Annotated in this window: 55 protein-coding genes, 1 other RNA gene and 1 riboswitch (2 of these 57 running past the window's edge); of the genes, 19 read left to right on the top strand and 37 right to left on the bottom strand. The window is 61.6% G+C overall.

Translation table 11 applies throughout. The annotated features are described in order from the left end of the window. A protein-coding gene (locus BLQ09_RS08200) for an OprD family porin (protein ID WP_027604755.1) crosses the window boundary here: on the top strand, window positions 1-14 show its 3' portion. 1,315 nt of this gene lie to the left of the window's left edge; the window shows 14 of its 1,329 coding nt (coding positions 1,316-1,329); the start codon falls outside the window, past its left edge; it ends in the stop codon at window positions 12-14. 86 nt (window positions 15-100) lie between these two features. Further along, window positions 101-1,594: a sensor domain-containing diguanylate cyclase gene (locus BLQ09_RS08195; RefSeq protein WP_027604756.1), complete on the top strand. Its 1,494-nt coding sequence runs from the start codon at window positions 101-103 to the stop codon at window positions 1,592-1,594. Window positions 1,595-1,700: 106 nt separating this feature from the next. Here BLQ09_RS08195 and lpxC read toward each other — a convergent pair whose 3' ends face one another. The 18 genes from lpxC to rsmI all read right to left on the bottom strand — a co-directional run bounded on the left by lpxC (window position 1,701) and on the right by rsmI (window position 21,200). Further along, entirely contained in the window at window positions 1,701-2,612 is a 912-nt protein-coding gene (lpxC, locus tag BLQ09_RS08190) for a UDP-3-O-acyl-N-acetylglucosamine deacetylase (protein WP_003171886.1), read from the bottom strand. A 112-nt stretch (window positions 2,613-2,724) separates the two neighbouring features. Then, window positions 2,725-3,930, bottom strand: a complete 1,206-nt coding sequence (gene ftsZ, locus BLQ09_RS08185) for a cell division protein FtsZ (RefSeq protein WP_017526184.1) — start codon at window positions 3,928-3,930, stop codon at window positions 2,725-2,727. Window positions 3,931-4,004: 74 nt separating this feature from the next. Continuing rightward, window positions 4,005-5,267, bottom strand: coding sequence for a cell division protein FtsA (gene ftsA, locus BLQ09_RS08180; RefSeq protein WP_027604757.1), 1,263 nt, complete (start codon window positions 5,265-5,267; stop codon window positions 4,005-4,007). Window positions 5,268-5,282: 15 nt separating this feature from the next. Beyond that, a complete protein-coding gene (locus tag BLQ09_RS08175) occupies window positions 5,283-6,152 on the bottom strand; it encodes a cell division protein FtsQ/DivIB (protein WP_027604758.1) in 870 nt (289 codons plus the stop codon). Window positions 6,153-6,156: 4 nt separating this feature from the next. Beyond that, entirely contained in the window at window positions 6,157-7,113 is a 957-nt protein-coding gene (locus BLQ09_RS08170) for a D-alanine--D-alanine ligase (protein WP_027604759.1), read from the bottom strand. After that, a complete protein-coding gene (murC, locus tag BLQ09_RS08165) occupies window positions 7,110-8,558 on the bottom strand; it encodes a UDP-N-acetylmuramate--L-alanine ligase (protein ID WP_027604760.1) in 1,449 nt (482 codons plus the stop codon). Before murC ends, BLQ09_RS08170 begins: the two co-directional genes overlap by 4 nt. Beyond that, complete coding sequence (gene murG / locus BLQ09_RS08160) at window positions 8,551-9,621, bottom strand: undecaprenyldiphospho-muramoylpentapeptide beta-N-acetylglucosaminyltransferase (protein WP_027604761.1); 1,071 nt, start codon at window positions 9,619-9,621, stop codon at window positions 8,551-8,553. The genes murC and murG overlap by 8 nt, the downstream gene beginning before the upstream one ends. After that, a complete protein-coding gene (gene ftsW / locus BLQ09_RS08155) occupies window positions 9,611-10,834 on the bottom strand; it encodes a putative lipid II flippase FtsW (protein ID WP_027604762.1) in 1,224 nt (407 codons plus the stop codon). Before ftsW ends, murG begins: the two co-directional genes overlap by 11 nt. After that, window positions 10,831-12,177, bottom strand: a complete 1,347-nt coding sequence (gene murD / locus BLQ09_RS08150) for a UDP-N-acetylmuramoyl-L-alanine--D-glutamate ligase (protein ID WP_027604763.1) — start codon at window positions 12,175-12,177, stop codon at window positions 10,831-10,833. The genes ftsW and murD overlap by 4 nt, the downstream gene beginning before the upstream one ends. Window positions 12,178-12,183: 6 nt before the next feature. Then, on the bottom strand, window positions 12,184-13,266 hold the full coding sequence (gene mraY / locus BLQ09_RS08145; RefSeq protein WP_003171875.1) for a phospho-N-acetylmuramoyl-pentapeptide-transferase: 1,083 nt from the start codon (window positions 13,264-13,266) through the stop codon (window positions 12,184-12,186). Next, complete coding sequence (gene murF, locus BLQ09_RS08140; protein ID WP_027604764.1) at window positions 13,266-14,636, bottom strand: UDP-N-acetylmuramoyl-tripeptide--D-alanyl-D-alanine ligase; 1,371 nt, start codon at window positions 14,634-14,636, stop codon at window positions 13,266-13,268. The genes mraY and murF overlap by 1 nt, the downstream gene beginning before the upstream one ends. Then, window positions 14,629-16,092, bottom strand: a complete 1,464-nt coding sequence (locus BLQ09_RS08135) for a UDP-N-acetylmuramoyl-L-alanyl-D-glutamate--2,6-diaminopimelate ligase (protein ID WP_092356168.1) — start codon at window positions 16,090-16,092, stop codon at window positions 14,629-14,631. Before BLQ09_RS08135 ends, murF begins: the two co-directional genes overlap by 8 nt. Next, window positions 16,092-17,834: a peptidoglycan D,D-transpeptidase FtsI family protein gene (locus tag BLQ09_RS08130; protein ID WP_162844256.1), complete on the bottom strand. Its 1,743-nt coding sequence runs from the start codon at window positions 17,832-17,834 to the stop codon at window positions 16,092-16,094. The genes BLQ09_RS08135 and BLQ09_RS08130 overlap by 1 nt, the downstream gene beginning before the upstream one ends. After that, window positions 17,834-18,127: a cell division protein FtsL gene (ftsL, locus tag BLQ09_RS08125; RefSeq protein ID WP_003216203.1), complete on the bottom strand. Its 294-nt coding sequence runs from the start codon at window positions 18,125-18,127 to the stop codon at window positions 17,834-17,836. Before ftsL ends, BLQ09_RS08130 begins: the two co-directional genes overlap by 1 nt. Next, window positions 18,124-19,071: a 16S rRNA (cytosine(1402)-N(4))-methyltransferase RsmH gene (rsmH, locus tag BLQ09_RS08120; protein ID WP_010213048.1), complete on the bottom strand. Its 948-nt coding sequence runs from the start codon at window positions 19,069-19,071 to the stop codon at window positions 18,124-18,126. Before rsmH ends, ftsL begins: the two co-directional genes overlap by 4 nt. Next, window positions 19,068-19,523 (bottom strand): division/cell wall cluster transcriptional repressor MraZ, encoded by a 456-nt coding sequence (mraZ, locus tag BLQ09_RS08115; protein ID WP_003171868.1) that lies wholly within the window; start codon window positions 19,521-19,523, stop codon window positions 19,068-19,070. The genes rsmH and mraZ overlap by 4 nt, the downstream gene beginning before the upstream one ends. Before the next feature lie 354 nt (window positions 19,524-19,877). Beyond that, window positions 19,878-20,231, bottom strand: an RNA gene (gene rnpB / locus BLQ09_RS08110) — RNase P RNA component class A. A 96-nt stretch (window positions 20,232-20,327) separates the two neighbouring features. Beyond that, complete coding sequence (gene rsmI / locus BLQ09_RS08105) at window positions 20,328-21,200, bottom strand: 16S rRNA (cytidine(1402)-2'-O)-methyltransferase (RefSeq protein ID WP_027604767.1); 873 nt, start codon at window positions 21,198-21,200, stop codon at window positions 20,328-20,330. 209 nt (window positions 21,201-21,409) lie between these two features. Between rsmI and BLQ09_RS08100 the strand changes: the two genes are divergently transcribed. The 4 genes from BLQ09_RS08100 to BLQ09_RS08085 all read left to right on the top strand — a co-directional run bounded on the left by BLQ09_RS08100 (window position 21,410) and on the right by BLQ09_RS08085 (window position 24,856). Then, window positions 21,410-23,221 carry a penicillin-binding protein activator gene (locus BLQ09_RS08100; RefSeq protein ID WP_027604768.1) on the top strand — a complete coding sequence of 604 codons (1,812 nt, stop codon included), beginning with the start codon at window positions 21,410-21,412 and terminating at the stop codon, window positions 23,219-23,221. Continuing rightward, a complete protein-coding gene (locus BLQ09_RS08095) occupies window positions 23,221-23,592 on the top strand; it encodes a YraN family protein (RefSeq protein WP_027604769.1) in 372 nt (123 codons plus the stop codon). The genes BLQ09_RS08100 and BLQ09_RS08095 overlap by 1 nt, the downstream gene beginning before the upstream one ends. Before the next feature lie 92 nt (window positions 23,593-23,684). After that, complete coding sequence (locus BLQ09_RS08090) at window positions 23,685-24,278, top strand: phosphoheptose isomerase (protein ID WP_007904374.1); 594 nt, start codon at window positions 23,685-23,687, stop codon at window positions 24,276-24,278. Then, the gene (locus tag BLQ09_RS08085) at window positions 24,275-24,856 is read left to right on the top strand and encodes a BON domain-containing protein (RefSeq protein ID WP_027604770.1); all 582 of its coding nucleotides are present in this window, start codon (window positions 24,275-24,277) and stop codon (window positions 24,854-24,856) included. The genes BLQ09_RS08090 and BLQ09_RS08085 overlap by 4 nt, the downstream gene beginning before the upstream one ends. 65 nt (window positions 24,857-24,921) lie before the next feature. On the opposite strand, the gene BLQ09_RS08080 is transcribed toward BLQ09_RS08085, so the two are convergent. Then, window positions 24,922-25,695, bottom strand: a complete 774-nt coding sequence (locus BLQ09_RS08080; RefSeq protein ID WP_027604771.1) for a YiaD family glycine zipper/OmpA-like lipoprotein — start codon at window positions 25,693-25,695, stop codon at window positions 24,922-24,924. Window positions 25,696-25,909: 214 nt separating this feature from the next. After that, window positions 25,910-26,554, bottom strand: coding sequence for an MBL fold metallo-hydrolase (locus BLQ09_RS08075; RefSeq protein WP_092356165.1), 645 nt, complete (start codon window positions 26,552-26,554; stop codon window positions 25,910-25,912). A gap of 144 nt (window positions 26,555-26,698) precedes the next feature. Here BLQ09_RS08075 and BLQ09_RS08070 point away from each other — a divergent pair, with 144 nt between their 5' ends. From BLQ09_RS08070 to BLQ09_RS08055, 4 genes are read left to right on the top strand one after another with little or no spacing between them, the layout of a single operon-like run. After that, entirely contained in the window at window positions 26,699-27,289 is a 591-nt protein-coding gene (locus tag BLQ09_RS08070) for a paraquat-inducible protein A (RefSeq protein ID WP_092356162.1), read from the top strand. After that, entirely contained in the window at window positions 27,286-27,930 is a 645-nt protein-coding gene (locus BLQ09_RS08065; RefSeq protein WP_092356159.1) for a paraquat-inducible protein A, read from the top strand. Before BLQ09_RS08070 ends, BLQ09_RS08065 begins: the two co-directional genes overlap by 4 nt. Beyond that, on the top strand, window positions 27,911-29,566 hold the full coding sequence (locus BLQ09_RS08060; RefSeq protein WP_092356156.1) for a PqiB family protein: 1,656 nt from the start codon (window positions 27,911-27,913) through the stop codon (window positions 29,564-29,566). The genes BLQ09_RS08065 and BLQ09_RS08060 overlap by 20 nt, the downstream gene beginning before the upstream one ends. 17 nt (window positions 29,567-29,583) lie before the next feature. After that, window positions 29,584-30,144 carry a PqiC family protein gene (locus tag BLQ09_RS08055; RefSeq protein ID WP_092356153.1) on the top strand — a complete coding sequence of 187 codons (561 nt, stop codon included), beginning with the start codon at window positions 29,584-29,586 and terminating at the stop codon, window positions 30,142-30,144. A 12-nt stretch (window positions 30,145-30,156) separates the two neighbouring features. Here BLQ09_RS08055 and BLQ09_RS08050 read toward each other — a convergent pair whose 3' ends face one another. The 5 genes from BLQ09_RS08050 to BLQ09_RS08030 form a co-directional block, all read right to left on the bottom strand. Continuing rightward, on the bottom strand, window positions 30,157-32,886 hold the full coding sequence (locus tag BLQ09_RS08050; RefSeq protein WP_092356151.1) for a winged helix-turn-helix domain-containing protein: 2,730 nt from the start codon (window positions 32,884-32,886) through the stop codon (window positions 30,157-30,159). Between the two features lie 240 nt (window positions 32,887-33,126). Beyond that, window positions 33,127-34,491, bottom strand: a complete 1,365-nt coding sequence (locus tag BLQ09_RS08045; protein ID WP_027604778.1) for a DUF1329 domain-containing protein — start codon at window positions 34,489-34,491, stop codon at window positions 33,127-33,129. A gap of 29 nt (window positions 34,492-34,520) precedes the next feature. Then, window positions 34,521-36,380 carry a DUF1302 domain-containing protein gene (locus BLQ09_RS08040; RefSeq protein ID WP_092356148.1) on the bottom strand — a complete coding sequence of 620 codons (1,860 nt, stop codon included), beginning with the start codon at window positions 36,378-36,380 and terminating at the stop codon, window positions 34,521-34,523. 330 nt (window positions 36,381-36,710) lie between these two features. After that, window positions 36,711-38,393, bottom strand: coding sequence for a fatty acid--CoA ligase (locus BLQ09_RS08035; protein ID WP_092356145.1), 1,683 nt, complete (start codon window positions 38,391-38,393; stop codon window positions 36,711-36,713). Window positions 38,394-38,658: 265 nt separating this feature from the next. Beyond that, window positions 38,659-39,291 (bottom strand): LysE family translocator, encoded by a 633-nt coding sequence (locus tag BLQ09_RS08030; RefSeq protein WP_027604781.1) that lies wholly within the window; start codon window positions 39,289-39,291, stop codon window positions 38,659-38,661. Between the two features lie 84 nt (window positions 39,292-39,375). Between BLQ09_RS08030 and BLQ09_RS08025 the strand changes: the two genes are divergently transcribed. From BLQ09_RS08025 to BLQ09_RS08015, 3 genes are all read left to right on the top strand, one after another. Next, window positions 39,376-40,341 (top strand): 2-hydroxyacid dehydrogenase, encoded by a 966-nt coding sequence (locus tag BLQ09_RS08025; protein ID WP_027604782.1) that lies wholly within the window; start codon window positions 39,376-39,378, stop codon window positions 40,339-40,341. A 30-nt stretch (window positions 40,342-40,371) separates the two neighbouring features. Next, the gene (locus BLQ09_RS08020) at window positions 40,372-41,370 is read left to right on the top strand and encodes a class I SAM-dependent methyltransferase (RefSeq protein WP_092356142.1); all 999 of its coding nucleotides are present in this window, start codon (window positions 40,372-40,374) and stop codon (window positions 41,368-41,370) included. A gap of 51 nt (window positions 41,371-41,421) precedes the next feature. After that, window positions 41,422-41,541: riboswitch (yybP-ykoY riboswitch) on the top strand. 90 nt (window positions 41,542-41,631) lie between these two features. Continuing rightward, window positions 41,632-42,216, top strand: a complete 585-nt coding sequence (locus BLQ09_RS08015; protein ID WP_005784895.1) for a TMEM165/GDT1 family protein — start codon at window positions 41,632-41,634, stop codon at window positions 42,214-42,216. An 81-nt stretch (window positions 42,217-42,297) separates the two neighbouring features. Here the strand turns inward: BLQ09_RS08015 and BLQ09_RS08010 are convergent, their stop codons facing one another. The 4 genes from BLQ09_RS08010 to BLQ09_RS07995 all read right to left on the bottom strand — a co-directional run bounded on the left by BLQ09_RS08010 (window position 42,298) and on the right by BLQ09_RS07995 (window position 44,379). Continuing rightward, the gene (locus BLQ09_RS08010) at window positions 42,298-43,116 is read right to left on the bottom strand and encodes a M48 family metallopeptidase (protein ID WP_027604784.1); all 819 of its coding nucleotides are present in this window, start codon (window positions 43,114-43,116) and stop codon (window positions 42,298-42,300) included. A 151-nt stretch (window positions 43,117-43,267) separates the two neighbouring features. After that, on the bottom strand, window positions 43,268-43,888 hold the full coding sequence (locus BLQ09_RS08005) for an SOS response-associated peptidase (protein ID WP_027604785.1): 621 nt from the start codon (window positions 43,886-43,888) through the stop codon (window positions 43,268-43,270). Window positions 43,889-43,924: 36 nt separating this feature from the next. Beyond that, window positions 43,925-44,185, bottom strand: coding sequence for a putative signal transducing protein (locus BLQ09_RS08000; protein ID WP_027604786.1), 261 nt, complete (start codon window positions 44,183-44,185; stop codon window positions 43,925-43,927). A gap of 11 nt (window positions 44,186-44,196) precedes the next feature. Further along, window positions 44,197-44,379, bottom strand: a complete 183-nt coding sequence (locus BLQ09_RS07995; RefSeq protein ID WP_027604787.1) for a CPXCG motif-containing cysteine-rich protein — start codon at window positions 44,377-44,379, stop codon at window positions 44,197-44,199. A 133-nt stretch (window positions 44,380-44,512) separates the two neighbouring features. Here BLQ09_RS07995 and BLQ09_RS07990 point away from each other — a divergent pair, with 133 nt between their 5' ends. Beyond that, entirely contained in the window at window positions 44,513-45,676 is a 1,164-nt protein-coding gene (locus BLQ09_RS07990; protein WP_027604788.1) for a 1-acyl-sn-glycerol-3-phosphate acyltransferase, read from the top strand. A 63-nt stretch (window positions 45,677-45,739) separates the two neighbouring features. Here the strand turns inward: BLQ09_RS07990 and BLQ09_RS07985 are convergent, their stop codons facing one another. Next, on the bottom strand, window positions 45,740-45,997 hold the full coding sequence (locus tag BLQ09_RS07985; RefSeq protein WP_027604789.1) for a hypothetical protein: 258 nt from the start codon (window positions 45,995-45,997) through the stop codon (window positions 45,740-45,742). A gap of 183 nt (window positions 45,998-46,180) precedes the next feature. Here BLQ09_RS07985 and BLQ09_RS07980 point away from each other — a divergent pair, with 183 nt between their 5' ends. Then, window positions 46,181-46,390, top strand: a complete 210-nt coding sequence (locus BLQ09_RS07980; protein WP_027604790.1) for a hypothetical protein — start codon at window positions 46,181-46,183, stop codon at window positions 46,388-46,390. A gap of 57 nt (window positions 46,391-46,447) precedes the next feature. Here the strand turns inward: BLQ09_RS07980 and BLQ09_RS07975 are convergent, their stop codons facing one another. Next, on the bottom strand, window positions 46,448-47,035 hold the full coding sequence (locus tag BLQ09_RS07975) for a YajG family lipoprotein (RefSeq protein WP_027604791.1): 588 nt from the start codon (window positions 47,033-47,035) through the stop codon (window positions 46,448-46,450). 194 nt (window positions 47,036-47,229) lie between these two features. Between BLQ09_RS07975 and BLQ09_RS07970 the strand changes: the two genes are divergently transcribed. Both BLQ09_RS07970 and mqo read left to right on the top strand, forming a co-directional pair. Further along, window positions 47,230-47,463, top strand: a complete 234-nt coding sequence (locus tag BLQ09_RS07970; RefSeq protein WP_027604792.1) for a hypothetical protein — start codon at window positions 47,230-47,232, stop codon at window positions 47,461-47,463. Window positions 47,464-48,191: 728 nt separating this feature from the next. Continuing rightward, window positions 48,192-49,700, top strand: coding sequence for a malate dehydrogenase (quinone) (mqo, locus tag BLQ09_RS07965; RefSeq protein ID WP_027604793.1), 1,509 nt, complete (start codon window positions 48,192-48,194; stop codon window positions 49,698-49,700). A 70-nt stretch (window positions 49,701-49,770) separates the two neighbouring features. Here the strand turns inward: mqo and BLQ09_RS07960 are convergent, their stop codons facing one another. The 4 genes from BLQ09_RS07960 to BLQ09_RS07945 form a co-directional block, all read right to left on the bottom strand. Beyond that, window positions 49,771-50,058 (bottom strand): PA4642 family protein, encoded by a 288-nt coding sequence (locus BLQ09_RS07960; protein WP_027604794.1) that lies wholly within the window; start codon window positions 50,056-50,058, stop codon window positions 49,771-49,773. Window positions 50,059-50,187: 129 nt separating this feature from the next. Continuing rightward, window positions 50,188-50,673 carry a hypothetical protein gene (locus tag BLQ09_RS07955; protein WP_027604795.1) on the bottom strand — a complete coding sequence of 162 codons (486 nt, stop codon included), beginning with the start codon at window positions 50,671-50,673 and terminating at the stop codon, window positions 50,188-50,190. 35 nt (window positions 50,674-50,708) lie between these two features. Continuing rightward, window positions 50,709-51,176 (bottom strand): WbuC family cupin fold metalloprotein, encoded by a 468-nt coding sequence (locus BLQ09_RS07950; RefSeq protein ID WP_065938539.1) that lies wholly within the window; start codon window positions 51,174-51,176, stop codon window positions 50,709-50,711. 3 nt (window positions 51,177-51,179) lie between these two features. Next, window positions 51,180-51,737 carry a hypoxanthine-guanine phosphoribosyltransferase gene (locus BLQ09_RS07945; protein WP_027604797.1) on the bottom strand — a complete coding sequence of 186 codons (558 nt, stop codon included), beginning with the start codon at window positions 51,735-51,737 and terminating at the stop codon, window positions 51,180-51,182. Window positions 51,738-51,900: 163 nt separating this feature from the next. Between BLQ09_RS07945 and upp the strand changes: the two genes are divergently transcribed. After that, window positions 51,901-52,539 (top strand): uracil phosphoribosyltransferase, encoded by a 639-nt coding sequence (upp, locus tag BLQ09_RS07940; protein ID WP_027604798.1) that lies wholly within the window; start codon window positions 51,901-51,903, stop codon window positions 52,537-52,539. A gap of 2 nt (window positions 52,540-52,541) precedes the next feature. After that, the gene (locus BLQ09_RS07935; protein WP_092356139.1) at window positions 52,542-53,816 is read left to right on the top strand and encodes a uracil-xanthine permease family protein; all 1,275 of its coding nucleotides are present in this window, start codon (window positions 52,542-52,544) and stop codon (window positions 53,814-53,816) included. Window positions 53,817-53,946: 130 nt separating this feature from the next. Here BLQ09_RS07935 and hisC read toward each other — a convergent pair whose 3' ends face one another. Further along, window positions 53,947-54,999 carry a histidinol-phosphate transaminase gene (gene hisC, locus BLQ09_RS07930; protein ID WP_092356136.1) on the bottom strand — a complete coding sequence of 351 codons (1,053 nt, stop codon included), beginning with the start codon at window positions 54,997-54,999 and terminating at the stop codon, window positions 53,947-53,949. A gap of 3 nt (window positions 55,000-55,002) precedes the next feature. Next, on the bottom strand, window positions 55,003-55,428 hold the 3' end of the coding sequence (gene hisD / locus BLQ09_RS07925) for a histidinol dehydrogenase (RefSeq protein ID WP_092356133.1). Its footprint extends 894 nt past the window's final position; 426 of the gene's 1,320 nt are visible here — the last part of the coding sequence; the start codon falls outside the window, past its right edge; the stop codon is at window positions 55,003-55,005.

Here is a 55,428-nt window from a genome sequence, read left to right as displayed (position 1 = left end):
TCAACGTGTTCTAACGCGCAGATCTTTCTTTTTAACCGAGTATTTAATTTTCATCGGGTAGAACTAAACTGCCAGCATCCACATCGCTGAAGTCTGCCCGATGAGTCAACGCCGTGTCCGTACCCTGGCCGCACGCCCAGAACTGTTAATGGTTCTGGGCAGCGGTATCACTGTTGTCTTGATCGTGGTCATCGTCGCCGCGTTGCTGATCCGCGAACACGCCAGCACCCTGCAGGCCGCTACGCGCTCAACCACCAATATCGCCCAGTTGATCAACGCCGACGTGCTACGGAACGTCGAGCTCTACGACCTGGCACTCAAAGGGTTGATTGCCGCCAAACAACGCGAAGACCTGTCCCAGGTTACGGCGAATATCCAGCACCTGGTGCAGTTTGACTTGTCCACTGCCGCACCTTTCAAGGGTGAAGTGTTGTTGTTGGACGCCGACGGCGCGGTGATCGCGGACTCTTCCACCCTGCAGCCCACCCCGCGCAACTTTGCCAGCCGCGATTACTTCCAGGTGCATGCCAAAGACGCCCAGGCCGGTTTGTTCATCAGCCGACCGTTCAAGATCCACTGCGATTGCGACCAGGTCTGGCGCATGGCGTTCAGTCGGCGCGTATCAGGCCCCAATGGTGAATTTGCCGGCGTTGCCGTCGCAACCATGCGCCTGGCGTACTTCGATCAGCTTTTCAGTACGCTCACCATCGGCAACGGCAGCAGCGTCAACCTGCTGAGCAACCGAGGCATTTTGCTCGCCCAGCAACCGCTGCTGGAGCGCGACATGATCGACAAGGACCTGAGCGAACGTCCCAACTTCAAGCGCATGCTGCGCGAAGGCAGTGGCAGCTTCCAGGCCATCTCTGCCATCAGCGGCAAGGAGCGCCTGTACACCTTCACCAATGTCGGAGACCTGCCGCTGATTGTGGTGGTGGCCCTGTCCAGTGAAGATGTATTCGCCCCCTGGAAGCGCGCCGCACTGCTGACCAGTGGCGCCACGGGCATCCTGTGTATCGGCTTGTTATGGCTGACCTGGATGCTGCGCCGGGAACTGCGCCGCCGTTATCGCGCAGAGCGCGTCCTGTCAGAACTGGCAGCCACCGACGCCCTGACCGGCCTGGCCAACCGCCGCATCCTCGACGAACGCCTGCGCCTTGAATGGGACCGGGCGCAACGTTCGCTCGAACCACTGACTGTGCTGATGATCGACGTGGACCACTTCAAGGCCTTCAACGACCGCCACGGCCATCATGGTGGCGATGCAGCACTGCGCACGGTGGCCCAGGTTATCAGCGCCAATATCCGCCGCCCTGCCGACCTCGCAGCGCGTTACGGCGGCGAGGAGTTCGCGGTGGTGCTACCCAATACGGACGCCAAGGGCGCGTGGGTCATCGCCGAGCATATCCGCAGCAGCATCGAACATTTGCCGCGGGTGGCGGGGGATGAGCAGCCGATCACGGCGAGCATCGGCATGAGCACCCGGGACAAGCGCAGCCGGATGTCCCTGGAGGGCTTGCTGCTCAGTGCGGACCGGGCGTTGTATGAGGCCAAGCACACGGGGCGCAATCGGATTGTGGATGCCAGTGAGGGGTGATGATCGCCACCACGCTGCGCATGGGAACGAGGGAGGCGCGTCACAGGCACATAAAAAAAGGCCACCCGAAGGCAGCCTTTAAAAACTAAAGAAAGAGAGTTGTTACTTACACCGCCGCAACGGGACGCATGTAAGAGATCGGTGCGGTGCTGGCATCTTCGAAGGTCACGACTTCCCAAGCGTCTGTCTGCTCAATCAACTTGCGCAGCAGCTGGTTGTTAAGGGCGTGGCCCGACTTGAAGCCTTTGAACTCGCCTATCAGGCTATTGCCCAGCAGGTAGAGGTCACCGATTGCATCGAGGATCTTGTGCTTCACGAATTCGTCTTCATAGCGAAGGCCGTCTTCGTTCAGTACACCATCCGCGTCGACCACAATGGCGTTTTCAACGCTGCCGCCGAGTGCGAGGTTGTGCTTGCGCAGGTACTCGATGTCACTCATGAAACCAAAGGTACGGGCGCGGCTGACTTCTTTTACGAACGAAGTGCTGGAAAAATCCACGCTTGCACTCTGGGTGCGGTCACGGAATACCGGGTGATCGAAATCGATCTCAAAGCTCACTTTAAAGCCTTCGAACGGGACGAAGGTGGCGCGCTTGTCGCCGTCTTCTACTGTCACTTCCCGCAGAATGCGTATGAACTTCTTGGCTGCGTCCTGTTCTTCCAGGCCGGCAGATTGAATCAAGAATACGAAGGGTCCAGCGCTGCCATCCATGATCGGGACTTCGGACGCGGAGAGCTCGACGTAGGCGTTATCGATGCCCAAACCGGCCATGGCCGAGAGCAAGTGCTCCACCGTGTCCACTTTGACGTCACCGTTGACCAACGTGGTCGACATCGTGGTTTCGCCAACATTTTCCGCGCGAGCAGGAATCTGCACCACAGGGTCCAGGTCGGCACGCACAAACACGATGCCGGTGTCGACAGGTGCAGGCTTGAGGGTCAGGTATACCTTCTCCCCGGAGTGCAGACCTACACCTGTGGCACGAATAATATTCTTCAGGGTGCGTTGTTTAATCATGGCTTGGACCGCTTCAGCGCAAATTGCGAACTGGTATCAACAAAGGCTGGCGATAATAGCAGACCAGACCTTTGCTGAACACCAATCACCTTCATAGCCCTGATACATTCCATTAATCGGCCTGACGACGCAGGAATGCCGGGATGTCCAGGTAGTCCAGATCATCTTGCGGATTCGGGCTACGGGACGCCGCAGCACCGGCCTGAGCCTGGTTGCGCATCACGGTCGGACGATCCAGGTCACGGTAGTTCACCGACGGCAGTTCCTGGCGCGAAGGCGCTGGAGCGGCAGCCGCTTGGCTCGCGTGGCTGGCCTGGCTGTTATGCAGGGTGTTGTCGATGACCTTCACAGGCTTCTCGATTTTCGCGCCCAGGCCGGTGGCAACCACGGTCACGTGCAGCTCGTCGCGCATGTCCGGATCGATAACGGTACCGACCTTGACCATGGCGTGCTCGGAAGCGAAGGCTTCGATGATGCTACCCACATCGGAGTACTCACCCAGGGACAGGTCAGGACCGGCGGTGATATTCACCAGGATGCCGCGTGCGCCTTGCAGGTTCACGTCTTCCAGCAACGGGTTGCGGATGGCCGCTTCGGTGGCTTCGCGTGCACGGTTCGGACCGCTGGCGCAGCCAGTGCCCATCATCGCCATGCCCATTTCGCTCATGACAGTACGGACGTCGGCAAAGTCGACGTTGATCATGCCCGGGCGCTTGATGATGTCGGAGATACCGCGAACGGCACCGGCCAGTACATCGTCAGCCTTGGCGAATGCGGACAGCAGGCTCGCGTCCTTGCCCAGGATGGTCAGCAGCTTCTCGTTGGGAATGGTGATCAACGAGTCGACGCTTTCAGACAGCAGACGGATACCTTCGTCGGCGATCTGCATGCGCTTGCGGCCTTCGAATGGGAACGGACGGGTCACGACCGCGACCGTCAGAATCCCCATTTCCTTGGCCACTTCGGCAATGATCGGCGCTGCACCGGTACCGGTACCGCCGCCCATGCCCGTGGTGATGAACACCATGTTGGTGCCCTGCAGCACTTCGGCAATACGCTCGCGGTCTTCCAGGGCGGCTTGACGGCCGACTTCCGGATTGGCGCCGGCGCCGAGGCCCTTGGTCACGGCTGTGCCCAATTGCAGGATGGTCCGCGCGCCGATGCTTTTCAGCGCCTGGGCGTCAGTGTTGGCGCAGATGAATTCAACGCCTTCAATGTTGCTCTTGACCATATGGTTGACAGCGTTGCCGCCGCCACCGCCGACACCGATCACTTTGATGACCGGGCTGGCGGGGATGTTGTCTACGAGTTCGAACATGTTCCCTCTCCTTTCGTTTTCTCTAGTTTTTTCGCCTACTGCTTGTTTCGGTGCTGCGGTGTTGCGGTAAATCTTTAGAAATTGCCCTTGACCCACGCCTGCAGCCGCTCGAACAACGGCGCCTTGGCCTCGTCGTCGCTGCGGTAGCTGTCACGGTTGCTCGGGCCCGACAGGGAAATGCCGTCGGTCTGCTTTTGCAGCCCGTACAACAGCAAGCCCACACCGGTGGAATAAATCGGGTTGCGCACCACGTCGCCCAGGCCTTTGACGCCATGGGGAACACCCAGGCGGACCGGCATGTGGAAGATTTCCTCGGCCAGTTCGACCGCGCCTTCCATCTTCGAGGTGCCACCGGTCAGCACGATGCCGGCCGGGATCAAATCTTCGTAGCCGCTGCGGCGCAGTTCAGCCTGGATCAGGGTGAACAGCTCGTCGTAGCGCGGCTCGACCACTTCGGCCAGGGCCTGGCGCGACAACTCACGCGGTGGACGGTCGCCCACGCTTGGCACCTTGATGGTTTCACCGGCACCGGCCAGCTTGGCCAGGGCGCAGGCGTAGCGGATCTTGATTTCTTCGGCGTACTGGGTCGGTGTACGCAGCGCCATGGCGATGTCGTTGGTCACCTGGTCGCCGGCAATCGGGATCACGGCGGTGTGACGGATCGCACCCTCGGTGAAGATCGCGATGTCGGTGGTGCCGCCGCCGATGTCTACCAGGCATACGCCAAGCTCTTTTTCGTCGTCGGTCAGTACCGAATACGCGGAGGCAAGCTGCTCGAGAATGATGTCGTCGATTTCCAGGCCGCAGCGGCGCACGCATTTTTCAATGTTCTGCGCGGCGTTGACGGCACAGGTCACCACGTGGACCTTGGCTTCCAGACGTACGCCCGACATGCCCAGGGGCTCGCGGACGCCTTCCTGGTTATCGATCACGTAGTCCTGCGGCAGGGTGTGCAGCACGCGCTGGTCAGCCGGGATCGCCACGGCCTGGGCGGCGTCGAGGACGCGCTCAAGGTCGGCGGCGCTGACTTCACGGTCGCGAATCGCCACGATGCCGTGGGAGTTCAGGCTGCGGATATGGTTGCCCGCCACGCCGACGAACGCCGAGTGAATCCGGCAACCGGCCATCAGCTGCGCTTCTTCGATGGCGCGCTGGATCGATTGCACGGTGGACTCGATGTTGACCACCACGCCCTTCTTCAGGCCACGGGACGGATGCGTGCCAATACCGACGATTTCGATCGTGCCGTCTTCCCCGACCTCGCCCACCAGCGCCACCACCTTGGAGGTGCCGATATCGAGACCGACGATCATTTTGCCGCTTTGCACGTTTGCCATGGGTCCTGCCTCTTCTTAATTCTTCGCGACAGCGGGTTGCGCTGCCGTGGGCGCAGCCGGTTCACGCCAGCCGACGGCAAGGCCGTTGGCGTAACGCAGGTCGACGCTCGCAATGTTCGTAATCTGTTCTTTCAAGGTCTTGTCATAGATGGCGATGAAACGGCGCATCTTTTCCACCAGGCGGTCGCGTCCCAGCAACAACTGGATGCCCGGGCCGGAACTGCCTGCCCCGGTCGTCAAAAACCAGCTGCCCCGTTCACGCAGTTCCAGGCGTGCAATGGAGAAGCCCATTGGCCGCAGCATCTGGCTCAGGGCCTGGTACTGCTGCATCACTTGCTGCTGCGCCCGCTGCGGCCCGAACAGCTGCGGCAGGTGCTCGTAGTTGGCCAGCTCACGCGGAGTGAACGCCTGGCCCTGGTTGTTCAACAGCGCCTCATCGCCCCAACGGGCCACGGGCAGTTGCTCTTCCAGGCGGATCGTCACCTGGTCCGGCCAGACGCGGCGGACTTCGGCGTGGGCGATCCACGGCATCTGCTCCAGCTCCCGACGCATACCGGCCAGGTCAATGGTGAAGAAGCTCGCGGCCAGGAACGGGCCGATACGCTGCTGCACCGCTTGCTGGCTGATGTAGCTCAGGTCGCCCTGCACGCTGATCTTGGTGATCGGCCGGTCGGCGTACGGCAATAGACGCTGCGCGCCCTCGTAAGTGCCGAAGCCCAACACCACCAGCATCACCGGCCAGAACAGCGCCTTGAGGAAACCAAAGTTGGCTTTCGGCAGGCGCGCCGACATCGGCTCTTTAGCCACCATTCGACTGGCACCCCGTGGCACCGGCTTGCGGCTCGGTGCTTGTGGGGGCTGATGACGAAGCGATGCGCCTTTCATGTCCTTAGCCTCTTGGCTCGATGCTGGCGGCCAGAATCGCCAGCACCAACTGCTGGAAATCCAGGCCGGCTGCGCGAGCGGCCATCGGTACCAGGCTGTGGTCGGTCATGCCCGGTGCGGTGTTGACTTCCAGGAACCAGAAATTCCCTTGGTCATCCTGCATCACGTCTGCCCGTGCCCAACCGGCAATACCCAACGCCTCACAGGCTTTCGCCGTGAGGTCCATCAATTCCTGTTCTTTGGTTGCGTCAAGGCCGCACGGGATCCGGTACTGGGTATCGGAGGCCAGGTACTTGGCGTCGTAGTCGTAAAAGGTGTGGGGCGTGCCCAATGCGATGGGCGGCAATACCTGGCCACGCAGGGTGGCGATGGTGTACTCGGGACCCTGGATCCACTGTTCCACCAACACTTGCGAATCGTAGGTACTTGCCGCTTTCCATGCGTCGATCAATTCGGCGGCCGAGTTCACTTTAGCCATGCCGATACTGGAGCCTTCATGGGCAGGTTTGACGATCAAAGGCAGGCCCAGTTCCTTGGCTGCAGAAATACAATCGTCTTCGCTGCACAGAACACTGTGACGCGGGGTCGGAATACCCAGGCTGTGCCACACCTGCTTGGTGCGCAACTTGTCCATGGCCAGTGCCGAAGCGAGGATGCCGCTGCCGGTGTAAGGGATACCGGCACACTCCAACAGGCCCTGCATGCTGCCGTCTTCACCGCCACGGCCGTGCAGGATGATGAAGGCACGGTCGATCTTCTCGGCCTGCAGGCGGGCGAGGAAGTCATCGCCCACGTCGATCCCGAACGCATTCACGCCGGCACTTTGCAGCGCATCGAGCACGGCGTTGCCGGACTTGAGCGACACTTCGCGCTCGGCGCTCTTGCCGCCGAACAGCACGGCCACGCGGCCGAAGTCGGCTGGCGCGATTGTCGAAAACAGGGAGCCGTAGTCAGCAGTCATTTCGACGCCCCCTTCTTGGCGGCCGCAAACAGCGGGCTCGCCAGCAACTTAGGCGCAAGGCCACCGATATCACCGGCACCCTGGCACAGCAGGATGTCGCCGGCGCGCAGCAGCGGCTTGACGATCGGCGCCAGGTCCACACCGCGCTCGATGTAGATCGGGTCCAACTGGCCGCGCTGGCGGATGCTGTTGCACAGCTTGCGGCTGTCGGCGCCGGGGATCGGTTCTTCACCGGCCGGGTAGACTTCCATCAGCAGCAGCACGTTGGCATCGGCCAATACATTGACGAAATCGTCGTACAAATCGCGGGTGCGGCTGTAGCGGTGCGGCTGGTAGACCATCACCAGGCGACGCTCCGGCCAGCCACCGCGCACGGCCTTGATCACCGCGGCAACTTCGGTCGGGTGGTGGCCATAGTCATCCACCAGCATCACGTCACCGCCTTCCACCGGCAGTTGGCCGTAGACCTGGAAGCGTCGGCCGACACCGGCAAAGCGCGACAGGCCCTCGACGATGGCTTCATCGCTGACGCCCTCGTCGGAGGCAATGCAGATGGTCGCCAGGGAATTCAATACGTTGTGGTTGCCCGGCATGTTCACCGACACATCCAGCGGCTCGCGGTCGGGACGCAGCACGGTGAAGTAGGTCTGCATGCCTTCCTGGCGCACATTGATCGCGCGCACGTCGGCGTCTTCGCTGAAGCCGTAGGTCACGGTCGGACGCTTGACCTGGGGCAGGATTTCACGCACCACCGGGTCGTCCAGGCAAAGCACGGCCAGACCGTAGAACGGCAGGTTGTGCAGGAACTCGACGAAGGTTTTCTTCAACTTGTTGAAGTCACCGTCGTAGGTGGCCATGTGATCTTCGTCGATGTTGGTGACCACAGCGACCAGCGGTTGCAAGTGCAGGAAACTGGCGTCGCTTTCATCGGCTTCGGCGATCAGGTAGCGGCTGGTACCGAGCTGGGCATTGGTACCGGCCGCATTCAGGCGGCCACCGATGACGAAGGTCGGGTCCAGGCCACCGGCGGCGAACACCGAGGCAATCAGGCTGGTGGTGGTGGTCTTGCCATGGGTACCGGCGACGGCGATGCCGTGGCGATAGCGCATCAGCTCGGCGAGCATCTCGGCGCGTGGCACCACGGGAATGCGGCGCTCAAGGGCAGTGGCCACTTCCGGGTTGGAGGTGTTCACGGCGCTGGACACCACCAGCACGTCAGCCTCGGCAGCGTTCTCGGCGCGGTGACCGATAAAGATCTGCGCGCCAAAGGACTTCAGGCGCTCGGTGACCGGCGACTCTTTCAAATCCGAGCCGGACACCTGGTAGCCCAGGTTCAGCAACACTTCGGCGATGCCGCACATGCCCACGCCGCCGATACCGACGAAGTGGATGCGACGGATGCGGCGCATTTCCGGTTGTGGCATGGCTTTCTGATTCTCAACCATGGGCCACCTCCAGGCAGATATCGACCACGGTGCGGGTTGCGTCAGGTTTGGCCAGGCGGCTTGCGGTGCTCGCCATGTTGTTGAGTCGTTCCGGTTGCATCAAAACCTCGGTCAGGCGTGCGGCCAAATCGGCGGCGCCAGTCGTTCTTTGCGGCAGCAGGAAGGCAGCGCCCTCCCCGGCCAAATATTCGGCGTTGCGGGTCTGGTGATCGTCGATGGCGTGGGGCAAGGGCACCAGCAAGGACGGCAGACCGGCAGCAGCCAGTTCACTGACGGTCAGCGCACCCGCGCGACAGACCACCAGGTCGGCCCAGCCATAGGCATGGGCCATGTCTTTGATAAAGGGCTGCACATTGGCCGCCACACCGGCTTCGCGATAACGCGTGGCGGTGACTTCATCGTGGTTCTTGCCGGCCTGGTGGAAGATCTCCGGGCGCAATTCCACGGGGAGTTGCGCCACGGCTTCCGGCAGCAATTTATTCAGCGGCTCGGCACCCAGGCTTCCGCCCAGGATCAGCAGGTGCGCCTTGCGCCCCGCCAGTGCTTCGCGGGCGATATCCATAAACAGCTCGGTGCGCACCGGGTTGCCGGTGGTACGGCGCTTATCCGACACACTGAAGGTGTTGGGGAACGCCTCGCACACCCGCGCAGCCAACGGCACCAGCAAACGGTTGGCGGTACCGGCCACGGCGTTCTGCTCGTGCACGATCACCGGCACGCCGGCAAGTCTGGCGGCGACGCCACCGGGGCCGGTCACATAACCACCGAAGCCGAGCACACACACCGGCTGCAATTCACGGATGACCTTGCGCGCCTGCCACACCGCCTTGAGCAACACGAACGGTGCCTTGAGCAGGGACAACGTGCCCTTGCCGCGCAGGCCCGTGACGTTGATCAGGTGCAACGGCAATCCCGCATTCGGCACCAACTCGTTTTCGATGCCGCGCGGTGTACCCAGCCAGTGCACGGTGTAGCCACGGTTCTGGAATTCCCGCGCGCACGCCAGGGCCGGGAACACATGGCCCCCGGTGCCGCCGGCCATGATCAGCACGTTAGCGCCCATGGGTCGGCTCCTCGGCGAAGTCGCTTTCGCTGAACTCCATCTCTTCACTGCCCAGGTGGGTTCGACTCTCCCACTCGATGCGCAGCAACAAGCCAAGACAGGCGCAGCAGATCACCAACGAACTGCCGCCATAGCTGAGGAACGGCAAGGTCAGGCCCTTGGTCGGCAGCAGGCCGACGTTCACCCCGATGTTGATCAGGAACTGGCCGATCCACAGGAACGACAAGCCGTAGGCCACATAGGCGGCGAAATACTGTTTGGCCTTCTCGGCCCACAGGCCGATGTACATGCCGCGGACACACACGAACACGAACAGGGCGACGGTGCACAGCGAGCCGACCACGCCGAGTTCTTCGGCGAGTACGGAGAACACGAAGTCGGTGTGCGCTTCCGGCAGGTAGAACTGCTTCTGCACGCTGTTGCCCAGGCCCACGCCCAGCCATTCGCCGCGACCGAAGGCGATCAAGGCCTGGGTCAATTGGTAGCCGGAACCGAACTGGTCGGACCAGGGGTCGGTAAAGGTGATCAGACGCGCCATCCGGTACGGTTGTGCCTGTACCAGGATGGTCACCGCCGCCACCGCCAGCACCACCATCAAGCTGAAGCGGAACAAGCCCACGCCGCCGAGGAACAGCATCGCCGCCGCCGCGCCCATCATCACCACGGTGGCGCCGAAGTCAGGCTCCATCAGCAACAGGCCGGCCATGGGCAGCAGCACGATGAATGGCTTGAAGAAGCCCATCCAGCTTTCGCGCACTTCCTTCTGGCGACGCACCAGGTAACCGGCCAGGTAGATCACCACGAACACCTTGGCGATTTCCGACGGCTGCACGTTGAACGCACCGAAGCCGATCCAGCGCATCGAGCCGTTCACCTCGCGGCCGATGCCGGGCAGGATCACCATGACCAGCAAGCCGAACGCGCCGATCAGCATCAGCCAGCCCAGGCGCTGCCAGGTGGCGATGGGGATCATCATGGTGACGATGCACGCGCCCAGGCCGATGATCAGGTACACCAGGTGACGGATCATCATGTACAGGGTGTTGCCCGATTGCACGGCGGCCACTTCGGAAGAAGCCGAGGTGATCATCACCAGGCCCAGGCCCAGCAGCGCGAGGCAACCGGCGAGCATCGGAAAATCAAGGTCGATGCCACGCCCGGTAATGATCGGCGACGGGTACGGCTTGATGATGTTTCTGAAGTCAATGCTCATGCCAAGCCCTCCACGGTGCGGGCGAACAACTGGCCGCGCTCTTCGTAGTTCTTGAACATGTCGAAACTGGCGCACGCCGGCGACAGCAGTACCGCATCGCCTGGTTGGGCCAGGGCTTGGCACTGGGCAATAGCGTCGTCCAGGGAGGTGGCACGCACCTGTGGCACGGCATCGCCAAGCGCGGCGGCGATCAAATCGGCGTCGCGGCCCATCAACACCACGGCGCGGCAATGGGCAGCCACCGGTGCCTTGAGGTCCTTGAAATCGGCACCCTTGCCGTCGCCACCGGCGATCAGCACCAGTTTGCCTTCGATATCGGCGCCCAGGCCTTCGATGGCAGCCAATGCGGCCCCCACGTTGGTGGCCTTGGAGTCGTTGTAGTAACTGACACCATCAAGGTCGCGGACCCACTGGCAGCGATGTTCAAGGCCGCCGAAGGTGCGCAGGCTCGACAGCATGGCGTCGAACGGCAAGCCCACGGCGTGCCCCAAGGCCAACGCGGCCAAGGCGTTGGATTGGTTATGGGCGCCACGGATTTTCAGCTCGCGCACCGGCATCAGGTTCTGGAATTCGAAGGCCAGGTACTTCTCGCCGTTCTCTTCACGAATGCCGAAGGCCTTGAAGTCGGGTTTGCCCAGGCCGAAGGTCCAGCACGGCATGCCCTCGCCCATCAGCGGACGGCTCAGCGCATCCTGGCGATTGACCACAAATTGCTTGGCGCCGCGGAAGATCCGGTGCTTGGCCAGGTGGTACGCCGGCAGGCCGCTGTAGCGGTCCATGTGGTCTTCGCTGACGTTCAACACGGTGGCCACTTCAGCGCCCAGGTCGTGGGTGGTTTCCAGCTGGAAGCTCGACAGTTCCATCACGTACAGCTCGACGTCGTCGCTGAGCAGGTCCAGCGCCGGCGTGCCGAGGTTGCCGCCCACGGCCACGCGCTTGCCGGCCGCCATCGCCATCTCGCCGACCAGGGTGGTCACGGTGCTTTTCGCGTTGGAACCGCTGATGGCCACGATCGGCGCCTTCGCATTGCGTGCAAACAGGTCGATGTCGCCGGACAGCTTCACGCCACGGGCCGCTGCGGCTTGCAGGGCCGGTGTCGCCAGGGCCAGGCCGGGGCTCACGTAGAGCTCATCGGCGCGGCACAGAAACTCGACATCCAGCTCGCCACAACGCACTTCCACGTGCGGGTAGTCACGGCGCAGCGTGACCAGCTCCGGTGGATTTTCCCGCGTATCGGCCACGGCAAACGACGTGCCCCGGTTCGCCAGGAAGCGAACCAGGGACATGCCGCTCTTGCCGAGGCCGACAACGATGCGGAAGTGGTCTGAAGCGATCAGGGACACTCGTTTCTACCTCAGTTTCAGGGTGGCAAGGCCGACCAGGACCAGAATCACGGTGATGATCCAGAAACGGACAATCACACGCGGCTCAGGCCAGCCCTTGAGTTCAAAGTGGTGGTGAATCGGCGCCATGCGGAACACGCGGCGCCCGGTCAACTTGAAGGACGCCACCTGGATGACCACCGACAGGGTTTCCATCACGAACACACCGCCCATGATGAACAACACGATTTCCTGGCGAACGATCACCGCGATGGTGCCCAGGGCCGCGCCCAGCGCCAGTGCGCCGACGTCGCCCATGAAGACTTGTGCGGGGTAGGTGTTGAACCACAGGAACCCCAGGCCGGCACCGATCAAGGCGCCGCAGAACACGATCAGTTCACCCGCGCCCGGTACGTAGGGGATCAGCAGGTATTCAGCGAATTTCACGTTACCCGACAGGTAGCAGAAGATACCCAGGGCGCCGCCCACCATCACCGTCGGCATGATCGCCAGGCCGTCGAGGCCGTCGGTCAGGTTCACCGCGTTGCTGGAGCCGACGATCACGAAGTAGGTCAGCACCACGAAGCCGATGCCCAACGGGATGCTGGCGTCCTTGAGCATCGGGATGATCAAGGTGGTTTCCACTGCGCTTGGCGCCGTGGTGTAGAGGAAGATCGCGGCGGCAAGGCCGAACACCGACTGCCAGAAATACTTCCAGCGGCTTGGCAGCCCCTTGGAGTTTTTCTCGATCACTTTGCGGTAGTCATCGACCCAGCCGATGGCGCCGAACAGCAGGGTCACCAGCAGCACCACCCATACGTAGCGGTTGTGCAGGTCGGCCCACAGCAAGGTGCTGATACCGATGGACGACAGGATCAGCGCACCGCCCATGGTCGGGGTGCCGGACTTGGACAGGTGCGACTGCGGGCCGTCATTACGAACCGATTGACCAATTTGCAGGTTCTGCAGGGTGCGGATCATCCACGGCCCTAAAAACAGCGACAAAGACAGCGCGGTCAGCACACCCAGGATCCCGCGCAGGGTCAGGTACTGAAAGACCGCGAAGCCTTTGTGGAACTGTTGCAGATACTCAGCCAGCAGCAGCAGCATTAATGTTTCTCCGTACTTGAGCCACACAAGGCCGCGACGACGTTTTCCATCACCGCGCTGCGCGATCCCTTGATCAAAATGGTTGTGTGTTTGTCTTGTTCTGCCACGCCCAGCGCCTGGATCAACTCGGCCTGGGTGGCGAAATGTCGCGCACCGGGGCCGAAGGCAGCCACGGCATGGGCCATGTTCAGGCCGACGGCGTAGAGGGCGTCGACTTTACCGGTGGCATAGGCCCCGACTTCACGATGACCTTGTTCAGCCCAGTCGCCCAACTCGCCGATATCGCCCAACACCAGTACCTTGCGCCCATCGAAGCCTTTGAGCAGGTCGACAGCGGCGTTGACGGACGATGGATTGGCGTTATAGGTGTCATCGATCACACGCATGCCGTTGCTCGCCAGTTGCGCAACAGTGCGGCCCTTGACCGGCTGCACCGCGCCCAGGCCCGTGGCGATACCGAACAGCGACACGCCCAAGGCGCCAGCCGCAGCCGCAGCGGCCAGGGCATTGGCGACGTTATGGTTGCCGAGCAAATTCAGTTGCACGTGCTCGCTACCTTGCGGTGTGTGCAACGTGAAGGACGGGCAGCCACGGGCATCGACGGTGATGTCGGAGGCATGGAAATCAGCCGCGGCGTTAAGCACGGCAAACGTCAGGACCTTGCGACCGGCGGCGCGTACACGCCAGGTCTCGAAGGCCTTGTCGTCCAGGTTCAAGACTGCGGTGCCCGATGCAGCGAGGCCCTCGAGGATTTCCCCCTTGGCCTCGACGATTTTTTCCGGGCCACCGAACTCGCCGACGTGGGCCGTACCGGCGTTATTGATAATGGCGACGTGGGGCTTGGTCAGCGCCACGGTGTAGGCAATTTCGCCGATGCGCGAGGCACCCAGTTCGATCACCGCCGCCGTGTGTTCCGGGGCGAGTTCGAGCAGGGTCAGCGGAGCGCCGAAATCATTGTTCAGGTTGCCACGGGTGGCCAGCACGGGGCCGCGCGTACGCAGGATACCGGCGAGCAGTTCCTTGACCGTGGTCTTGCCGCTGGAGCCGGTGATGGCGGCAACGGGCTTATCGAAAGCGGCACGGTTCAGCGCCCCCAATTGGCCGAGGGCCAGGCGGGTGTCGGCGACCAGCAGTTGCGGCAAGGTGGAATCAGCCACTTCGCGCTGCACCAAGGCACCTGCGGCGCCTTTGGCGGCGACTTCGTTCAGGTAGTCGTGACCGTCGAAACGCGGGCCGGCCAGGGCGACAAACAGTTGTCCCGGCTGGATCGCACGGCTGTCGATGCTCACGCCGCTGAAGCTGCAATCGCTCGACAGTACGCGTGCCGACAGGGCCTGGGTCAGTTCGCTGAACGTCATCGCCTTAAGCATGGGCAACCTCCCAGGCGGTCAAGGCATGATCGGCCTCGACCAGATCGGAGAAGGCATGACGCTCGCCGTTGATTTCCTGGTAATCCTCGTGCCCCTTACCGGCCAGCACGACCACGTCGTCAGCACTGGCGCTGGCGATCAACCGGGCGATTGCCGCGCCGCGACCGGTGACGAAGGTGGCCTTGGATGCATCTTTGAAGCCGGTGCGAATGTCATCGAAAATCCGGCCTGGGTCTTCGCTGCGCGGGTTGTCGTCGGTGACGAGCACACCATCGGCCAGGCGTTCGACGATCTCGGCCATCAACGGCCGCTTGCCGCGATCACGATCACCGCCACAGCCGAACAGGCAGAGCAACTTGCCCTTGGCGTGAGGGCGCAGGGCTTCGAGGACTTTTTCCAGCGCATCCGGGGTATGGGCGTAGTCAACCACCACCAGCGGCTGCGTACCGCCACCCAGGCGTTGCATGCGACCGGCCGGGCCTTCCAGCTTCGGCAGCACCTTGAGAATCTCGTCCAGTGCGTAATCCAGGCCGAGCAGCGCGCCGATGGCGGCAAGCACATTGCTCAGGTTGAAACGCCCGAGCAGGGTGCTGCGCAAGTGGTGCTCGCCCTGAGGTGTGACCAGTGTGGCGCGCACGCCTTCGTCATTGAATTGGGCTTCGCGGCAATACAGGTACGCGCCGGCGTCTTCCAGGCTGTAGGTGATCAGGCGCGCTTCGCTGTCTTGGGCCGCCAGTTGGCGACCAAAAGCGTCGTCCAGGTTGATCACCCGGCACTTGAGGTCATTCCAGGCAAACAGCTTGGCCTTGGCGGCGGCGTACGCCTCCATGGTGCCGTGATAATCCAGGTGATCGCGGGACAGGTTGGTCATCACGGCCACATCAAAGGCCAGGGCGGTGACGCGGCCCTGGTCCAGACCGTGGGACGACACTTCCATGGCAATCGCCTTGGCACCGGCCTTTTTCAGGTCGGCCAGGGTCGCTTGCACGGCGATGGGGTTCGGCGTGGTGTGCAGGCCGCTTTGCAGCGCGCCATAAAAACCGCTACCCAGGGTGCCGACGATGCCGCAGTGCTGGCCCAGCAGGTCAAGGGCCTGGGCGACCAATTGGGTCACGCTGGTCTTGCCGTTGGTGCCCGTCACGCCCACCAGATTGAGGTGGCGGCTCGGGTCGCCGTAAAAACGCCCGGCAATATCGGACAGTTGCTTGGCCAGCCCCTTGACCGGGATCAGCGGCACGTCGGTGATCGGCAGCACCGTGGCGCCTTCGACTTCATAGGCCACGGCAGCCGCGCCGCGCTGCAGAGCGTCGGCGATGTGCGCACGGCCATCGTACTTGCCGCCCGGCACCGCCAGGAACAGGTCGCCAGCGCGCACGTTACGGCTGTCCAGGGTCAACTCGCGAATCAGCAGATCGCGGCCGGCGTGGGCAAAAATCTTGTTCAGGCTAAGAGACATCAGCCGCGCCCTCCATTGGCTTTTACTGCAGCGGCCGGTGGTCCGGCATTCGCTTGTTGGGTCGGCGGCAGGTTATCCGGGGTGATGTTCATCAGGCGCAGGGTGCCGGACATCACTTTGCTGAACACCGGCGCCGATACCAGGCCACCGAAGTAACCGGCTTTGCTCGGCTCATCGATCACAACGACGATGGCGTAGCGCGGATCGCTCATCGGGCCGAAGCCGGCGAACAGCGAGCGGTAGGAGTTTTCGGCGTAGCCCTTGGTGCCCACCGACGTCTTACGCGCGGTACCGGACTTGCCGGCCACGTGATACGCCGGCACCTGGGCACGAAATACGCCGCGCGGTGCTTCGATCACTTGTTGCAGCATGCCCTGCATGGTCTTGGCGACATTTTCCGGGATCACCTGGGTGGCTTTCGGCGCTTCATCGACGTGGATCAGGCTCAGCGGCACCATGCGCCCGTTATTCGCCAGCACGGAGAAGGCATGGGCCAGCTGGATGGCGGTCACCGACAGACCGTAGCCGTAGGAAAGCGTGGCGGTCTCGGCTTTTTTCCAGTCGCGGTAGTTGGGCAGGTTGCCGACGCGCTCACCCGGGAAATCCAGGCCGGTGGGTTGCCCCAGGCCGATCTTCTGCGCCAGGTGGTAGATGGTTTCACCACCGATATCGAAGGCGACCTTACTCATGCCCACGTTACTGGAGTTGATCAGGATACCTGTCAAATCCAGCACCGGACCTTCAGTACGGGACACGTCGCGAATGGTGTATTTACCCAGCTGCAACGTACCCGGATACACCTCGACCTTGTCGCTGGGTTTCCAGCGTCCGGTTTCCAGGGCGGCACTCATGGAGATGGCTTTCATGGTCGAGCCCGGCTCGAACACGTCGATCATCGCGCGGTTACGCATCATCGCCGGTTGCAGGTTGCGACGGTTGTTCGGGTTGTAGGTCGGCTGGTTGACCATGGCTAGGATCTCGCCGGTCTTCACGTCCATGATCACCAGGCTGCCGGCCTTGGCGCCGTTCTCGATGATCGCGTTACGCAGCTCACGGTTGGCCAGGTATTGCAGGCGCAGGTCAATCGACAACGCCAAGGGCTTTCCGGCCTTGGCGTTTTTGGTGACTTGGACATCCTTGATCAACCTGCCGCGCCGATCCTTGATGACCTGTCGTTTCCCCGGCACCCCAGCCAGCCATTCATCGTAGGCGAGTTCCACACCTTCACGACCATGATCGTCAATGTCGGTAAAGCCGACCATATGGGCAGTGGTTTCACCGGCCGGGTAGAAACGACGGAACTCCTCGATGCCGTAGACACCGGGGACTTTAAGGTCGAGCACCTGCTGGCCTTGTTCGGGGGTAAGGCCGCGAACGAGGTAGATAAATTCTTTATTTGCCTGGGCCTCGAGGCGCTCAGCCAAGGCTTTCGGATCCTGGCCCAGGGCGGCAGCCAACTGCGGCCACTTGTCCTTGGCAACCTGCAATTCCTTGGCGTTGGCCCACAGGGTGGTCACCGGGGTACTCACCGCCAACGGCTCGCCGTTACGGTCGGTGATCAGGCCACGGTGCGCAGGGATCTGGATATGACGCAGGCTACGGGCATCGCCCTGGCCGATCAGGAAGTCACGGTCGACCACTTGCAGGTCGATGATCCGCCAGGCAATCGCACCCACCATCAATGCCAGCAAGCCGAGCATCAGGCGAAAGCGCCATGGGTAGAGTGCGCCTTCAAGCTTCATCATGGCGCCACCATGCGCACTTCGGCCGCGCCCGGGATGTGCATTTTCAGCTGTTCGGTGGCCAGCACTTCGATACGGCTATGGGCCGTCCAGGTGCTTTGCTCGAGGATCAAACGGCCCCACTCCGCCTGCGCCTTGTCACGCACGCTCAATTCCCCATAGAGGGTGTTGAGCAGTTGGCGGTTGTAATGGGCGCTGTAGGACACCGCAATTGCGGACACCAGCACGCCGACAAACAGCAGCAACATAAAGAAGCTGCCGCCCGGGAGGGGCTTGGCGAAAAGCTTGCTCACCGCAGCTTCTCCGCGACGCGCATGACGGCGCTACGGGAACGTGGGTTGGCCTTGAGTTCGGCTTCGGAAGCGAACTGCGCTTTGCCATGGATTTTGATTTTCGGCACAAAGGCTTCGAAACGTACCGGCAGGTTGCGCGGCAGGTTGTCGGACTCGCCCTTGACCAGGCGGCGCATGAACAGCTTGACGATGCGGTCTTCCAGGGAGTGGAAACTGATCACCACCAGGCGACCGCCTACTTCCAGCGCCTCGAGGGCGGCCTCGAGGCCAGCCTCCAGGTCGCCCAATTCGTTGTTGACGTGGATACGCAGGCCCTGGAACGCGCGGGTCGCCGGGTTCTTGCCCTTTTCCCACGCGGGGTTGGCGACTTTCAGCACTTCGGCCAGGTCGGCGGTGCGCTCGAACGGCTGGATTTCGCGGCGCTCCACCACGGCACGGGCCATGCGGCCGGCGAAGCGTTCTTCACCGTATTCCTTGAACACACGGGCGATTTCTTCCACCGGCGCGGTGGCAATGAACTGCGCGGCACTGACGCCACGGGTAGGGTCCATGCGCATGTCGAGGGGGCCGTCGTTCATGAAGCTGAAGCCGCGCTCCGGGTCATCGAGCTGCGGCGAAGACACGCCCAGGTCGAGCAAAACCCCGGCTACCTTGCCCGCCATGCCACGCTCGGCGACTTCGGCACCCAGCTCGGCAAAGCTGCGCTGCACAACGACAAAGCGGCCGTCTTCGGCCGCTAGCGCTTGCCCGGTGGCAATCGCTTGGGGGTCTTTGTCGAACCCGAGGAGTTTGCCGTCGGGCCCGAGCTGGCTGAGGATCAACCGGCTATGCCCGCCCCTGCCAAAGGTACCGTCCAGATAGCAGCCATCCGCGCGTACGGCGAGAGCCTCAACGGCTTCGTCAAGCAGTACGGTGATGTGGTTAAAGCCGCTATCAATAGTCACAGGATCAAATCACGCAGTTCATCAGGCATGGCGCCCGGTTGTTGAATAGCAGCCAGGTCAGCTGCAGAAACAGCATCCCAGGCATCTTCGTCCCACAATTGGAACTTGTTCAGTTGGCCGACCAGCATTGCGCGCTTATCCAGCTTGGCGTACTCGCGCAAACGCGGGGGCACCAGGAAACGACCACTGCCATCGAGCTCGAGGTCGACGGCATTACCAATCAGCAAACGCTGCAGACGGCGGTTTTCTTCACGCAATGAAGGCAAGGCACGCAACTTGGTCTCAATCAACTCCCACTCATCGAGGGGGTAAACACATAAACAAGGGTCAACGGCATCGATTGTGATGATCAACTGTCCGGAACTTCGCGAAATCAGCTCGTCACGATACCGGCTCGGCATGGCGAGACGGCCTTTTGCATCGAGACTGATAGCGTTAGCTCCGCGAAACACAGATGCGTTTCTCCAAATTTTAGCGTTTTACGTTCAAAAAACCCACTTTGTGCCACTTTCCGCCACTTGCGCACACTATAGGAATGCGCCCACCACACCGTCAAGGCGCGGATTCAAGGAAAAGCCTTACAGATCGGAGATTTAGGAGCGTAAAAGGAGGAGAAACCAGAGTTCGGCGGTGTTTTTGGCTCGACAAGCACAGATAGCTCAAAGAGCTACAGATCAAAGTTAAAGTGATTTATTAAGAGTAAGATTTTTTTGGTATTACGAAGATGCATCTGCCAATGATTTGGCAGGGAGGGATTCTTGCGCTACTACCGGTTTTCTGCCCGAGATTCGGACAGAAGGAAAAAGGTGGAGAGTCGATCTGTAAGCCGGGTTCTGTCTTGAACAGTCATTCGTCTACGATGGCCATCACTGGACATCTTTAGCAACCTACCCGGTCCCAGCGCGGGCCACGCCTTGGGACCCTATTTGGTCTTGCTCCAAGTGGGGTTTACCTAGCCACGAACTGTTGCCAGTCGTGCGGTGCGCTCTTACCGCACCTTTTCACCCTTACCGGCACCGAAGTGCTTAGGCGGTTATTTTCTGTGGCACTTTCCGTAGGCTCACGCCTCCCAGGCATTACCTGGCACTTCGCCCTATGGAGCCCGGACTTTCCTCCCCCCCCTAATTTTCATAGAGGGCAGCGACTGTCCAATCGACTCTCCGCCGCGCAGGTTAACGGCACGACGGCTTCAGGACAAGTATTAAAAGTGCAGCATTGCCATCACGTTCGGACGGAATACCGGTTTACCCCCGGAACTATTCGGCTTTCTGTTTATCCAGCGCGACTTGATACAACACATTCTTGCGCACGCCGGTAATTTCCGCCGCCAACGCCGCAGCGCGCTTGAGCGGCATCTCCTTGAGCAGCAGGTCGAGGATACGCATGGCCTCGCTGCCGACGGCCTCTTCATTTTCCGGCGCGGTCCAGCCCGCCACCAACACCACGCACTCGCCGCGCTGCTGATTACTGTCGCCCTCGACGAACGCGCGCAGCGCTTCCAGCGGCAGGCCCTTGAGGGTTTCGAAGGTTTTGGTCAGCTCACGGGCCAGCAGGGCCAGGCGCTCGCCGCCGAACACCAGTTCCATATCCTGCAGGCATTCAAGAATACGATGAGGCGCTTCGTAGAAGATCAGCGTGCGCGGCTCTTCTTTCAATGCCTGTAGACGCGCACGACGCCCCACGGCCTTGGCCGGCAGGAAACCTTCGAAAATAAAACGGTCCGACGGCAGGCCTGCCGCCGACAATGCAGCGATCAGCGCGCACGCGCCTGGAACAGGCACTACATTGATACCTGCGGCACGCGCCTGGCGGACCAGATGGTACCCAGGGTCGGAGATCAGCGGCGTACCCGCGTCCGAGATCAGCGCCACATCGTCGCCCGCCAACAACCGCACGATAAAGCGACTGCCTTCTTCGCGCTCGTTATGCTCGTGACAAGCCGCCAATGGCGTGCTGATACCAAAATGCTGCATCAAACGCTGGGAGTGTCGAGTGTCTTCCGCCGCAATCAATTTAACCTCGCGCAACACTTTCAGCGCCCGGGCACTGATGTCGTCCAGGTTGCCAATGGGCGTCGCCACGACAAAAAGCGAGCCTGCAGTGGAATTCAAAGGACCTGGAGCAGTCAAAGCGCACACCTCGATGGTTGGCAAAAGCCATATTGTAGCGCGTAGGCGCCTTGAAAATATGCCATCACGGCCGATGGCTTTTCAGCCGTGCATGGCTGATCGCACCACTTGCACGACCTAAATCGACGGTTTCACGCCAGTAACATCGCGCCTGGGCCAGTGCTTGGGTACAATTCCACGCTAATTTGATCGGTATCAGGAACACTTACATGATCGCTTGCCTGCGGCTGCTCTCCGCCCTCTGCCTCGCTGCCTTACTGGCCGCTTGCGCCAGCTCGCCCTCGTCCAGCCTTGGCGACCTTCCACGGACCCCGGACGCCAGTATCGAGCAACTGCTCGAACAGGCCACCACCGCCAAGACGCCAGAAAAGGCCGCGTTGCTGCGCCTGAGTGCGGCAGACATGGCCTACCGCCAGAACAACCCTGGCCGCTCGTCGCAGATTCTTGCGCAAGTGTCCCTGGATGTCCTCAAGCCAGCCGCGCAAGTCTTTGCCAGCACCCTGGCTGCCGAATTGGCCATGACGCGCAACCAGCCCAAGGCCGCGTTGACCGCCTTGAACCATCCGAGCCTGCAAAGCCTGAAGGAGCTGCCGACCGAACAGCAGATCCGCACCGGCACCGTGCACGCCCGCGCTTATGAAGCCGATGGCCAGACCCTGGCCGCTGCCCGCGAGCGCGTTGCCATGGCGCCATTGCTCAGCGGCGATGCCGCCAAAAGCAATCACGAAGCCATCTGGACCTTGATTGCCGCACTGCCTGCGGAACAACTGCAAGCCAGCGGCAACCCGACCCTGGACGGCTGGATCACCCTGGCCCAAGCCGTCAAGGGCGCCGGTACGCTTGAGCAACAGCAGGCCGCTATCGACACTTGGCGCGCACAAAACCCGGGCCACCCGGCCGCCGTGCAACTGCCAACCCCGCTGACCAAGCTCAAGGAACTGGCCAGCCAGCCCTTGAACAAGATCGCCCTGCTGCTGCCCCAGGAAGGCCCGCTGGCCTCCGTCGGCAAGGCCCTGCGCGAAGGTTTCATGGCGGCGCACTACCAGGCTGAACAAGCCGGGCAGAAGCCACCGGTCATCGAGTTCTATGACAGCTCGCGCCTGGCCTCCATCGACGACTTCTATGCCAAGGCCCAGGCTGCAGGCGTGCAATTGGTAGTTGGTCCGCTGGAGAAGCCATTGGTCAAGCAGCTCAGCACGCGCCCTCAGCTACCGATCACCACGCTGGCGTTGAACTACAGCGAGACCGATCAGGGCCCGGCGCAATTGTTCCAGTTCGGCCTGGCCGCTGAAGACGAAGCCCGCGAGGTGTCGCGCCGCGCCCGTGCCGATGGCCTGCACCGCGCCGCTGCCATGGTGCCCCGTGGCGAGTGGGGCGAGCGTGTCTACAAGGCCTTCCGCCAGGATTGGGAAGCCAACGGTGGCACGGTTGTCGGTGTCGAGTATGTCGACCAGCCGGTCGCCCTCGCCCAGCAAATTGCCGACCTGTTCCAACTGCGTAAAAGCGAAGGTCGCGCCAAGAGCCTGCAAAGCACAGTGGGCACAGACGTAGCGGCACAGCCGTCACGTCGCCAGGACATCGAGTTCATCTTCCTGGCCGTTACCCCGCAACTGGCCCAGCAGATCAAGCCGACCCTGAACTTCCAGTACGCCGGTGATGTGCCGGTGTACGCCACGTCCCACGTATTCAGCGCCAGCGGTGACAAGAACCAGTACCTGGACATGACCAACGTGATGTTCTGCGAAACCCCTTGGCTGCTCAACACCACCGACCCGCTGCGTAACCAGGTTGCCGCACAATGGCCGCAAGCCAATGGCAGCCTTGGCCGCCTGTATGCGATGGGCGTCGACGCCTACCGCCTGGCCCCGCGCCTGGGCCAGTTGAAGGCACTGCCGGATACACGCATTGACGGCCTCTCGGGCAACCTGGGCATCAGCACCAACCAGCGCGTCGATCGCCAGATGCCATGGGCGAAGTTCGTCGGCGGCGAGATCCAGCGCCTGCCGGACACCCCGCGCTGATGCCGGAGCGGTCTACTGCACAAAGCGGCAAGGATGCCGAACTTCAAGCATTGAAACACTTGCAACAACAGGGTCTGCGCCTGCTGGCGCAGAACTGGTTGTGTAAACGCGGCGAGCTTGATCTGGTCATGCTTGACGGCGATACAGTAGTATTCGTCGAAGTCCGCTACAGAAAACACGCACAATGGGGTGGCGCGCTCGCCAGTATCGACGGGCGCAAGCGTCAGAAGCTGATACTCGCTGCGCAGTTTTTCCTGCAACAAGAGCATCGCTGGGCCGACGCCCCCTGCCGTTTCGATGTGGTTGCCATGGAAAGCACACCGTCTGGTCAGGTTGATCTGAACTGGCTGCAAAATGCCTTCGACAGCTGATTCACCGGACATCTTCACCACACACTTTTGCTCTTTGCTTTGCGGGCTGCACATTCCTGTGCCAAACAGCCGCGCTACTTAAGGTCACACAGATGGACATGCAATCCAGAATTCGCCAGCTTTTCCAGGCCAGCATCGACACCAAGCAACAGGCGATGGACGTACTTGCACCGCACATCGAGCAAGCCAGTCAGGTCATGGTCAATGCCTTGCTCAACGAAGGCAAAATGCTTTCGTGCGGCAACGGCGGTTCGGCCGGCGATGCCCAGCATTTTTCGTCCGAACTGCTCAACCGCTTCGAACGTGAGCGCCCGAGCCTGCCGGCCATCGCCTTGACCACCGATTCGTCGACGATCACCTCGATCGCCAACGACTACAGCTACAACGAAATCTTCTCCAAGCAGATCCGCGCCCTAGGCCAACCAGGCGATGTGCTGCTGGCGATCTCCACCAGCGGCAACTCGGCGAATATTATTCAAGCGATCCAGGCCGCACATGATCGCGAAATGATTGTCGTAGCATTGACCGGACGCGACGGCGGCGGCATGGCCTCGCTGCTGCTGCCCGAAGATGTGGAGATTCGCGTCCCGGCCAATGTCACCGCACGTATTCAGGAAGTCCACCTGCTGGCGATCCATTGCCTGTGCGATCTGATCGACAGCCAACTGTTTGGGAGTGAAGAATGACCGTTAACCGCCTCGGCCTTTTGGCCATTACGTTGTGCCTCGGCATCAGCGGCTGCAGCACGGCAATCACTGCGACACGTGACACCCCTATTCAGGATGACAAGGGCACCCGCACCTTCGGCAGCAAGATTGATGACTCGCTGATCGAAACCAAGGTCGAAGTCAACATTGCCAAAGCCGCCACGGACCTGGGCAACGGTGCTTCACGCATCGTCGTGACCAGCTTCAACGGCGTGGTACTGCTCGCAGGCCAAACGCCACGCGCCGACCTCAAGGCCCAGGCCGAACAGGCGGCCTCGGCCGTACAGCGGGTCAAGAAGGTCCACAACGAATTGCAGGTCATGGACCCGATCACCCTGCTGGCCATCAGCAACGATGCCCTGCTGACAACCAAGATCAAGGCGCAGATGCTGACCGACAACGCGATTCCCGGCTCGCGGATCAAAGTGGTCACCGATAACGGCATCGTCTACCTGATGGGCCTGCTGACCCAGGCGGAAGCCACGCGCGCAGCCAACCTGGTGCAGGGCGTATCCGGCGTGCAGAAGATCGTCAAGGTGTTCGAGTACATCGATTGATGTAAGCGGCCATAAAAAAGGGCGCCATGCATTCACTGCATGGCGCCCTTTTTAGTGACCAGCGTTTATTGGTATTGCTGGTACGGGTTGCCCTGGAACTGGTTGTTCTGCTGCGGCGCTTGCTGCTGCGCGCCAGGCTGGCCGTACTGCTGGCCGGGGATCGGGCCGAGGTTCACTTCTACGCGACGGTTCTGCGCACGACCGTTCACGTCGGCGTTGCTGGCTATCGGGTTATCCGGGCCGGCACCGCGCGCACTGAGATTGGCACCATTGACGCCTTGGGACGTCAGGTAGTTGGCCACGCTCTGGGCACGGCGCTGGGACAGGTCCATGTTCAGTTGGCGGCTGCCGGTGCTGTCGGTGTAACCGACGATCTGGATGGTGTTCTGGTTGAACTGCTTGAGGGAGTTGGCCAGGTTGTTCAGCGGCTGGTAGAAGCTGCTGGAGATCGCGTCCGAGTTGGTGGCGAAGGTGATGTTACCCGGCATGATCAGCTTGATCTGGTCGCCCTGGCGCTGAACTTCAACCCCGGTATTGGCCATGCTCTCACGCAGTTTCTTTTCCTGCTGGTCAGCGTAGTAGCCGTAACCCGCGGCGCCAGCACCTGCAACCACGGCACCGATCAGCGCGCCCTTGCCACGGTTGTTATGGTCGATGGCAGCACCCGCCAATGCACCGGCCAGGGCACCCAGGCCACCGTACTTGGCGGTCTTGCTCATACCGCTGGATTCATTATTCGCCTGTCCCTGGCTGCCACCGCCATAAGGATTAGGTGAAGCGCAGCCGGACAACAGGGCTACGGCGGTAGCGACAACAAGCAGACGACGCGGAGTGAACATGAAGGGAGCTCCTACTTTTGCATTCTGTGGTGCAAAGGACATTGGCAATGGACCCGTGCCGAGTTTGGAACGCGACAAACGGTAAAAATTCCGTGGGCGCGCCCCGAGCTGTAACAAAACATTCGGGGCTTGCGTTGCTACAGAAACCGTAGCAGACACATGCTGAACGCGGCCTGAGTTTTTGCTACAGCGGATTGCCGTTCGAACCATTGCTTCACGCCCGCACAAATGGGTTCTCACGCATCTCGTCACCCAGGCGCGTGTCCGGGCCATGGCCGGTCACCACCGTAGCGCCCTCGTCCAGCGTGTAGAGCCTTTGCTTGATCGAACGCACGATCGTCGCCTGGTCCCCACCCCACAAATCCGTACGCCCAACACCGCGCCGAAACAGCGTGTCCCCGGCAATCAGCAGCTTGGCATCGGCAAACCAGAAGCTCATCGAGCCGGGCGTGTGCCCCGGTGTATGCAGCGCCACACCGCACCCGCAGGCCAACTCCTCATCATCGGCCAGCCAGCGATCCGGCGACGGCACCGGCGTGTAGGGCACACCAAACATCTGGCACTGCATCTCCAGGTTGTCCCAGAGAAACTGGTCTTCCTTGTGCAGGTGCAGGGTTGCACCGGTCTTTTCCTTCAATTGCCCCGAGGCCAGGAAGTGATCGAGATGGGCATGGGTGTGGATGATGCTCACCACTTTCAGGCCCAGGGCATCGAGACGCGCCAGGATCAGTTCATGATTGCCACCCGGGTCGACCACGATGGCCTTCTTGGTAATGGGGTCGCCAATGATCGTGCAGTTGCACTGCAACGGGCCGACCGGGAAGGTTTCGCGGATCAGCGCGGCTTTTTCAATATTCATCGATGCTCCTGCGGGCGCTATGGCATATTCAGCACAGTATGGTTGACGCGCTGCCAGACCTGAAGAGCAGCGACTGCTAAGCTTGCCCACGCCATCGAAAAACAACCCAGGCCCCCGCCACCGTGCCGCGTTGGAGCGATCCCCATGGCGAATCAACTGATCATCTGCGAGCACTGCGACTGTGTGTACGAAAAAGTCACGCTCGCCAAACATCAAAAAGCCCACTGCATACGTTGCGCAGGCGTGCTCCAGCGCTACAACGGCCTGACCGTGCAACAGCGTCTCGCCCTGACGCTGACGGCTGCGATGCTGTGGACGTTCGCCAATTTCTATCCCGTGATGAGTATCAGCCTGCAAGGCCTGAAAAGCAGCGCCACGCTATGGGATTCGGTGGTAGCGCTGAGCCTGGGGCCGATCACGTTTATCGCCTTGGTGGCGGCCATTTCCATCATCATCGCGCCGGTGTTCCAGTTGCTGCTGCTGATGTGGGTCTTGAGTTTCGCCCTCGCGGGCAAGCGCTCACCGGCGTTCCGATTGTGCATGCGTTGGCTGGAGGCACTCAGGCCCTGGAGCATGCTGGAGGTGTGCCTGCTCGGGGCAATGGTGGCGGTGTTCAAGCTGGCCGGCATGCTTGATGTGATCCCCGGCACCGGCCTGTTTGCCCTGGCCGTGCTCAGCCTGTTGCTGATCCGCATTGCCGGGCGTGATGTGCGCGACCTGTGGGACAGCGTATGAGCACACCGCCGACGGCCAGCGAGCTCGGCCTGTGCCTCTGTCACAGTTGCGGATTGTCCTGCGACCTGCGCGCCGGGCCGACCGAATGCGAGCGCTGCGGCGCGCCCTTGCACCGGCGCAAGGTCAGTTCCCTGACGCGCACCTGGGCCTACATGCTCACCGCGCTGGCGTTCTATGTGCCGGCCAATCTCCTGCCGGTGATGAACACTACCATGCTCGGCTCGGGGGCGGACAGCACCATCATGAGCGGGGTGCTGGAGTTCTGGCAGCACGGCGCGTGGGACATCGCGCTGATTATTTTCATCGCCAGCATCGCAGTGCCCGGCATCAAGTTTGTGTCCCTGGCCCTGCTGCTGGTCACCGTGCAGCGCAATAGCCGTTGGGCACGCAAGGAACGTTCGAAGCTGTTCCGCTTCGTCGAACTGATTGGCTACTGGTCGATGCTGGATGTCATCGTGGTCGCGCTGGTGGCCGCACTGGTGAAGTTCCAGGCCCTGGGCACCATCGAGCCGCGCCTGGGCATCCTGTTTTTCGGCCTGGTGGTGGTGTTTACCATGCTGGCCGCCATGAGCTTCGACCCGAGGCTGATCTGGGAAACCCCACACAACAAGGAGACCGCGGATGCCGTCACATCCCACTGACACCCCGCAAGCCCCTGGATCGCCTGCGATCAAGACACGGCGCTTCAGCGTTTCGCTGGTGTGGATCGTGCCGATCGTCGCGGTGTTGGTGGGGATTTCGCTGGTGGTACACAGCGTCCTCCAGCAGGGCCCGACCATCACCCTCAATTTCAAGACCGGCAGCGGTCTGACCGCGAACAAAACCGAGGTCAAGTACCGTAACGTGGTGATCGGCCAGGTGACCGGCGTCGCCTTGAGCGACGACCAGAAAAGCGTCAACGCCACGGTTCAACTGGCCAAGCAGGCCGAAAGCTTCACCCGCGCCGATTCGCAGTTCTGGGTGGTGCGCCCGCGTATCGGCGCCGGCGGCGTATCCGGCATCGACACCCTGCTCTCCGGCGACTACATCGGTGCCGACATCGGCCAATCGGAGACCCGTGCCAAGCAGTTCAAAGGCCTGGAGAACCCGCCGCCCATCACCTACGGCGAACCGGGCAAGCGTTTCACGCTGCACACGCAGACCCTCGGTTCGCTGGATATCGGCTCGCCGGTGTACTACCGCAAAATCGAGGTCGGCCAGGTGGTGGCCTACGAGTTGGATGCCGAAGGCAAGGGTGTCAATGTCGAGGTGTTCGTGCATGCGCCCAATGATGCCTATGTCACCGAAAACACGCGGTTCTGGAATGCCAGCGGGGTTGACCTGAGCGTCGGTGCGAATGGCTTTGCGCTGAAGACCGAATCGCTTTCGTCCATGCTGGTCGGCGGCATCGCCTTTCGGGCACCGCCGTACAGCCCCAACGACAAATCGGCCGACGAGGCACGTACCTTTGAGCTCTTCGACGACCAGGACAGCGCCCTCGCCCCACCCAATGGCGAGGGGCAATACATGGCCCTGCGCTTCGACCAGGCATTGCGCGGGCTCAAGGTCGGGGCGCCGGTGGAGTTCCTCGGCGTCGAGTTTGGCAAGGTGGTGTCGATCAACCTGGACTTCGATGCCAGTAAACGCAGCTTCCCACTCAACGTCGGTATCGTGATCTATCCACAGTTGCTCGGGCAGGCCCACACCAAACTGCTCAAGGTCATGAACCATGACCCCAACGATGAGGCCGCCGGCGTACGGCTGATCGGCTCGTTCATCGAAAATGGCCTGCGCGCCCAGGCGCGCAGCGGCAACCTGTTGACCGGCCAGTTATACATCGCGCTGGACTTCTACCCGAAAGCCGAGAAGGTCAAATTTGACCCCAGCCTGCGCCCGGTCAGCATTCCAACCATTCCCGGCAACCTCGAGCAACTGCAGGAAAAACTCGAGAGCATCGTCAACAAGATCAACCAACTGCCGATCGAACGCATTGCCGGCAACCTCGACGGCAACCTGGTCGAGCTGCGCAAAGGCCTGACCCAATTCAATGCCAAGACCCTGCCCGGCGTGCAGAACACCCTGGCTGACGTGAGCAAGACGCTGCAATCGGCCAGTTCGACCCTGGCCGAGGACTCACCGCAGCGTGAGCAGCTGACCCAGACCCTGGATGAACTGGGGCGCATGTCGCGTTCCCTGCGCGAACTGTCGGACTACCTGGGCCGTCACCCGGAATCGCTGATTCGCGGCCGTCCCGACAACGCCGCGCCCCTGGACCTGCAAGGACCTCCACGCAAATGACCCCTGGAGCAAGCGCCATGACGTTTCCGTTGAAAATCACAGTGGTCGGCATGCTGCTGTTGCTGGCGGCGTGCAGCAGTACGCCGATTACCTTTCATACGCTGACACCGGCGCACTGGAATACGGCCACGGGAGCCGACGCAGGCAGCATCCGGATTGAAAGCATCACCGTTCCCCCCCAGGTCGACCGACCGCAGATCGTGATTCGCCAGGGCGACAGCGGCGTGGCGATCCTGGAAACCCAGTGGTGGTCCGCGAGCCTCGCGGATGAGCTGAGGAGTGCGCTGGTGGACCAACTGGCCAACAGCAACCCTCGGCAATCGATGTTGTTGCGTCTTGAAGTGCAGCGCTTTGACTCCGTGCCCGGCCAATACGCATTGCTCGACGTCAAATGGCGCCTGCGCCCGGCCGGTGGCACCGAGCGCCCACCGCTGACCTGCCGGACCACGTTGCAGTCGCCCGCCGGGCCGAGCATCGACAACGTGGTGCTCGCCCATCAAAACAATCTCAAGCGCTTTGCCGCGCAGGTCAGCCAGACGGTCGACAGGTCAGCCGGCCAGTGCCCGACGGCACCGTAAACCGCCCGGCACTTACGCCAGCAAGCCCATGGCCTTGGCTCGCGCCACGGCCTGGGTGCGTCGCTCCACCCCAAGTTTGCTGTTGATGTGGCTGGCGTGGGTCTTGACGGTGTGCAGGGAGATAAACAGCTGGTTGCTGATTTCCTGGTTGGAGCAGCCTTGGGCGATCAGTTGCAGGACCGCCAGCTCGCGCGTGCTCAGGGTTTCGTGGCCGGTCGTGACCTCGGGCGTCACGACCGCCGGGAGAAGCGCGAGCAGGCTCTGGTGCAGCACACCTTGGGGGTCTTTACCCAATTGCTCGCGCATCCAGTCCGGATACCCGTCCAACAAACGCTGGAACGGCTGTAACGCGCCCCCGGCGCCCGCCTCAAGCGCCTGGGCCAGCACCGGCCGCGCCCTGGCTTCCTGACCGCACTCCAGCAGCAACTGCGCCTGCTGGGTCAGCGCCATCAGGGCAATCATCTGGCGCCCACTGTCGTGGGCCTGTTGCGCCAGTGCTTCGAGCCGCTCCAGCGCCGCCAGGGGCTGATGGCGCACGGCATCGAGGGCGGCTTGTTGCAGCCCGATATGTTGCGGCAAGTGCGGGTGGAATTCCGGTGCAGCGGCGGCCTGTTCGCCGTGGTAAGTCTGCCCCAGGCGCGTCAGCCAGGCATCCGCCAGGTCGGTGCGGCCCTGGGCCAGCCACAGTTCGCATTTGATCAGGGTAATCATCGCCAGGTAGTAGATCGGCGGCACATCCCAGATATGCATCAGGCGCTCGGCTTCGGCGAGTTCGGCGAAGGCTTTGGGAAAGTCATGGCGCCGCCCTTCGAAGCTGGCGATCACGCAATGGCCGATCAGCACGCTGATATCGCGACAGGCCCGCGCCTCGGCCAGGCCTGCGCGCAGGAGGGCAATGCCGGTTTCGGGCTGGTTGCGCACCAACAGCAAATAGCCTTCGTAGAGCGACAGCCGCGCACGCACCGCATACAGTCGCTGCGGTGCCAGGCCGTGTAGGCGCTGCAGGCCCTGGCGCACCTCGTCGAGGGCGCGCAGGATTTCGCCACGGGCCTGCAGCACCCGTGCACGGTCGTAATGGGCCAGGGCTTCGAACAGCGGGTTGCCGACGCGCTGCGCCAGTTCCAGGGATTCACGGTTCAGGCCACGGGCGCGCCACAAATCGCCATCGGCAATGGCCAGGTTGGACAGGGTCGACAGGCACACCAGGCGCTGGCCGTAACGCCGTTGCGGCAGGCTGTCCAACGCCTCGCTGCAATAGCGCTGCGTCAATTCACGGTCACCTCGACCGCGGGCGATAATCCCGCTCAGCGCCAGCCACTGGGCCAGCATCGAGCGCTGTGCGGTGGCCGAGGGCGCCGGCAGGAAGCGACTGAGGTACGCGGACAGCTCCTGCGCCGCATCCAACTGGCAGGCCAGTGCCAACGCCCAGCTGTACAGCACAATCAGGCGCGGCGTGCTGATCAGCAGGCTGTCGGGCAAGTCCATTTTCCAGCGCAGCAACATGCCGACATTCTGCTCGGCCAGCAGTTGTTCTTCGGACAGGTTCTGCACCAGGTTGGCCGCCACGTCGAGGTGCCCGGCGCGCAACGCCTGCTCCACCGCCTCGTCGATCAAGCCCTGGGCGTTGAACCAGCGGCACGCGCGCAGATGCAGGCTGGCGGCCGGCAAGACATTGCTGCTCGCGCGACGGGTGCGCAGCAGGTCGGAGAACAAATGGTGATAACGGTACCAGTGCCCCTGCTCGTCCAGGGGCACCAGGAACACCTGGTGGGCTTGCAGGTAACGCAGGATCTCGGCGCTGTCATGGGCTTCGCGCACGGCATCGCACAACTCGCTGCAAAAACGCTCCTGGGGCGCGGTGTCGAACAGGAACGCCTGCACTTCGGGTGGCAGGCAGTCGATCACTTCTTCCAGCAGGTAGTCGCGGATCAGCCCTTCCCCACCGTGCAGGCTTTGTGGCAAGGCGTCCTCGCTGCCGGCTTCGGAAGCCGCCAGCAGCCAAAAGCGCAGGCCGGCCACCCAGCCTTCGCTGCGGCGAATGAGATTGTCGAGGGCTTCACCACTCAAGGAACTGCTGTGGCGATCCAGCAACGCCTGGGATTCGGCATGGGTCAGGCGCAGGTCTTGCTCGTGCAACTCCAGCAAATGCCGTGACAACCGCAATCGCGCCAGATGCCAGTCCGGGCGCTGGCGGCTGGTGACCAGCACCACCAGGCCATCAGGCAAATGGTTAAGGAAGAATTGCAGGCATCGGTCCAGCACCGGCCCCTGGGCCAGATGGTAGTCATCCAGCACCAGCAATAATGGCGCACGGGTGGACAGGTGAACGGTCAGCTCATCGAGCAGGCCGTCGAGCCACTCTTCAAACGCAAAGGGTTGGTGACGCTGGCGCATTTTCAGCAAGCCCAGGGATTGGGTGCCGAGTGCCGGGAAGTAGTGCTGCAACCCTTCGAGCAGGCGCTCAAGAAAACGCCCCGGGTCGTTGTCCCGTGGGCTCAGGCCTAGCCACAGGCTGTGCCAGTGAGCCGGCAGGCCCTGGCAGAACTCCACCGCCAACGAACTCTTGCCGAACCCGGCCGGTGCGCAGACCAGCAGCAACCGCCCCTCCAGGCCGGCGCCCAGCCGTTCACACAGGCGCGGGCGCAGCACGTAGCCATCAGGCAGCGGGGGCCTGTAGAAGCGACCTTCCAGGGTCGGGATTATCCGGCTGGCAGGCCCTTGGATTCGGGACAGATCAGTCATCGCCGGGCTCTTGTAGAAGGCTGTTGTCGGCATTGCAGATGTCCGCAGACTAGCGGTAAAAGCGGCGGGTTTGTAGATCTTTGCAACATTTGCCTGAAAAAGAACTGAGACAAGAAATATCACCGCAAACAAAAAGTGGAAGGGGGCTTGCTCCCGATAGAGGCGGATCAGTCAATGCTGCGCTGACTGTCACATCGCTATCGGGGCAAGCCCCCTCCCACCTTGAGTTACTCGTGCAGCTTAGCGAACACCATCCTGGCGCAGGGCCGCCGGGGTGAAGTCGCTGGTGGTGGCGGTGAAGCCGAAGTCATAGGCCTGCTTCTCTTCGTTCTTCATGCCCAGGGCCAGGTAGCGGCCGGACTGCAGGTCGTAGAGGGTTTCCAGGGCGTACCACGGCACTTGCTTGTCGTAGTAGTTCTCGGCATGGGCTTCGGCGACACGCCACAGTTGGCCACGGCCGTCGTAGTGGTCGATCACTGCGGCTTGCCAGGTGTCTTCGTCGATGTAGAAGTCACGCTTGGCATAGATGTGGCGCTGGCCTTCCTTCAAGGTCGCGACCACGTGCCAGACACGGCGCAGCTCGTAGCGTGCCAGGTCCTGGTTGATGTGGCCGGCCTTGATGATGTCGGCGTACTTGAGCTTCGGATCGTCGATCTTGTAGCTGTTGGAGGCGATGTAGATTTCCTTCTTGCCTTCCAGTTTCCAGTCGTAGCGGTCCGGCGCACCGTTGTACATGTCAAGGTTGTCGGAGGTACGCAAGCCGTCGGCGGCGGTACCCGGCCCGTCATAGGACACTTGCGGCGCCCGGCGCACGCGGCGCTGGCCGGCGTTGTAGACCCACGCCGAACGCGGTTCCTTCACCTGGTCCAGGGTTTCGTGCACCAGCAGCACACCACCGGCCAGACGTGCCGGCGCGGTCACTTGCTGCTTGAAGTAGAACAGGATGTTGCCCGGGTTTTTCGGGTCGAAGTCCTTCATCTTGTCACGGAACACGAACTGGTCGCGGAAGTACACCAGGCTGTAGGAGCCGTTGGTTTGCGGCGTGGCCTGGGTCACCAGGCGGGTCACGCTGCCGCCGCGATAACGGGTGATGTGGTTCCAGATGACTTCCACGCCGCTTTTCGGGATCGGGAACGGTATGGCGGTTTCGAAGTTCTCCAGGCCGTTGCCGCCAGACACCAGGTTGGTGGTAGTGGCGTTCTTCTTGATGGAGGCGAACACATCGGCCGGCACGGTAGCGCCGCGATGGGTCGGGTAGACCGGCATCTTGAAGGTCTCCGGGTAACGCTTGAACATCGCGTACTGCCCCGGTGCCAGCTTGTCCTTGTACTGCTCGACGTTCTGCGCGGTGATGGTGAACTGCGGTTGCTCACTGGCGTACGGGTTGGCGAGGAAACCTTTGGCATCCACAGCGCCGGCGTTGGTCGGCATCGGCGACCATTTCGGGATGGTGCCGGCCGCGTTACCGGCCATTTCCGCGCCCATCGGCGTCAGGGTCGTGCCCAGCTTGGCGGCTTCATCCGCCGACACTGCCGCCATGACATTGCTCGCCAGGATCGACAGCCCAAGCACACCCACGTGCAACAGACTTTTGGTTATTTTCATGTTCTGGTCTTCCTGAAAATACAGTGTGCTTAGAAGTTGGCGCCGAAGCTCAGGGCGACGAAGTCGCGGTCATTCACCGTGCTGAAATCACCACCGAAAAAGTTGGTGTAGTTGAGGCTGGCGGTGTAGGTGTTCTGGTACTCGGCATCCAGGCCCAGGCTGACGGCTTTGCGGCCCTCTTCGAAGTTGGCGCCAGGACCTGGGGAGTACCCCTTGACGTCATGGGACCATGCCACGTTTGGCTTAAGGTTTACGCCGGCGAAAACGTCCGGATATTCCCAGATAGCACGGGCGCGATAACCCCAGGAAGTAGCCGTGGTAAAGCCATCATTGTTGCAGTTGGTATTCAGCCCGTTGGCGTTACCCAGGCCGGCGCCCACAGCGGTCGAGTTATTGAGCGTGTTACAGAAACCACCGGGCAATGTGCCTGGACCAAACACCGGGTCGCGCCCATAACGCGCCTCGGATTTGCTTTCCAGGCCGCCCACGTGAGTCACACCGATCTCACCCACCGTAGTCAAGCGGCTTGCGCCCATTACCTGATCAAAGAAGTGCGTGAACGTGGTCTGGAACTGCGTGACCTCCTTACGGTTGTAACCATGCAAGTCTTGACCAGCCGAGCCCTTGAGCACAGAGGCATTGCCAAAACCAATAATGGGCGTAACGCCGGCGTAAAGGATGTCGGTGGTACTTAACTGCACGGGCGCATTTGGCCGATAGCTCAACTCACCGCTCCAGGCGGTCCCCGTAGGCAGGGTGGTGGAAAAGCTCAAGCCGTAGAGGCGGATATCTTCTGGGTATTCGACGAAGTAGTTAGAGCTACCCGCCACAATCACTGGACGCAATGCCGCCAAGGGCCCCAGAGGCCGCGTGTATGCCGAAGCTGGCGCACCTTGTGCACTGAAAATCGGCGCACGGCTGTGATAGTTCATGAAGTACGCGCCGAATTCGGTGTCCAGCGGCTCAAAGTTGTAGTGCATCGCCACGCCAAACTGGCCACTGTCACGAGCATCGCGGTCAGGACCACGGCGCACCAATACGCCCTCCTCATTCACATCAACACCAGCAGCGTTGAGGGTTGGATACGCCAGAGGCGAAATGCGCGAGCGCTTGCTCAAGACCCGCAGGTTGTTATCGCAGCCATCAGAGATAACGTCCGGCTGCGAAAAGAACGTCCCGCAATTATCGGTAACCGTCTGGTCCCACTCCAACTGATAAAAGGCTTCCGCCGACAAGTTATCGGTCAGCGTTTGCGACACATAGAACATGTTGACCGGAATCAAGCCTTCCTTGATTTCGGCCCCCGGACGACGGAACGCAGACACGTCGATCGGGTTGATGGAGTTGATACCACCGCCGATGAAGGTACTTTCGCCCCAACTCACCACCTGCTTACCGAACCGCACGCTGCCCGGCTGATCGGCAATGGCATAGTTGTGATAGACGAAGGCGTCGAGAATCTGCCCGCCGGAAGACTTGGCGCCTTCCTTGCGATTGTTATCGCTGATGTCCTTGAACTCACGGCTTTCGTCCTTGAGTTCGAAGTCATACCAGTACTTGCCGCGCACGAATACGCCGGTGTCGCCGTATTTCAATTCCAGGTCATGGATGCCCTTGAAGATCTTCGAGAACGTTTCACCGCGCTTGAAGTTCAAGTGCCCATCATCGGAGGTCTGGGACAGACCTTTGCCACCGTTGTTGGCACCGATCAGATCCTGGTTCGGCTTGGCCGTCGACCAGCTCGCCCCCACAGACAGCGAGGAGTCAAAACTCCCTTCGATTTCACCGATATTGAAACTGACGCCGAATGCGGGCCCGGCGAGCGTAGAGGCGAGACTGACGGCCAGGGGCAGTCTTGCCCGGCGCCAGAACTGGTTTACTGAGGTCATCGACGCTACTCCATGTGCATTATTGTTATGGCAGTGAGTTTGTTCTGTGATGCTTGTAACGGCCGGAATACAACGATTCCAATGCCGCCTGGCAACTGAACCTCCATGGCCCGAAGCGATGCATCCTTGAAAAACTCTGGGTGGGACTATAGCCAGCAGGGGGTACCGCTTGATCCCTCTAAAGTGTGATTTGCATCACCAACCCGTCTGCCACAGCCCTTTCGCCATGTCGGCGAAGGCCGACGCGGCAAGGATGGCTGAAAATTGGCAAATCACAAGTGAAGGCGCGAGATAGAGCATCGCCGTGCCACAAGGGCACGGCAAATCAGCTCAGAGGGTGGACAGGAAGGTGCTGTTGTTGGCCTGCCATTCAATGATGTCAATACGGATACGTTTTTTGTCGAGCTTGCCGACACTGGTCTTGGGAATTTCCGTAACAACGGCGATCTGGCTCGGAATCGCCCACTTGCTCAAATGGCCCAGTTCGACAAAAGGCTTGAGGTGTTCCTTGAGCTCGCGGGCCCCAATCTCATGGCCATCACGCACCACCAGCAACGCAAACGGACGCTCGCCCCACTGCGGGTCGGCGATGCCCACCACCGCTACTTCGCGTACCGCCGGGTGACGGCTGACCAGGTCTTCGAGGGCCAGGGAGGAGATCCACTCGCCGCCGGTCTTGATCACGTCCTTGATGCGGTCGCGGATATCGATCACCCCAAATGCATCGAGGGTGGCCACGTCGCCGGTGTGCATCCAGCCACCCGCCCACAGCTCGGCGCCCTTCTGCGGCTCGTTGTAATACCCCTCGGTCAGCCACGGCGCGCGCAGCACCAACTCACCCTGGGACTCGCCGTCGGCGGGCAGGAAATTGCCCTCGGCGTCCATGATCGCCGCTTCCACCAACGGCCCGGGCACGCCGGCCTTGATGCGATAGCTGATGCGCTCGTCCTCGGTGCCGGCCATCAGTTCTTCGTTGAGGTGGGCGCAGGACACCAGCGGGCCGGTCTCGGACATGCCGTACGCGGCGGTCAGCTGAATCCCACGGGCCTTCGCCGCCTCATACAGCGTGCGGTTGAGCGCACTGCCGCCGATGACGATTTTCCAGCCGCCAAAATCGACGCCTTGGGCAGCCTTGGCGTTGAGCACCATTTGCAGGATGGTCGGCACGCAGTGGGAAAAGGTGACCTTCTCCTTGCGCCACAGCTCCACCAGGTATTCCGGGTCGTAGCGGCCGGGGTAGACCTGCTTCAGGCCAAGCATGGTCGCCACATACGGCAGGCCCCAGGCATGCACGTGGAACATCGGCGTGATCGGCATGTACACGTCGTTGGTGCCCAGCAGGCGCACACTGTCGACGCTGCCCATGATGGTCGCCACGCCGATGGTGTGCAGCACCAGTTGGCGATGGGTGAAGTACACGCCCTTGGGGTTGCCGGTGGTGCCGGTGGTGTAGAAGGTGGTGGCGACGGAGTGTTCGTCGAAGTCCTGGAAATCGTACTTCGGGCTGGCGGCGGCCAGCAGGGTTTCATACTCACCGACCAGGTTGGGCAACTCGGCGGTCTTGGCTTCGCCGTCGGTGAGCAGCAGCGTCTTGTCGACGGTGGTGAGCTGCCCGGCAATGGCCTGGTAGAGCCCCACGAACTCGCTGTTGACCAGCACGAAGCGGTCCTCGGCGTGGTTCATGGTGTAGAGAATCTGTTCCGGCGACAGGCGCACATTGATGGTGTGGATCACCGCACCGATCATCGGGATGGCGAACATGCATTCCAGGTAACGATGACTGTCCCAATCCATCACCGCCACGGTGTCACCGGCCTTGACCCCGGCTGCGGTGAGCACGTTGGCCAGGCGCGCAACGCGCTCGATCAAGGTCGGGTAGGTGTAGCGCAGCTTGTCGCGGTAGACGATTTCCCGGGTCTTCTCGTAACGGGTACCGGACATCAACAGGCGCTTGATCAACAGCGGGTATTGATACGCACCTTCGGCGGGCGGAATAACACGGGTCTGCAACATACGAATCCCTTTTATGACTGCACGGTCTTGGCTTGAAGACCTGCACTGTAGAGACGTTATGTGTCAGACAAATCAGCCAAAGGAATGATTTGCAGAGGCTGGGGAATGCTAGCTTTGAGCCATTATTCAGGGACAATGGAGGTCAAATGTGGGAGGGGGCTTGCTCCCGATGGCGGTGAATCAGTCAATACACGTGTCGACTGAAGCACCGCCATCGGGAGCAAGCCCCCTCCCACACTGGATTGTGTTTACTTGAGAACAGCGTTTATTTCGCGCTGGTAAACGCCAACTTCACCCCAATCGCAATCAACACCGCTCCCATGGTCCGATCAAACCAATGCCCCATCCGCGCAAACCCGGCGCGCACGCGCTGCTGGCTGAACAACATCGCCACCAGGCAGAACCAAAACGCCGTCGCCACCGCCAGGTACACGCCGTAGCCGGCCTGGATCGCCAGCGGTGTGTGCGGGTTGATCACCACGGTGAACAGCGACAGGAAGAACAACGTCGCCTTGGGGTTCAGGCCGTTGGTGACGAAGCCTGCGGTAAACGCGCCGCGCGGCGTGCGCTCGCCCGCTTCGCGGTGCAACTCGCCCTCGACGGCAGGCTTGGCCGGTTTGGCGCGCAGGGCCTTGAAGCCGATGTACAGCAGGTAGGCGGCGGCCGCCCATTTCAGTGCGTTGAACAACACGATGGACTGGGACACGATCAGGCCGATGCCGAGCAACGAATAGCCCACGTGCAGGAAAATCGCCGAGCCCACGCCCAACGCAGTCCAGGTTCCGGCGCGGCGGCCGTGGGTCACGCTCTCACGCACCACCACCGCAAAATCCGGGCCGGGGCTGGCCACCGCCAACAGGTGAATCAGGGCTACGGTCAAAAACTCGGCGGCGTACATACTCACTCCATTAAGTAACGGATTATTTCATCTGATAGGCTCGGCAGATTACGCCTTCGAACCCTGTCGCAAAAGGTACAGTTGATGACGAACAATCGCCGCGCCGTCTTCCTTGATCACCCGTCCCTGGATCTGGGCGACCTCGACCTCAGCGAGTTGCACGCCCGCTTCAGCGACTTGCAGTTGTTGACGGGCACCACGCCGCAGAATGTGGTCGAGCGCCTGCAAGGCGCGCAGGTGGCGATCAGTAACAAAATCCCGCTCAACCGCGAAACCCTGGCGGCCTGCCCGGAACTCAAGTTGATCCTGGTTTCGGCGACCGGCACCAACAACATTGACCTGGAAGCCGCCCGCGCCCACGGCATCACCGTGAGCAACTGCCAGGGCTACGGCACACCGTCGGTGGCGCAGCACACGATCATGCTGTTGCTCAACCTGGCGACGCGGCTGCAGGACTATCAGCGCGATGTGAGCGCCGGCAAATGGCAGGAGGCCAAGCAGTTCTGCCTGCTGGACCACCCGATTGTCGAGCTGGAAGGCAAGACCCTCGGCCTGCTGGGCCATGGCGAACTGGGCAGTGCCGTGGCCCGCCTGGCCGAAGCCTTCGGGATGCGCGTGCTACTCGGCGCCATCCCCGGGCGCCCTGCCCGTGCCGACCGCGTGCCCCTGGATGAACTGCTGGCGCAGGTGGACGCACTCACCTTGCACTGCCCGCTCAATGAACACACCCGGGACTTTATCGGCGCCCGTGAATTGGCGCGGCTCAAGCCCGGCGCGTTTATCGTCAACACCGCGCGCGGTGGCTTGATCAACGAGCAGGCCCTGGCCGATGCCTTGCGCAGCGGCCATCTGGGCGGCGCGGCGACCGATGTGCTGAGTGTTGAGCCCCCGGTCAATGGCAACCCATTGCTGGCCGGCGATATTCCTCGACTGATCGTCACGCCCCACAATGCCTGGGGCAGCCGCGAAGCGCGGCAGCGTATCGTCGGCCAACTGGCGGAAAACGCCCGGGGCTTTTTCAGCGGCGCCCCGCTGCGCGTCGTCAGTTGATAAACTGCGCCCCTTTTCAAGGAGCAGACCATGGATCCGCGCAGTGAAGTACTGCTTCGTCAGGCCGAACTTTTTCAAGGCAACCTGCTGCTGGTGGGCTTGCCCGCCGACGACCTGCTGGGTCGCCTGCCCAACGCCCACGGCTGGTGCTGGCATGCCGGCGACCAGGCGGCGCTCGACGCGCGCTTCCCGGAGCGCAGCCAGTTTGGGGTGAATGCGCCCGAGCGCGGGTTCGAGGCGGCGGTGATCTTCCTGCCCAAGTCCAAGGACCTCACCGATTACCTGCTCAACGCCGTGGCAGCGCGACTGCCCGGCGCCGAGCTGTTCCTGGTAGGGGAGAAAAAAGGCGGTATCGAAAGCGCCGCCAAGCAGATGGCCCCGTATGGCAAACCGCGCAAGCTCGACAGCGCGCGGCATTGCCAGCTGTGGCAAATCACCGTGGCCAACGCCCCGCAAGCGGTCGAGCTGGAAAGCCTGGCGCAGGTGTTCGATGTGCCGCTGGCCGAAGGCCCGCTCAAGGTGGTGAGCCTGCCGGGTGTATTCAGCCACGGCCGTCTGGATCGCGGTACCGAGCTGTTGCTGGAGCACTTGGACAAACTGCCGAGCGGCCACTTGCTCGACTTCGGTTGCGGCGCCGGTGTGTTGGGAGCGGCGGTCAAACGTCGCTACCCGCACAACAGCATAACGATGCTGGATGTGGATGCTTTCGCCGCCGCCAGCAGTCGCCTGACCCTGGCCGCCAACGGTCTGGAAGCCGAGGTATTGACCGGTGACGGCATCGACGCCGCGCCGATGGGGTTGAATGCAATCTTGAGCAACCCACCGTTCCATGTCGGCGTGCACACCGACTATTTCGCCACGGAGAACCTGCTGCGAAAAGCGGCGAAACACCTGGCAAAAGGTGGCGAACTTCGCCTGGTGGCTAACAGTTTCCTCAAGTACCAACCATTGATCGAAGAGCATCTGGGCGTGTGTGCGGTCAAGGCCGAAGGCAATGGTTTTCGCATCTACCGTGCCAAGCGCGGCTGATGGCGGTTTGAAAAAGAACGCTTGCCGAATGGATTTTGCCTAGGCAGAATCCGCTCCGTCCTAGGGGAGTAGTCTCCCACGAGCGCCACGCTCGTCCGGCATACGTCAACATACTTGGTCAACAGGCCATGGCGTATGCGACCCAGGAGTCCGCACAGACGGACCGGGGTTTGACAAGACCTATGACACGCACACCTTACCCGGGGCGGGAAGGCTGTACGTGTCATAGCCGTGTCGACCCGCCCCCTGGAAACCTACCTGATGCTGGATTCATTGCTCGTTCCTACCGCAATCGTTGCCTTGGCCGAAATCGGCGACAAGACGCAACTGCTCGCGCTCATCCTTGCCGCACGCTTTCGCAAACCCTGGCCGATCATCGCCGGCATCGTCGCTGCGACCCTGGCCAACCATGCGGCCGCCGGTGCCGTGGGGGCCTGGTTCGGGAGTTTCTTCTCGGATGCGGTATTGCACTGGATTCTCGCGGCCAGCTTCTGCGCCACCGCGCTGTGGACCCTGGTGCCAGACAAACTCGACGACGACGAAGCCAGCACCACGCGCAAGTTCGGGCCGTTCCTGACCACGCTGATTGCCTTCTTCCTGGCGGAAATCGGGGACAAGACCCAGATCGCCACGGTGATGCTGGCGGCGCAATACCCGGAACTGTGGCTGGTGATTATCGGCACCACCCTGGGCATGTTGATTGCCAACGTACCGGTGGTTCTGGCGGGGAATTTCGCGGCGGAGAAACTGCCACTGACATTGATTCGTCGACTGGCGGCTACGGCGTTCTTTGTCCTGGCGATTGTGGCGGTGTACAAGGCCATGCAGAGCAGTGGCTGGATCTAGCTGCAAGCTTCAAGCTTCAAGCTGCAGGAAGAAGCAGTGCTTTTTCCTGCAGCTTGAAGCTTGCTACTTGTCGTTGAAGTCTTAGGACTTCTTGGCCTGCTGATAGAGCGGCATCACCTTCGGAATCGCCGCCTGCAACGAGGCAATGCGGCTGTCGGAGGCCGGGTGAGTGCTCATGAACTCCGGCGGTGCGCCCTCCGAAGCCTTGGCCATCTTGTTCCACAGCGTGATCGCCGCGTTCGGGTTGTAGCCGGCGCGGGCCGCCAGTTCCAGGCCGATCAGGTCCGCTTCGTTTTCATTGCTGCGGCTGTTGGGCAAGGTCATGCCGTAGTTGGCCACGGTATCGGCCAGCGCCAGGCTGTCCTGACCCAGGCCGAACAACGCACCGGCGCCCTGCTTGGCCATCTCGATGCCGTAGGCCTTGGACATGGCTTCGCGGCCGTGCTCACGCAAGGCGTGGGCGATTTCATGGCCCATCACCGCGGCGAGTTCATCGTCGGTGAGCTTGAGGTTGTCGATCAACGCGCTGTACACGAAGATCTTGCCGCCAGGCCCGCAGTTGGCGTTCATCTCATCGCTCTTGATCAGGTTCACTTCCCACTTCCACTGCGCCGCATCCGGGCGGAAGGTCGGCGCCTGGGCGATCAGGCGATTGGCGATCGCCTGCACGCGCTTGGCATTGGCACTGGTCTTGTCCAACTGGCCTTTGCTGCTGGCCTCGCCCAGGGTCTGCTGGTAGGACTGGGCGTACATCTGGTCGACTTCCTGGCTCGACAGCATGCTGAACATATATTGCTTGCGCTCAACCCCGACGGCGCCGCCGCTGGTTGTGTTGACCGACTGACACCCGGCCAGCAACACGCCTGCCGCCAATACACTTACGGCCAATGATTTCTTCATCAATACACTCTCCCTGAAAAGACGCCCTGAAAACATGGCGCGTATCGTAGGCGCTCATTTGTATCGGCGCCAGATACAACAGACGTGTAACCGATGAATTTCGGACACATCTCACACGCCCGGCAACGTCAGTGAGCAACCGGCCTCAGGCTCAGGCCGGGGTCAGGCACTCCGGCCCGTTGAGCTTGGGATCATTGACCATGTTGGCCAGGACTCGCTCACGCAATGGGGCCGGCTCACTGGCCAGCAAGCCTTGCAACACATGCAAGGGCGTCTCGGGATCGAGCCAGGCGGCCTGCCCCGCCGCGTCCAGAATCAACGGCCGGCGCTGACTCTGGGCGGCCTGGGTCACCACTGCCGTACTCAGCCACACCTGCTCCTGCACCGGGTACGCCTCCCAGATCGCGGCAAAAAACAGGGTCGAGCCCTCCCCCGGCGTCAGCCAGTACGGACGCTTGCGCTGGGTGCCGCGCCATTCGTAAAAGCCGTTGGCGGGCAGCAGGCAACGACGCTGGCGAAACGCTTCGCGAAACATCGGTTGCTCGGCCAGGGTTTCGGCACGGGCATGGGCCGGGGTGCGGGAAAGGTCAGTCAGCCAGGGCGGCGTCAGGCCCCAGCGCGCCCGTGCCAGGGTGCGCTGGCCGTCATTGAGGCGCTGGATCAGCACCGAATCATTCGGGGAAATGTTCCACTGGGCCTGCTGGTCGGCCGGAAAGCCCGGCAGGGCAGCAAAGGTAGGGTTCCAGCGAAACAGGGCATAACGTCCACACATGGGGCAACACGACTCTTGGGTAAACCGACCGACAGCCTAACAGACCAATACGTCGGGGAAGCTGTCGGGTTCGTCGCCGGGCAGGGGTTGCGCACCGATATAGGCGGTAATCAGCTCGCGGGCTTCAGCCGCCCGGTCGTTGTCCACTTCCAGCCCCAGCAGGCCGAAGATCGGCAACTCCCCCGTGCCGCCGAGCAAATGGCGCCCTACCAGGTGCGCCTCGATGCCCTCGCTGGCGAGCATTTGCTGCAGCAACTCGCCTTCCATCAGGTTTTCCGGTTCGTAGATTCGCTGCATGGGCGTACCTGCTATTCGTTTTCACTGCGGGTTTCGAGCATCCACTCTTCACCATGGACCTGCAGGTTGAAAATGATCGGTCGGCAACACACCTGACAGTCCTCGATGTAGGTCTGATCACCGCCGGATAAATCCACCGCGGTCTCTACCGCTTCACCACAATAAGGACAATCGTACAGCGCAGTTTCCAGCATCGCAGTCTCCCAGGTGACTTGTGCGTATAATCGCCGGTCTATTTACAGGGCTATTTTCCGGCCGGGCCAATTCCCCGGACCGCACCCTGGTATTTCCTTTACTTACCCTAGCCGTTTCTAACAAGAGAGCATGATGGGCGAATTCGATACCATCCGACCTTACAACGACAGCGAAGTCCCGGCAGTGCTGGCCCGGCTGTTCAGTGACAAGGCCTTTCTGGACATCCTGACCCACTTCCGCTTCCCGCGCTTTGCCGGCGCCCTGGGCTGGCTGCTCAAGCCCATGATCGCGCGCAAACTGCGTCGCGAGTTCGCCGGTGTCACCACCGTGGCCACGCTTCAGGACAAAGTCGAGTATTACGTCGACCACACCATTGACCGGGCGACCGACGGCGTGACCTACACCGGCGTCGAACAGCTCAAATCCGGCACCGCCTACCTGTTCCTGGCCAACCACCGCGACATCGTGATGGACCCGGCCTTCGTCAACTATGCCGTCTACCACGCCGGCCTGCCGACGCCACGCATCGCCATCGGCGACAACCTGCTGCAAAAGCCGTTTGTCAGTGACCTGATGCGTCTGAACAAGAGCTTCATCGTGCACCGTTCGATCACCGGGCGAAAGGAGAAGATGGCGGCGTTCAACCTGCTGTCGGCCTATATCAACCATTCGATCCGCAACGACTGCCAGTCGATCTGGATCGCCCAGGCCGAAGGCCGCGCCAAGGACGGGGATGACCGCACCGAGTCGGCGATCCTCAAGATGTTCCATGTCAGCCGCAAGGACGAGCCGTTTGCCGAAGTGATCCAGTCACTCAACCTGACGCCGGTGTCCATCAGTTACGAGTACGACCCGTGCGATGCCGCCAAGGCCCGCGAACTGTATATCCGCGCCACCACCGGCACCTACGTCAAGGCGCAAGGCGAGGATGACGTCAGCATTGCCCTGGGCATCACCGGCTACAAAGGCCGCGTACATATCAACTTCGCGCCGCCGATTACCGAGCGTTTCGAAGACACCAAGGTCCTGGCCGTGGAAATGGATCGGCAGATTCTCGGCGGCTACCGGCTGTTCCCGGTGCACTACCTGGCGTACGCCCAGTGGAGCGATGCCGACCCGCAGTTGCAGGTGCCGAAGGCGGCCGACGTGTTCCCGGCGGACGAACTGGCCAAGGCACAGGCGGAGTGGGAGCGGCGCCTGAACGAATGCCCGGCCGAGCACCGTCCGTTCCTGGTGGTGCAATACGCGACGCCAGTGCGCAATCAGTATCGCGTCAAGGCTGGAATCCCGCTGTAAACACCGATCAAGAAAATATGGGAGGGGCCAAGCTCCCTCCCATATGATGGGTTCTGCGGTTTTTTAGATTCGGGTGCTGAGCCAGGAAATAGCCAGCGCCAGCCCAAGGCAGGCGAACCCGATGCGGTAAGCCACACGGTGCGCCCGCTCGGTGCGCACATCCAGGAACAGCATGGGCTGGTCGATTGCGCGATCTTCACTTTGCGCCGTCAGTTCAGCCATGGCGCGTTGCTCGCGCAGGCGGGTGATGAACAGCAGCGCAGCGCCTGGGCAGGCCACTGATAAAGCCACGGCATTGATCAATAGTGCGGGCAGCGCCATCGCAAACCTCGATGAAACAGTGTCTGGGTATCGGTTCAGATACAAACCTGAACCGTAGTGGCCTCGAGCGCCAAAACCGCTCCGCCTCCCATGGACGATTAATGTATCCAGTAATTTACGCCGTCACCTGAACGTCACCTTAACAAGCCACTCTGTTGCCCTTCGAACATTCAGGAGCTTGTCATGCTGCACGCGCACAACCAGGATCGGCTGTATCTGATTGCCCAAAGCGACGAGCAGGAGGCGCTGATCGGCGGCCTGGCGTTCAACGTGCAGGACCGCCACTGGCTGGTGTATTGCGCCCTTGGCGGGCACCAGCATGCGGACTTGCCCGAGGCCGATCTGTTGACGGGGGTGAGCATGCTGGACTTTTGTATCGACACGGCCGCGTGAAACTGAAGGCATAAAAAAACCGGGCTCATCGCTGAGCCCGGTTTTTTGTTTGAGCGATTACTGCGCGCTGAGCAATGAACCGATGCTTGGGTCCTTGAACAGGCGGGTCAAGGCGTCGCTCAGGACGTCGCTGACCAGCCTGGTGTTGGTTTCCTGGTTAGGCGACATGCCGAAGCGCTGGTTCAGCGACGCACCGTAACGGCCGCTGTAGCGACGGGTGCCGGCGGTGACGTCGGACTTGAAGGTGGCACCAATGGACGCCTCGGTCACGTAAAGACCGTCTTTAGGCGACTGATACTTCAACTCGGCCAAGGTGATCGTCAACTGCGGAGCGCCCGGCGCGTTGGGGCTGGGGGTGAAACCCAGCAGCCGCACCGCCGCTTCGGCCTGGGCCTGCAGCTTGGGCAGCACGTCTTGAGCGTTCACCGACACCAGGGCGGTTTCCGGGTACAGGCCACCGCGCGAACCGAGTGTCGGCGACGGACGACCGTCCACCACCCGTACCGACACCGGCTGGCCGTGGCCCACCGGGGCCAGCTGCGTGGTGATTTTCGGTTCCGGGGTCAGTTGCTGCGGGCTGTTGGCGCAGCCAACCAGGGTCAAGCTGGTCACAGTGATCAAACCGAACAACAGGCGTTGCAACATGCGCTTCTCTCCAGAAATCAGGTACCGACAGGCCGGCAGTATAGCGGGGCGCCCCTGCAGGGAACTAGCGTCAGTTACAACCTGTGACCCGGGGCTTCGCCTGCGGTTCGATGTCACCGATATGTCATAGCCGTTACATGGGCTCGTCATCCGAAGCAGGCATGCTTGGCCTCAATCTCAGGAGGTTGATCGCCATGCATTTTCTCTGGTCGCTGTTTACGCGCAAGCCCGCCCTTCGCCAGTTCGCCCTGCTCGATGCGCAAGGCCGTTGCCAGGCGTTCAAGGCGTGCTGCCAGCCTCCCGTCGGCGAAGGCTGGGTGGAAATCGAAGAAATTCGCCTGAGCTGGATGCATCATCCGTTGCCGGCCCGCGCCCGTGTAAACCCACGCCCTGCGCGGTCGCCACGTCACCAGGCGTTGGCCGCCTGACCGAACGCCTAATAAAAGTCATAAAACCCGCCCATTTCCCCGGCGTTCTTCGCTACAATCTCCCCCCGATTATAAGGACGTCTCCTGATCGGGCCTCGCAGCATCGTTAATGCCTCGGTATTAACCCCAAGAATCGCCCACAGAGAGCCGCCCACACAGATCGAGTGAAGCTGGCGAGCTTGCTGTTTCCTTTGCAAACCACCCGCCTTTGCCGAATCTGCCAGAGCTGCCATTGCGCTCGGCCACTTGAGTTGTTTGCCCGTTTTGCCGCGTGTCGGCAGAGGTTTGCGGGCCAGGTGCCAGGCCGGGGCAGCCCTTTTTTGAGGTTCACGTCTTCAAAAGAGCGTGAAAAAAACGGGTTTTCACAACTTCACAAGAGTGTGGCGAGCAAATGAATAGTTTGGCGTTTGTACAAGCACCATCAGCGTCTGGAACAGCCCAACCACACAGGACCGAGTACTCCGCAAACACCGGAGCTTGAGCCTGTCCGCTACGGATTGATTGCACGAATCCCACGCTTTGACCATAAGTCGAATTGCCACAGGCGCCCATGAATGCGTTCATAGGCAGATCAGGCCGGGCAGGAAGCGTGTGCTGAATGTGCAAGGAATTGCGAAACGGACATGGCGATCCTGGCCATGGGTGACCTGGGGCAACACGTGAAACGCCCCGTCACTCCTGGCAGCCATGCCGTCAATTTGGTGCTGCAGATTTTGGAGACGCGTTAAATGGCGCATAACGAAGCAGTCGACGTAGTACTGGTAGGGGCCGGCATCATGAGTGCCACCCTGGCCGTACTGCTTAAAGAGCTCGACCCCGGCCTCAAGCTGGAAGTCGTTGAGCTGATGGACTCGGGTGCCGCGGAAAGTTCCAACCCGTGGAACAACGCCGGTACCGGCCACGCCGGGCTGTGTGAGCTGAACTACACGCCCCAGGCCGCCGATGGCTCCATCGACATCAAGAAAGCCGTGCACATCAACACCCAGTTCGAGGTGTCGAAGCAGTTCTGGGCCTACCTGACCAGGAAGGGCACCTTTGGCTCGTCCAAGTCCTTTATCAGCCCGGTGCCGCACCTGAGCTTCGTGCAGGGCGAAAAAGGCGTGGAGTTCCTCAGGAAGCGCTTTGAAACCCTCAGCCAGCACCATGCGTTCTCGGACATGCACTACACCGAAGACCGCAGCGAAATGGCCGAGTGGATGCCGCTGATGATGCCGGGGCGCCCGCTCGACGAAAAAATCGCGGCCACCCGCGTGATGAACGGCACCGACGTCAACTTCGGCGCCCTGACCAACCAGTTGCTCACTCACCTGACCAGCTCACCGGACGCCCAGGTCAAGTACAGCAAGCGCGTGACCGGCCTCAAGCGTAACGGCGCGGGCTGGACCGTGAGCATCAAGGACGTCAACAGCGGCAACAGCCGCGAAGTGGACGCCAAGTTCGTGTTCCTCGGCGCCGGTGGCGCGGCCCTGCCGCTGCTGCAGGCCTCGGGTATCGAAGAAAGCAAAGGGTTTGGCGGTTTCCCGGTCAGCGGCCAGTGGCTGCGTTGCGACAACCCGGAAGTGGTCAAGCACCACCAGGCCAAGGTCTACAGCCAGGCTGCCGTGGGCTCGCCGCCGATGTCCGTGCCGCACCTGGACACCCGCGTAGTCGACGGCAAGAAATCCCTGCTGTTCGGGCCCTACGCCGGCTTCACCACCAAGTTCCTCAAGCACGGCTCGTTCCTCGACCTGCCGCTGTCGGTTCGCGCCGGCAATATTGGCCCGATGCTGGCCGTGGCCCGCGACAACATGGACCTGACCAAGTACCTGGTCAGCGAAGTGATGCAGTCCATGGAGCAGCGCCTGGAATCCCTGCGTCGCTTCTACCCTGAAGCGAAAGCCGAAGACTGGCGCCTGGAAGTGGCCGGCCAACGGGTGCAGATCATCAAGAAAGACCCGAAGAAAGGCGGCGTGCTGCAATTTGGCACCGAGCTGGTCGCGGCCAAGGACGGTTCGCTGGCTGCGCTGCTGGGTGCCTCGCCGGGCGCCTCGGTGACGGTGTCGATCATGCTGGAATTGATCGAGCGTTGCTTCCCGCAGAAAGCTGCCGGTGAATGGGCGACCAAGCTGCACGAGATCTTCCCGGCGCGGGAGAAGGTCCTGGAGACTGATGCCGAGCTGTATCGCAAGATCAACGCGCAGAACAACATCAGCCTCGAACTGGTTGAGCAGAGCAACGAGGCCGAGAGCTACGCCTAAGGCATTGCGGCCATGAAAAACGCCCCGTTCTCGCGATGAGAACGGGGCGTTTTTTTATGCCCAGGAATAATCAGCCGCGGGCGTTGTCGATCAGCTCGATATAGTCGGCGGCGTTGCGCTGGTCCTTGATCAGGTCGACAAACGTCTGGCCGTGCTCATCCTTGCCATCCAGGTCCAAACCGGCCGCCTTGAAGAAAACCAGGAAGCGTTCGAAGTCGTCGATACGCAGGCCACGGTAGGCCTTGATCAGTTTGTGCAGGGACGGGGACGTCGCGTCAACCGGCTCGAAGTCCAGGAACAACTTGATCTGGTCGTCGCCGATCTCGTCACCAATCACCTGTTTCTTATCTTTACGCATTACCGACTCCAGCCAGCAGACATTTACACGGGATTTGAAGTCTACCTGCGAGGCGCAGGCTTCGAAAGCGGTGAAGAACCAATGCGGCCGGGGGCAAGCCCTTCCCACATTGGTTCTTCAGTGTTTTTGCTATTTGCTACGAACAGCACCGGTATGCACATCCGCCCAGACATGCCCGTTGGCGTAACTGAGGAACTGCACATACACCGTGTCATTGCGCAGCAGGTCGACAATCACTCGGTACTGGGCCACCGGGTAGGACAGGGTCAAGGTTTTGCTCTTGTCATCGTATACCGGCTTTTTCAGGCTTTTGCTTTCGGCATCGAAGTTGAGCACCACCTGGCTGATAGTCGCGCCTTTGTTCAGGGACTTGCCCTTGAGACGGATCATCAGCGGCGAGGTCACCGGGATCGGCTGTTGCGTGGATTGACGCTGGTTGCCCACCACCACCGCATACTCGGTGACTTGCAGCAGTTGCTGCTGGTCAGGGGTTTCGGCGCGCAGGGTCAGATCGTCCGGCGGCAGGAACTGCGCATGCATCGGCGCAGGCGCCGCAGCCAGCGGCAGACTGAGGGTCAACGCCAGGGCGGCGCAGGTGCGTATCAACAGGCTCATGGGCCGCTCCGCAAGAGGTGGCCCAGCACTGTAGCTCAATCGAACTGGGCAAGCATCCAGCGTTGATACTCGGCCACGTTGGCGTCGCCTTCACGGGGCGCCCAATCGGCCAGTTCGCCTTCGCCCACCGGCCGATAAGGCCCGGCCTTGCACTCGAACATCACCGTGTCGGGCGCGAGCACCACCAGGCCATGGAACACGCCGGGCGGCAGGTCGACGCCCGAGCATTCGCCGCCGGCCTGCATCACGCGCTTGGCAAGCACCTCGCCGGTGTCGCTGAACACCAGCAAGCCCAAGCGCCCCTGGAGGACCAGCAAGGTTTCCGCCTTGTCCGCGCTCAAGTGCCGATGAGGCGGCACGTAGGTGCTGGGCTGCAGGCCCACGGCCAGGCGATGGCACGGCTCTTCCATCTGATGAAAGTTGTGATGATGCCGGCCACGGAGGCTGGCGCCCGCTTTCTCGGCCAACTCGGCAAACAGCGTCTGATCAAGAAAGCGAGTCATGGGTTACATACCTTTGACGGCGTAGATTCCATTGGCGTTGCGCCAGTAGCCCTTGTAATCCATACCGTAACCGAAGATGTAGCGATCGATGCACGGCAGGCCGACGAAATCGGCTTTCAACTCGGGACGGGCCTTGCGGTCGTGGTCTTTGTCGATCAGCACGGCGGTGTGCACCTTACGTGCGCCAGCGTGTTTGCAGAAGTCGATGATCGCGCCCAGGGTGTGGCCCTCATCGAGGATGTCGTCGATGATCAGCACGTCGCGGTCGATGAACGAAACTTCCGGCTTGGCTTTCCAGAACAGGTCGCCGCCGCTGGTTTCGTTGCGATAACGAGTGGCGTGCAGGTAGGACGCTTCCAACGGGAACTGCAGGTGAGTCAGCAATTTGCCGGCGAAGATCAGGCCACCGTTCATCACGCAGAAGACCACCGGGTTGGTGTCGGCCATCTCGCGAGTGATGTGTGCGCCGACCTTGGCGATCGCTGCTTCGACTTGCGCTTCGGTGTACAGGCAGTCAGCCTCGCGCATGATTTGACGGATATGCTCGAGATCAGCGGACATGGCGCTCTCCAAGGGGTGCTGTGGCAAGAAAAGCGGGCGAAGGTACGCTTCTCATGCGCTCCGAGCAAGCCTTAATGGACTAACGTACTAGATGTCTATAGGACAACACCCTCGGATAGATTAATCTAGGCCGGTTTTTTTGCCCGCCGCCGGAGCCTTTCCCATGCCCACTCGCGAGATCCGCCACCCGCTGATCCGACACAAACTCGGCCTTATGCGCCGTGCCGACATCAGCACGAAGAATTTCCGTGAGCTTGCTCAGGAAGTTGGAGCGCTGCTCACTTACGAAGCCACCAAAGATTTGCCCCTGGAAACCTACGACATCGAAGGTTGGGCTGGCACCGTCCAGGTCGAGAAAATCGCCGGTAAGAAAATTACCGTGGTGCCGATCCTGCGTGCCGGTATCGGCATGCTCGAAGGCGTGCTCAGCCTGATCCCGGGCGCCAAGGTCAGCGCCGTCGGCGTCGCCCGCAACGAAGAAACCCTGCAGGCCCACACCTACCTGGAAAAACTCGTACCGGAAATCAACGAGCGCCTGGCCATGATCATCGACCCGATGCTCGCTACCGGCAGCTCCATGGTTGCCACCATCGACCTGCTGAAAAAAGCCGGTTGCCGGGACATCCGTGCCATGGTGCTGGTGGCCGCGCCCGAAGGCATCGCCGCCGTCGAGAAAGCCCACCCGGATGTACAGATCTACACCGCCTCCATCGACGAGCGCCTGAACGAACACGGTTACATCATCCCAGGCCTGGGCGATGCCGGTGACAAGATCTTCGGCACCAAGCAGAAGGACGCGTGAGCATGCAGGATGAGTTCAACGACCCGCTTTGGCGCCAGATCCTGTCTGGCGCACAGATGCTCTTCGTAGCATTTGGCGCGCTGGTGTTGATGCCACTGATCACAGGTCTTGATCCAAACGTCGCCCTGTTCACCGCCGGCCTGGGCACGTTGTTGTTCCAGCTGGTGACAGGACGGCAGGTGCCGGTCTTCCTGGCGTCGAGCTTTGCCTTCATTACCCCGATCATTCTTGCCAAGGGCCAGTTCGGCCTCGCGGCGACCATGGGCGGGGTGATGGCGGCCGGTTTTGTCTATACCTTCCTCGGCCTGGCCGTGAAGATCAAAGGCACCGGTTTCATCGACCGCCTGCTGCCGCCCGTGGTGATCGGCCCGGTGATCATTTCCATCGGCCTGGCCATGGCACCGATTGCCGCGAACATGGCGATGGGTAAATCCGGCGATGGAACCGAGTTGATTCATTACCAGACGGCGATGATGATCTCGATGCCGGCGCTGCTGACCACGTTGATCGTCGCGGTGTTCGGCAAGGGTATCTTCCGCCTGGTGCCGATCATCTCCGGCGTGCTGGTGGGCTTTGCCATGGCGTTCTACTTCGGCGTGGTCGACACGGCGAAGATCGCCGCAGCACCGTGGTTCGCCCTGCCCCACTTCACCGCGCCGGAGTTCAACTGGCAGGCGATCCTGTTTATCGTCCCGGTGGCCCTGGCCCCGGCGATCGAACATATCGGCGGCGTGATTGCGGTGGGCAGCGTGACCGGTCGCGACTACCTGAAGAAACCTGGCCTGCACCGCACCCTGCTCGGTGACGGGATCGCCACCACGGCCGCCGGCCTGTTTGGCGGCCCGCCGAACACCACCTACGCCGAAGTGACGGGCGCGGTGATGCTGACCAAGAACTACAACCCGAAGATCATGACCTGGGCGGCAGTGTTTGCCATCAGCCTGGCGTTCATCGGCAAATTCGGTGCACTGCTGCAAAGCATCCCGGTACCGGTGATGGGCGGGATCCTGTGCCTGCTGTTCGGCTCGATTGCCGCGGTGGGGATGAACACCTTGATCCGCCACAGGATTGACCTGGGTGAGGCGCGCAATCTGGTGATTGTGTCGGTAACCCTGGTGTTCGGGATTGGTGGGGTGCTGGTGGGGACCGGGACCGGTCCGGATGACTTCGGCCTGAAGGGCATTGCCCTGTGTGCGGTGGTAGCGATTGGCCTGAACCTGTTGCTGCCGGGCAATGATGGCTGGAAGAACAAGAAGCCGGATGAGCCGCTGATCTAACACATATGGCAGAACCTAATGTGGGAGGGGGCTTGCTCCCGATGGCAGTGTGTCAGTCAATTCATTAGCTGACTGACACACCGCTATCGGGGGCAAGCCCCCTCCCACATTTTTTGATCTCCAGTTTGGCTTAGAGCTCACCCAACCCATCGATCAGCGCCTGGTTCTGCTCCGGCGTACCGATGCTGATCCGCAGGAACTGGGCAATCCGCTCCTGCTTGAAGTGCCGCACGATCACCCCTTGCTCACGCAGCTTGGCCGCCAGGCCGGCTGCGTCGTGCCGTGGGTGGCGGGCAAAGATGAAGTTGGCCGCTGACGGCAACACTTCAAAGCCTTTACCTTCCAGTTGCGCGACCACCTTGTTGCGGTTGTCGATGACCAGTTGGCACGTCTTGTCGAAGTACGCCCGGTCCTCGAACGCCGCCGCCGCGCCGACAATCGCCAGGCGATCCAGCGGGTAGGAGTTGAAGCTGTTCTTGACCCGCTCCAGCGCTTCGATGAGGTCCGGGTGGCCCACGGCCAGGCCCACGCGCAAACCGGCCAGTGAGCGCGATTTGGACAGGGTCTGGGTCACCAGCAGGTTCGGGTAACGGTCCACCAGGCCGATGGCTGTTTCGCCGCCAAAGTCGATATAGGCTTCATCGACCACCACCACCGAATCCGGGCTGGCCTTGAGGATCTGCTCTACGGCGTCCAGCGCCAGCACGCAGCCGGTGGGCGCGTTCGGGTTGGGGAAGATGATCCCGCCGTTGGGCCTGGCATAGTCCGCTACGCGGATCTGGAACTGCTCGTCCAACGGCACCGGGTCGGACTTGATGCCGTAGAGGCCGCAGTACACCGGATAGAAGCTGTAGCTGATATCCGGGAACAGCAACGGCAGCTCGTGCTGGAACAGGCCGTGGAAGATGTGCGCCAGGACTTCGTCGGAGCCGTTACCGAGGAACACCTTGCCGGCGTCGATCCCGTAGTACTTGGCCACGGCCTGCTTGAGCAGGTCGCTGTTGGGGTCCGGGTACAGGCGCAGGTTGTCGTTCAACTCGGCCTGCATCGCAGCCAGCGCCTTGGGCGACGGGCCGTAGGGGTTTTCATTGGTGTTGAGCTTGACCAGTCTGGTCAGCTTCGGTTGCTCGCCGGGCACGTAAGGCACGAGGTCCTTGACGAAGGGGCTCCAGAATTTGCTCATGTGTTATTTCCCCTCTTCCAGGATTCGATACTCAGCGCTACGGGCGTGGGCGCTCAAGGATTCACCACGGGCCAGCACCGAAGCGGTCTTGCCCAATTCGGAAGCGCCTTGTGGCGAGCAGAAGATGATCGACGAACGCTTCTGGAAGTCATACACCCCCAGCGGCGACGAGAAGCGCGCGGTGCCGGACGTCGGCAGCACGTGGTTGGGGCCGGCGCAGTAGTCGCCCAGGGCTTCGCTGGTGTGGCGGCCCATGAAGATCGCACCCGCATGGCGAATCGACGGCAGCCAGGCCTGTGGATCGGCCACGGACAGCTCCAGGTGCTCCGGCGCGATACGGTTGGCCACTTCGATGGCCTGTTCCATGTCACGCACCAGGATCAGCGCGCCACGGCCATTGATCGACTTCTCGATGATCTCGGCGCGGTC

This window comes from Pseudomonas sp. NFACC25 (assembly GCF_900100935.1).
Lineage (GTDB): Bacteria > Pseudomonadota > Gammaproteobacteria > Pseudomonadales > Pseudomonadaceae > Aquipseudomonas > Aquipseudomonas marginalis.
This window is presented reverse-complemented; position numbering and strand designations above follow the sequence as displayed.

What these genes read in the sequence shown, in the direction of transcription:
- BLQ09_RS08100 (WP_027604768.1), top strand. Translation starts at nt 21,410, where the DNA reads ATGATCGCTTGCCTGCGGCTGCTCTCCGCCCTCTGCCTCGCTGCCTTA.
- mqo (WP_027604793.1), top strand. Translation starts at nt 48,192, where the DNA reads ATGGCGCATAACGAAGCAGTCGACGTAGTACTGGTAGGGGCCGGCATC.
- BLQ09_RS07950 (WP_065938539.1), bottom strand. Translation starts at nt 51,176, where the DNA reads ATGACTCGCTTTCTTGATCAGACGCTGTTTGCCGAGTTGGCCGAGAAA.
- BLQ09_RS07995 (WP_027604787.1), bottom strand. Translation starts at nt 44,379, where the DNA reads ATGCTGGAAACTGCGCTGTACGATTGTCCTTATTGTGGTGAAGCGGTA.
- BLQ09_RS07975 (WP_027604791.1), bottom strand. Translation starts at nt 47,035, where the DNA reads ATGTTGCAACGCCTGTTGTTCGGTTTGATCACTGTGACCAGCTTGACC.
- ftsW (WP_027604762.1), bottom strand. Translation starts at nt 10,834, where the DNA reads ATGAGCATTGACTTCAGAAACATCATCAAGCCGTACCCGTCGCCGATC.
- BLQ09_RS07970 (WP_027604792.1), top strand. Translation starts at nt 47,230, where the DNA reads ATGCATTTTCTCTGGTCGCTGTTTACGCGCAAGCCCGCCCTTCGCCAG.
- ftsA (WP_027604757.1), bottom strand. Translation starts at nt 5,267, where the DNA reads ATGGCAAACGTGCAAAGCGGCAAAATGATCGTCGGTCTCGATATCGGC.
- mraY (WP_003171875.1), bottom strand. Translation starts at nt 13,266, where the DNA reads ATGCTGCTGCTGCTGGCTGAGTATCTGCAACAGTTCCACAAAGGCTTC.
- BLQ09_RS08090 (WP_007904374.1), top strand. Translation starts at nt 23,685, where the DNA reads ATGGACATGCAATCCAGAATTCGCCAGCTTTTCCAGGCCAGCATCGAC.
- upp (WP_027604798.1), top strand. Translation starts at nt 51,901, where the DNA reads ATGCCCACTCGCGAGATCCGCCACCCGCTGATCCGACACAAACTCGGC.
- BLQ09_RS08175 (WP_027604758.1), bottom strand. Translation starts at nt 6,152, where the DNA reads ATGAAAGGCGCATCGCTTCGTCATCAGCCCCCACAAGCACCGAGCCGC.
- murF (WP_027604764.1), bottom strand. Translation starts at nt 14,636, where the DNA reads ATGCTTAAGGCGATGACGTTCAGCGAACTGACCCAGGCCCTGTCGGCA.
- BLQ09_RS08030 (WP_027604781.1), bottom strand. Translation starts at nt 39,291, where the DNA reads ATGTACGCCGCCGAGTTTTTGACCGTAGCCCTGATTCACCTGTTGGCG.
- BLQ09_RS07985 (WP_027604789.1), bottom strand. Translation starts at nt 45,997, where the DNA reads ATGGCGCTGCCCGCACTATTGATCAATGCCGTGGCTTTATCAGTGGCC.
- BLQ09_RS08005 (WP_027604785.1), bottom strand. Translation starts at nt 43,888, where the DNA reads ATGTGTGGACGTTATGCCCTGTTTCGCTGGAACCCTACCTTTGCTGCC.
- BLQ09_RS08070 (WP_092356162.1), top strand. Translation starts at nt 26,699, where the DNA reads ATGGCGAATCAACTGATCATCTGCGAGCACTGCGACTGTGTGTACGAA.
- BLQ09_RS08040 (WP_092356148.1), bottom strand. Translation starts at nt 36,380, where the DNA reads ATGACCTCAGTAAACCAGTTCTGGCGCCGGGCAAGACTGCCCCTGGCC.
- BLQ09_RS07980 (WP_027604790.1), top strand. Translation starts at nt 46,181, where the DNA reads ATGCTGCACGCGCACAACCAGGATCGGCTGTATCTGATTGCCCAAAGC.
- BLQ09_RS08135 (WP_092356168.1), bottom strand. Translation starts at nt 16,092, where the DNA reads ATGTCTCTTAGCCTGAACAAGATTTTTGCCCACGCCGGCCGCGATCTG.
- BLQ09_RS08045 (WP_027604778.1), bottom strand. Translation starts at nt 34,491, where the DNA reads ATGAAAATAACCAAAAGTCTGTTGCACGTGGGTGTGCTTGGGCTGTCG.
- BLQ09_RS08065 (WP_092356159.1), top strand. Translation starts at nt 27,286, where the DNA reads ATGAGCACACCGCCGACGGCCAGCGAGCTCGGCCTGTGCCTCTGTCAC.
- BLQ09_RS07955 (WP_027604795.1), bottom strand. Translation starts at nt 50,673, where the DNA reads ATGAGCCTGTTGATACGCACCTGCGCCGCCCTGGCGTTGACCCTCAGT.
- BLQ09_RS08050 (WP_092356151.1), bottom strand. Translation starts at nt 32,886, where the DNA reads ATGACTGATCTGTCCCGAATCCAAGGGCCTGCCAGCCGGATAATCCCG.
- BLQ09_RS08015 (WP_005784895.1), top strand. Translation starts at nt 41,632, where the DNA reads ATGCTGGATTCATTGCTCGTTCCTACCGCAATCGTTGCCTTGGCCGAA.
- lpxC (WP_003171886.1), bottom strand. Translation starts at nt 2,612, where the DNA reads ATGATTAAACAACGCACCCTGAAGAATATTATTCGTGCCACAGGTGTA.
- BLQ09_RS08195 (WP_027604756.1), top strand. Translation starts at nt 101, where the DNA reads ATGAGTCAACGCCGTGTCCGTACCCTGGCCGCACGCCCAGAACTGTTA.
- BLQ09_RS08060 (WP_092356156.1), top strand. Translation starts at nt 27,911, where the DNA reads ATGCCGTCACATCCCACTGACACCCCGCAAGCCCCTGGATCGCCTGCG.
- BLQ09_RS08020 (WP_092356142.1), top strand. Translation starts at nt 40,372, where the DNA reads ATGGATCCGCGCAGTGAAGTACTGCTTCGTCAGGCCGAACTTTTTCAA.
- BLQ09_RS07935 (WP_092356139.1), top strand. Translation starts at nt 52,542, where the DNA reads ATGCAGGATGAGTTCAACGACCCGCTTTGGCGCCAGATCCTGTCTGGC.
- BLQ09_RS08075 (WP_092356165.1), bottom strand. Translation starts at nt 26,554, where the DNA reads ATGAATATTGAAAAAGCCGCGCTGATCCGCGAAACCTTCCCGGTCGGC.
- BLQ09_RS07960 (WP_027604794.1), bottom strand. Translation starts at nt 50,058, where the DNA reads ATGCGTAAAGATAAGAAACAGGTGATTGGTGACGAGATCGGCGACGAC.
- BLQ09_RS08025 (WP_027604782.1), top strand. Translation starts at nt 39,376, where the DNA reads ATGACGAACAATCGCCGCGCCGTCTTCCTTGATCACCCGTCCCTGGAT.
- BLQ09_RS08170 (WP_027604759.1), bottom strand. Translation starts at nt 7,113, where the DNA reads ATGACTGCTGACTACGGCTCCCTGTTTTCGACAATCGCGCCAGCCGAC.
- BLQ09_RS07990 (WP_027604788.1), top strand. Translation starts at nt 44,513, where the DNA reads ATGGGCGAATTCGATACCATCCGACCTTACAACGACAGCGAAGTCCCG.
- BLQ09_RS08055 (WP_092356153.1), top strand. Translation starts at nt 29,584, where the DNA reads ATGACGTTTCCGTTGAAAATCACAGTGGTCGGCATGCTGCTGTTGCTG.
- murC (WP_027604760.1), bottom strand. Translation starts at nt 8,558, where the DNA reads ATGGTTGAGAATCAGAAAGCCATGCCACAACCGGAAATGCGCCGCATC.
- hisC (WP_092356136.1), bottom strand. Translation starts at nt 54,999, where the DNA reads ATGAGCAAATTCTGGAGCCCCTTCGTCAAGGACCTCGTGCCTTACGTG.
- ftsZ (WP_017526184.1), bottom strand. Translation starts at nt 3,930, where the DNA reads ATGTTCGAACTCGTAGACAACATCCCCGCCAGCCCGGTCATCAAAGTG.
- BLQ09_RS08010 (WP_027604784.1), bottom strand. Translation starts at nt 43,116, where the DNA reads ATGAAGAAATCATTGGCCGTAAGTGTATTGGCGGCAGGCGTGTTGCTG.
- BLQ09_RS08085 (WP_027604770.1), top strand. Translation starts at nt 24,275, where the DNA reads ATGACCGTTAACCGCCTCGGCCTTTTGGCCATTACGTTGTGCCTCGGC.
- murG (WP_027604761.1), bottom strand. Translation starts at nt 9,621, where the DNA reads ATGGGCGCTAACGTGCTGATCATGGCCGGCGGCACCGGGGGCCATGTG.
- BLQ09_RS07945 (WP_027604797.1), bottom strand. Translation starts at nt 51,737, where the DNA reads ATGTCCGCTGATCTCGAGCATATCCGTCAAATCATGCGCGAGGCTGAC.
- BLQ09_RS08080 (WP_027604771.1), bottom strand. Translation starts at nt 25,695, where the DNA reads ATGTTCACTCCGCGTCGTCTGCTTGTTGTCGCTACCGCCGTAGCCCTG.
- BLQ09_RS08130 (WP_162844256.1), bottom strand. Translation starts at nt 17,834, where the DNA reads ATGAAGCTTGAAGGCGCACTCTACCCATGGCGCTTTCGCCTGATGCTC.
- BLQ09_RS08000 (WP_027604786.1), bottom strand. Translation starts at nt 44,185, where the DNA reads ATGCAGCGAATCTACGAACCGGAAAACCTGATGGAAGGCGAGTTGCTG.
- BLQ09_RS08095 (WP_027604769.1), top strand. Translation starts at nt 23,221, where the DNA reads ATGCCGGAGCGGTCTACTGCACAAAGCGGCAAGGATGCCGAACTTCAA.
- BLQ09_RS08035 (WP_092356145.1), bottom strand. Translation starts at nt 38,393, where the DNA reads ATGTTGCAGACCCGTGTTATTCCGCCCGCCGAAGGTGCGTATCAATAC.